This is a genomic window from Variovorax sp. JS1663, from assembly GCF_002157355.1.
GTDB lineage: Bacteria > Pseudomonadota > Gammaproteobacteria > Burkholderiales > Burkholderiaceae_C > Variovorax.
On record NZ_LYMK01000018.1, the window covers coordinates 54,251 to 109,215 of the forward strand.

Here is a 54,965-nt window from a genome sequence, read left to right on the forward strand (position 1 = left end):
TGTAGCGCCCGAAGGTGGCCGGATCCAGGCTGACCTGGATGTTGCCCGGGTGCATGTCGGCATGGAAGAAGCCGTCGCGGAACACCTGGGTGAAGAAGATGGTCACGCCGTCGCGCGCCAGCTTCGGGATGTCCACGCCGGCGGCGCGCAGGCGGTCCAACTGGGCGATGGGGACGCCCTTCATGCGTTCCATCACGATCACCTCGGGCTGGCACAGGTCCCAGAACATCTCGGGGATCAGCACCAGCTCGAGCTTGCTCATGTTGCGCCGCAGTTGGGCGGCATTGGCCGCCTCGCGCACCAGGTCGAGCTCGTCGTGCAGGTACTTGTCGAACTCGGCCACCACCTCGCGCGGCTTGAGGCGCTTGGCATCGGCCGACAGGCCCTCGACCCAGCGCGCCATCATGGCCATGAGCTCGAGGTCTTTCTCGATCACGCCGCGCATGCCGGGGCGCAGCACCTTGACCGCCACTTCCCGCAGCGTCCCACCCTCGTTGCGGATGGTCGCGAAGTGCACCTGCGCGATCGAGGCGCTGGCCACTGGCGTTTCGTCGAAGTCGACGAAAACCTCGCCCACTGGCCGGCGGAAGGCTCGCTCGATGGTCGCGATCGCGACCTTGGAATCGAAGGGCGGCACGCGGTCCTGCAGCCAGGCGAGCTCGTCGGCGATGTCGGCCGGCAGCAGGTCGCGCCGGGTCGACAGCACCTGTCCGAATTTCACGAAGATCGGGCCGAGCCGCTCCAGCGCCTCGCGCAGGCGCTGGCCGCGGGGAGCATCCAGGTTGCGGCCGATGGAGACAATGCGGGTCACCACCCGCAGCCAGGGCTTCTGGAAACTGCTGAGCACGAGCTCGTCGAGCCCGTAGCGCAGCGCGACCAGGACGATGAAGACGCCGCGGTAGACGCGCCTCATTCGGCGCCTGCGGAGCCGGCAGGCTTGCCGCCCCGCTCACCGACGAACGTCCGCAGCGCATCCACCACGCGGCCGGCGCCGGTGGCGATGGCATGGGCCGGTACGTCGCCGATCAGGCGCGCCAGGTCGTCCTCCACGTCCCAGCGCACATGGTCGACCAGCCAGTTGACCTCGGCTGCCAGTTGCACGTCACCTTCGATGCGCACCGCCGGCTTGTCGCCGCGGAAGGCGGCCCGCGCCAGCCCGAAGGGCGAGGTCTCGGTGACCGCCAGCAACAGCTCGGGCACCGCGCCCTCGGGCGCCAGGTCGAGCAGGCCAGCCGGGGTGGCGATGACCTTCATGGTCACGAAGCGCCACTCGAATTGCACCACCCTGCCCTGCTGACGCGCGAGGCGCTGCTGGGCCTCGGGCTCCTGCTGCAGCACGTGGTTGAGGAAGAGAACGGCACGGTGCTGGACCTCGTGGATTACCCAGTCGGGCGGCTGCAGGCGGGCGCCGACGCGGTTGAAGAAATCGTCGAGAAAAGAAAAAGGGGACGATGGTGTGACCATGTCCCCATTATCCCGGTCCTGAGGACCGGATCGAAGCATCGCGAGGCCTACTGCAGGGCCTGCACGCCCGCCACCAGCCAGCCGCTGCCGCCGCTCACCGGCCGGGTCATGTTCCAGACCTCGCGGAAGGGGCTGGGGCCGGAAGACATGTCCTCGCGGATCATCCCCGAGAACTCCACGCTGGCCATGTAGGCATCCGGCATCTCCTCGATGCCCAGCAGCTTGGCGTCCAGCATCACGACCTCGGTCTTGTTCGGCTGGCCGCCCGTGTGGCCTTCGCGCTCGGCCAACTGCTGCTGGATCTCGCCGACCATGCCGTCGGTCATCATCGAACGCAGGGTGCCGATGTCGGCGCGGTCCCAGGCGTCCTGCAGGGTCACGAAGTTGCGCTTGGCGGCGGCGAGGAAGCCATCGGCATCGAAGCCGGACGGGATGCCCCAGGATTGCGAGCCGACCAAGGCCGAGCCGATCAGGCTGCCGCCGCCGGCGTTCGCCATCGCCGAGCCGCCGGTCGCATGCTCGACGGGCTGCGCGGGGCTGGCATCGAAGGCGGCGGTGTTGCGCTCCCAGGGGCGTGCCGAGGCATCGTTGCCGACGTTGTTCGGGCTGTACTGCGCGGGCGCGGTGGCCTGGGACGGGCTGCTGCCGGCGCCCTGGAAGGCCAGGCCGCTGTTGCGCTGCGCCATGCCGTTGTTGCCGCGCGAACGTGCAGCAAAGATGCGCCACACGACCACGGCCGCCAGCACCAGCAGGATGATCAGCAGGACATTGCCGAAGGCCGCGCCGAGGCCGAGCGAGTGGGCGAGCCATGCCAGGCCGAGCCCCGCGGCCAGGCCGCCGAGCATGGCGCCCCACGGGCGCTTAGGCGCGGCCTGCGCGGTCGGGGCCGCCGGCGCGGCCGGCTTGGCGGCGGCGCTGTTCACGTTGCTCTGCGCAGGCGCGCCGGGCGTCGCCGGCGGAGTGGGCGCGGCTTCACGCTGGGTGACGTTGCTCGACTGCTTGCCGATCGACTTGCCGCCACCCAGGCGGCGTGCGTCGGCATCCATGCTCGCGACGGCCAGGGCACACACCAGCAAAACGGACAACAAACTTTTCATGACGTCTCCTCTACGGCAAAGAAATCTTCTGGCAATCGTCAGCACTTGATTCCAACATGCAGGGCGACGACTCCCCCGGTCATGTTGTGATAGTCCACGTGACCGAAACCGCCCTCTTTCATGAGGGTCTTGAGCTCCTCTTGCGAGGGATGCATCCGGATCGATTCGGCCAGGTAGCGATAGCTCGCATCGTCGCCCGCCACCACCTTGCCCAGGCGCGGCAGCACGCTGAAGGAGTACCAGTCGTAGATCTTCGACAGCGGCTTGGCAACCTTGGAGAACTCCAGCACCAGCAGCTTGCCGCGCGGCTTGAGCACGCGGTTCATCTCCTTGAGCGCCAGGTCCTTGTGCGTCATGTTGCGCAGGCCGAAGGCCACGCTCACCAAGTCGAAGTGGTTGTCGGGAAAGGGTAACTGCTCGGCGTCGCAGACGAGCGTGGGCAGCGCGACGCCGGCATCGAGCAGGCGGTCGCGGCCGTTGCGCAGCATGGCCTCGTTGATGTCGGTGTGGACCACCTCGCCGCTCTCGCCCACCTTCTTCGCGAAGGCCAGGGCCAGGTCGCCGGTGCCGCCCGCGATGTCGAGCACCTTCGCGCCCTCGCCCACATTGGCGACCATCACGGTGTAGGCCTTCCAGGCGCGATGCAGGCCACCCGACATCAGGTCGTTCATCAGGTCGTAGCGACTCGCGACCGAATCGAACACGCCGCGCACGCGCCGTGCCTTGTCGCCTTCCTCGACCGTCTCGAAGCCGAAATGGGTGCTGCTCATGCAGCCGATGTTAGGCCGGAAGCGTTCATATCAACCCGACGACCCCGCAAGTACGGCGGGCATTCGTTGCTTCGGCGCAGTGGCGGATTTCAGTGGCTGCCGCAGGCGTGGCCGCCCTTTGCGGGCATCGGTGCATCACGATCGACACCGGCGGCGGCGAGGCGCCGTTCGTACTCGTCCCAGAGCTCCTGCTGCTTCGCGCCGAGCTCGTACAACAGGTCCCACGAATAGATGCCGGTGTCGTGGCCATCGGAGAAGCTGGGCTGGACCGCGTAGTTGCCGACGGGCTGCAGGTCCAGCAGGCCGACGTTGCGCTTGCCGGTCTGCAGCACTTCCTGGCCTGGCCCATGGCCCTGCACCTCCGCCGAAGGCGAGTAGATGCGCATCAGCTCGAAGGGGATGCGGAAGCTGGCGCCATCGGAAAAGCTCACCTCCAGTACGCGCGACTGGCCGTGCACGGTGATCGACTGGGGCGTGGGTGCGCCCGCCTGTAAACCTGCCATCAGGAACTCCTCGTCGCCAATTGCTGGATCATCTGCCGCTCGACGACCGGCAGCAACCTCTCGATTGTGGCCTCGCGCGCCGGATCGCGTTCGCGCAGGACCTCTGCCCACACCGAGCCAGGAAAGCGCGGATCCCAATCGAAGCGCGCGATCACGTGCCAATGCAGATGCGGCACCGCGTTGCCGAGCGCGGCGACGTTCATCTTCGTCGGGGCGAGCCCATCGCGCAGGCTGCGCTCCACGGCTAGCACCGCCTCCATGCACGTTGCACGATCCTCGGGCGCCAGGTCGGACCACTCGGCAACGTGGTCTTTCCACACCACGCGGTAGAAGGCCGGAACGCCCGCCTCGTCAGCATGGATGACGCGGAACTTCGCCGCCTCGAAGATCAGCCGCCCGCCGGGCTGGTCGCACAGCGGGCAGCCCGCAACACGAAGCGCCGCCGTCATACCAGCACCCGCTCGATGCCGCCCTGGTTGGCAGCCGCCACGTAGTCGGGCATCCAGTCCTCGCCGAGGATCTTTCGGGCCATCTCGACCACGATGTAGTCGGCTTCCAGCAGGCCGCTCTGCAGGTCGCCACCGTAGCGGCTCAGGCCCTGCAGGCAGCTCGGGCAGCTGGTGAGGATCTTGACGTTGTCCTTCGCGCCCACGGCGCCGCTCGCGCGCAGCGCGGCCTCGCCCTTGCGCAGTTCCTCCTCCTTGCGGAAGCGGATCTGGGTGGAGATGTCGGGCCGGGTCACGCCCAGGGTGCCGGACTCACCGCAGCAGCGGTCGTTCTTGAGCACGCTCTCGCCCACCAGGGCCTTCACCGTCTTCATCGGCTCCTGCAGCTTCATAGGGCTGTGGCAGGGGTCGTGGTACAGGTAGGCACCGCCGCCTGCATCGCCCAGCGTGATGCCCTTCTCCAGCAGGTATTCGTGGATGTCGATGATCCGGCAGCCCGGAAAGATCTTCTCGAACTGGTACCCCTGCAACTGGTCGTAGCAGGTGCCGCAGCTGACCACCACGGTCTTGATGTCCAGGTAGTTCAGCGTGTTGGCGACGCGATGGAAGAGAACGCGGTTGTCGGTGATCATCTTCTCTGCGCGGTCGTACTGGCCGCTGCCGCGCTGCGGATAGCCGCAGCACAGATAACCCGGCGGCAGCACGGTCTGCACGCCCGCATGCCAGAGCATCGCCTGCGTGGCCAGTCCCACCTGCGAGAACAGGCGCTCCGAGCCGCAGCCCGGGAAGTAGAACACGGCTTCCGTCTCCGGCGTCGTGGCCTTTGGGTCGCGGATGATCGGCACGTAGTCGGCATCCTCGATGTCCAGCAGCGCACGCGCAGTCTTGTTGGGCAGGCCGCCCGGCATCTTCTTGTTGATGAAGTGGATCACCTGCTCCTTGATCGGGGCGGCACCCAGCGTCGCCGGCGGCGCCGCCGTCTGCTTCTTCGCCAGGCCGCGCAGCAGGTCGTTGGCCAGGCGCTGAGCCTTGAAGCCGATATCCACCATGCCGGTGCGCATGGCCTTGATGGTCTGCGGATTGGTGGCGTTCAGGAACAGCATCGCCGCCGCGTTGCCAGGCCGGAAGGACTTCTGGCCCATCTTGCGCAGCAGGTTGCGCATGTTCATCGACACGTCGCCGAAGTCGATGTTCACCGGGCAGGGCGTCACGCACTTGTGGCAGACCGTGCAGTGGTCGGCCACGTCCTCGAACTCCTCCCAGTGCTTGATGCTGACGCCGCGCCGGGTCTGCTCCTCGTAGAGGAAGGCCTCGACCAGCAACGAGGTCGCAAGGATCTTGTTGCGCGGCGAATAGAGCAGGTTGGCGCGCGGCACGTGTGTCGCGCACACCGGCTTGCACTTGCCGCAGCGCAGGCAGTCCTTCACGCTGTCGGCGATGGCGCCGATGTCGCTCTGCTGCATGATCAGCGACTCGTGGCCCATCAGGCCGAAGCTGGGCGTGTAGGCGTTGGTCAGGTCGGCATAGAGCCCGGGGCCGGCATGCAGCGAGGGCCGCAGCAGCTTGCCCTTGTTGAAGCGCCCCTCCGGGTCGACGCGCTGCTTGTAGTCGGCAAAGGGCTGCAGCTCGTCATCCGACAGGAACTCCAGCTTGGTGATGCCGATGCCGTGCTCGCCGGAGATCACGCCGTCCAGGCTGCGCGCCAGCACCATGATGCGGGCCACCGCGGCATGCGCGGTCTGCAGCATCTCGTAGTTGTCGCTGTTGACCGGGATGTTGGTGTGGACATTGCCGTCGCCCGCATGCATGTGCAGCGCCACCCAGACCCGGCCCGTGAGCACGCGCTGGTGGATCGCATTGCATTCTTCCAGGATGGGCGCGAACTCCGCCCCGGTGAAGATGGCGGCCAGGGGCGCGCGGATCTGCGTCTTCCAGCTCGCACGCAGCGAATGGTCCTGCAGTTGCGGGAACAGGGTGTCGATCTGCGACAGCCACCCCTGCCAGAGGGCGCGCACCTCGCGCACCAGCGCCACCGCCTGCGCCACGCGGTCTTCCAGCAGCTCGGCCGAGGACAGCTCGCTGGCATCGTCGCTCTTGCCGAGCGGCAGGTGTCCGCGCAGGAAGAATGCCTCCAGCTCGTCCGCCAGCGCCAGCTTGTTCTGCAGCGACAGCTCGATGTTGATGCGCTCGATGCCGTCGGTGTAGTCGGCCATGCGCGGAAGCGGGATCACCACGTCCTCGTTGATCTTGAAGGCGTTGGTGTGGCGGCTGATGGCTGCCGTGCGCTTGCGGTCCAGCCAGAACTTCTTGCGCGCCTCGGGGCTGATGGCGATGAAGCCCTCGCCGCTGCGCGAATTGGCGAGGCGCACGACCTCGGAGGTCACGCGCGCCACCGCGTCGGCATCGTCGCCGGCGATGTCGCCGATCAGCACCATCTTGGGCAGGCCGCCGTGCGTCTTCGACTTGGTCGCGTAGCCGACCGCCTTGAGGTAGCGATCGTCCAGGTGCTCGAGGCCGGCCAGCAGAACGCCCGAGCGCTTCTGTTCGGCGAACATGAAGTCCTTGATCTCGACGATGCTGGGCACCGCATCCTTGGCGTTGCCGAAGAACTCCAGGCACACGGTGCGGGTGTGCGCGGGCATGCGGTGGACCACCCAGCGGCAGCTGGTGATGAGGCCGTCGCAGCCCTCCTTCTGGATGCCCGGCAGGCCGGAGAGGAACTTGTCGGTCACGTCCTTGCCGAGCCCCTCCTTGCGGAAGGTCTTGCCGGGGATCTCGAGCCGCTCGCTGCGCAGTTTCGTCCGACCGTCGGCCGCGAAGTACTGCAGCTCGAACACCGCGCTCTCCGCGTCGTGGATCTTGCCCAGGTTGTGGCCGATGCGGCTCACTTCCAGCCACTCGGCATCGGGCGTCACCATGCGCCAGGAGGCCAGATTGTCGAGCGCCGTGCCCCACAGCACCGCCTTCTTGCCACCGGCGTTCATCGCGACGTTGCCGCCGACGCAGGAGGCCTCGGCCGACGTGGGGTCGACCGCGAACACGAAGCCCGCGCGCTCGGCCGCGTCGGCCACGCGCTGGGTCACCACGCCGGCCTCGGTCCAGACGGTCGGCACGGGATGGTCGATGCCGGGCAACGGAACCATCTCGACCTCGGTCATGGCCTCCAGCTTTTCGGTGTTGATGACGGCGCTGTTCCACGTCAGCGGAATCGCGCCGCCCGTGTAGCCGGTGCCGCCGCCGCGCGGAATGATGGTGAGCCCGAGCTCGATGCAGCCCTTGACCAGCGCGGCCATCTCGGCCTCGGAGTCGGGCGTCAGCACCACGAAGGGGTATTCGACCCGCCAGTCGGTGGCGTCCGTGACATGGGAGACCCGCGACAGCCCGTCGAACTTGATGTTGTCACGCGCCGTGAGCCGGCCGAGTGTGCGGGTGGTTTGGCGCCGCAGCGAGGCCACCTGGCGGAACATCGCATCGAAGGCCTGCACCGCCTGCGCCACCAGGCCCGTGAGCTCGCCGACCAGCGCGTCGCGCTGCGCGGCCGCATCGGGCGTGCGTCGCTTCTGCACTTCCGACAGGCGGTGGTTGAGCGCCTCCACCAGCTGCCCGCGGCGGCGCGGGTTGTCCAGCAGGTCGTCGACCAAGTAGGGATTGCGCTGCACCACCCAGATGTCGCCCAGCACCTCGTAGAGCATGCGGGCGGAGCGGCCGGTGCGGCGCTCGGCGCGCAGGGTCTGCAGCAGCTCCCAGCCGCGCTCGCCCAGCAGGCGGATCACGATCTCGCGATCGGAGAAGCTGGTGTAGTTGTAGGGGATCTCACGCAATCGCGCGGGCTCTGCGGCCTGCGACAACAACGCCGTCAACGCGGTCGGTGCATTCATCGGGGAGTGGGCCTCGGTCGGGCGCTGCGCGCCCCTGAACCAGGGCCAGGAATTTTAAGTCAGGCCCGGCCCGCGCGCCGGGTCGCCTAGAAGAGCACCCGGCTGCGGATCGTGCCCGGCACCTGGGCCAGCTTCTCGAGCGCGAGGTCGGAGTAGGCGGCATCGATGTCCGTCACCACGTAGCCCACGTTCTCGTTGGTCTGCAGGTACTGCGAGGCGATGTTGATGCCGTTGTCGGCGAACACGCGGTTGATCTCCGACAGCACGCCCGGCACATTGCGGTGGATGTGCAGCAGGCGGTGCTTGCCCGGGTGCGCCGGCAACGCCACCTCGGGAAAGTTGACCGAGGAGGTCGAGGTGCCGTTGTCGCTGTACTTGACCAGCTTCTCCGCCACCTCCAGCCCGATGTTGGCCTGCGCCTCCATGGTGGAGCCGCCGATATGCGGGGTGAGGATCACGTTGTCCAGCCCGCGCAGCGGCGACTGGAATTCGTCCTTGTTGCTGCGCGGTTCGACCGGGAACACGTCGATCGCGGCGCCCAGCAGCTTCTTCTGCTTCAGCGCCTGCGCCAGCGCCTCGATGTCGACCACGGTGCCGCGCGAGGCATTGATCAGGATCGAGCCGGGCCGCATGGCCGCGATCTCCTTGGCGCCGATCATCCATTGCGTGGCGGCAGTTTCGGGCACATGCAGGCTCACGATGTCGCTTTGCAGCAGCAGTTCGTTGAGCGTGCGCACCTGGCGCGCGTTCCCCAGCGGCAGCTTGGTGACCACGTCGTAGAAGGCCACCTGCATGCCCAGCGCCTCCGCCAGCACCGACAGCTGCGCGCCGATGGAGCCGTAGCCCACGATGCCCAGCGTCTTGCCCCGGATCTCGAAGGCGTTCTCGGCCGACTTGAGCCAGCCGCCGCGATGGGCCACCGCACTTTTTTCCGGCACGCCGCGCAGCAGCAGGATGGCCTCCGCCAGCACCAGTTCGGCAACCGAGCGCGTGTTGGAGTAAGGCGCATTGAAGACGGCCACGCCGTGCTCGCGCGCGGCGTCCAGGTCGATCTGGTTGGTGCCGATGCAGAAGGCGCCGACCGCCACCAGCTTCTGCGCGGCGGCGAAGACCTCGGCAGTCAGCTGGGTGCGGGAGCGGATGCCGAGGAAATGCACGTCGGCCACGCGCTGCCGGAGTTCCTCTTCGGGCAGGGCGCCGGACAGCGCCTCCACATTGGCATAGCCGGCGGCATGCAAGACCTCGACCGCCGAAGGATGGATGCCTTCGAGCAGAAGGAACTTGATCTTGCTTTTGTCGAGGGAGGTCTTGCTCATACGCGTCGCGGAAGCCCCGGCACACCTGAAAAAGGGAGGGCGATGCTAGCATGGTGCAGCGCAGCAACCGGCTTCCGTCGGCCGCGCGTCCCGGGTGTGAAAAGGGTTTCCCCGGCTGGAGAGGCATCCGCCGAGTGCGACAGAATGTGACGCGGCCGTGTCATACGTACGGCCTAGCATCCGCGCTTTTGTTTCTCTCCCTAGGAGTCTTCATGCGATTCAAGACGTTCGCCGTGGCATCGGCGCTGGCGGCAACGCTCTCGGCCCCTGCGATGGCCCAGACCGAAATCCAGTGGTGGCATTCCATGAGCGGCCCGCTCGGCGAATGGGTCAACGACCTCGCGAAGCAATACAACGCCAGCCAGAAGGACTACAAGATCGTCGCCACCTACAAGGGCCAGTACGACGAGTCGATGACCGCTGCCATCGCCGCCTTCCGCGCCGGCAATGCGCCTGACATCCTCCAGGTGTTCGAGGTGGGCACCGCCACGATGATGGCCTCCAAGACCGCCATCAAGCCGGTGGGCGAAGTGATGAGCTCGGGCGGCGCCAAGTTCGACCCCAGCGTGTACGTGCCAGCCGTGGCCGGCTACTACACCGCGCCCAACGGCCAGATGCTGAGCTTCCCCTTCAACAGCTCGACGACCATCTTCTATTACAACAAGGACGCCTTCAGGGCGGCTGGCCTCGATCCCGAGAAGGCGCCGACCACCTGGCCCGAGGTGATCGCCGCCGCCGACAAGCTCAAGGCCAGCGGCCACAAGTGCCCTTTCACCACCAGTTGGATGAGCTGGACCCAGCTCGAGAGCTTTTCGGCCTGGCACAACACGCTGTACGCGACGCAGAACAACGGCTTCGGCGGCACCGCGGCGCGCCTGGCCTTCAACTCGCCGCTGCACGTCAAGCATTTCGAGAACCTGGCCAAGATGGCCAAGGACGGCACCTTCGTCTACAAGGGCCGCAACAATACGCCCGACGCCGCCTTCCCGTCGGGCGAGTGCGCGATGATGACCGGCTCCTCGGGCCTGTACGCACGCGTGGCCAAGGACGCCAAGTTCAAGTACGGCATCTCCACCCTGCCCGTCTACGCCGACGTGAAGGGCGCGCCGCAGAACACCGTCATCGGCGGCGCCAGCCTCTGGGTGATGTCGGGCAAGCCGGCCGACCACTACAAGGGCGTGGCCAGCTTCTTCACCTTCCTGTCGGACACCAAGGTGCAGTCCGACAGCCATAAGCGCACCGGCTACCTGCCGATCACGACCGCGGCATTCAAGCTGACCGATGCGTCGGGCTTCTACAAGGAGAACCCGGGCACTGACGTGGCCGTGACGCAAATGATCCGCAAGACCACCGACAAGTCGCGCGGCATCCGCCTGGGCAACTTCGTCCAGATCCGCACGATCATCGACGAAGAGACCGAGCAGATCTGGAACGGCAAGAAGACGCCCAAGGAAGCGTTGGACGCTGCAGTGAAGCGCGGCGACGAACAACTGGAGCGCTTCCAGAAAGCAAACAAGGGCTGACGCAGGCTCGCGCCTGCGCAGCCCTTCGGGCGTTTACGGCACCCCACCCTGCCCTCTCCGCCAAGCGGGGGAGGGTACCTGCCGGTGAGGTGACGGCCGCAGTAGACTCGCACGCCCGCCCTGACCGAAGACGGGGGCGGGCGTTTCGTTTTTGAGGGCTTGGAGGGATATGGAGAAACGCGTTCTTTTCCGGTCGGGCTGGTTGCCTTGGCTGCTGATCGCGCCGCAGATGGTGGTGATACTGGTGTTCTTCTTCTGGCCCGCCAGCCAGGCGATCCTGCAGTCGATGCAATCGGAGGACGCCTTCGGCACCTCCACCGTCTTCGTCGGACTCGAAAACTTCCAGACCCTGTTCGATGACCCCGCCTACGTCGAGTCGTTCAAGGTCACGGCGCTGTTCTCGGTGCTGGTGGCCGGCAGCGGGATCGCGCTGTCGCTGATGCTGGCCATCTTCGCCGACCGCATCCTGCGGGGCGCCCTGGTCTACAAGACCTTCCTGATCATTCCCTACGCCGTGGCGCCGGCCATTGCAGGCGTGCTGTGGGTGTTCATGTTCTCGCCCAGCATCGGCGTTGTGTCGTACTTCCTGCGCTACATCGGCGTGGACTGGAACCACCTGCTCAACTCCAACCAGGCGCTCACGCTGATCGTGGTGGCGGCCGTGTGGAAGCAGATTTCCTACAACTTCCTCTTCTTCCTGGCGGGCCTGCAGTCCATTCCCAAGGCGCTGATCGAGGCCGCGGCCATCGACGGCGCAGGGCCGCTGCGGCGCTTCTTCACCATTCAGTTCCCGCTGCTGTCGCCCACCACCTTCTTCCTCCTGGTGATCAACATCGTCTACGCCTTCTTCGACACCTTCGCCATCGTGCACGCGACCACCGAAGGCGGCCCGGGCCGCGACACCGCGATCCTGGTCTACAAGGTCTGGCACGACGGCTTCAAGGCCCTCGACCTCGGCGGCTCGGCGGCGCAATCGGTGGTGCTGATGGTGATCGTCGTCGCGCTGACGGTGATCCAGTTCCGCTATGTCGAGAAAAAGGTGCAGTACTGATGGCTTTCCGACCCCTCGCCTGCGCCGCTTCCTGGAGCCTCCGCCATGGTTGAACGCCGCCCCGGCCTCACGCTCCTGTCGCACGTGGTGCTGATCCTGGGCATCGCCATCGTGGCCTTCCCGATCTACCTCGCCTTCGTCGCCTCCACCCATACCCGCGACGCCATCCTGCAGGTGCCCATGCCGCTCGTGCCGGGCGGCCACATGGTCGAGAACTACGCCGCGGCCCTGATGGGCGCCGACACCCAGGGCGCGCGCGTCGTGGTGGGCCGCATGATGTGGATCAGCCTGGTGACGGCGCTCGTCATCAGCATCGGCAAGATCGCGATCTCGCTGCTGTCGGCCTTCGCCATCGTGTACTTCCGCTTCCCGTTCAAGAAGCTCGTCTTCTGGATGATTTTCGTGACACTGATGCTGCCGGTCGAGGTGCGCATCCTGCCGACCTACAAGGTGCTGGCCGACTTGAACATGCTCAACACCTACGCCGGGTTGACTGTGCCGCTGATCGCGTCGGCCACCGCCACCTTTCTGTTCCGGCAGTTCTTCATGAGCGTGCCGGACGAACTGGTGGAGGCCGCACGCATGGACGGTGCCGGACCGATGCGCTTCTTCAAGGACATCCTGGTGCCGCTGTCGCAGACCTCCATCGCGGCGCTGTTCGTGATCCAGTTCATCTACGGCTGGAACCAGTACCTGTGGCCACTGCTGGCCACGACCAGCGAGGACATGTACCCGGTGGTGATCGGCATCAAGCGGATGATCGCCTCCGGCGACGCCGCGGTGGACTGGAACCTGGTCATGGCCACGGCCATCCTGGCGCTGGTGCCGCCGGCCATCGTGGTGGTGCTGATGCAGCGCTGGTTCGTCAAGGGCCTGGTGGATACAGAGAAGTAAACGCGAGAACAAGAGAACATGTCTGCCATTTCCCTTCGCAACGTCATCAAGCGCTACGGCAAGGGCCCCAAGGCCAACCAGGTGATCCACGGCGTCTCGGCCGAGATCGAGACAGGTGAGTTCGTCGTCATCGTCGGGCCTTCAGGCTGCGGCAAGTCCACGCTGCTGCGCATGGTCGCGGGCCTGGAGGAAGTCAGCGCAGGCGAGATTGCCATCGGCAACCGCGTGGTCAACGACATCGAGCCGGCGCAGCGGGACATCGCGATGGTGTTCCAGAACTACGCGCTCTACCCGCACATGACGAACTTCGACAACATGGCCTACGGGTTGAAGATCGCCAAGGTCCCCAAGGAGGAGATCAAGGCCCGCGTCGACAAGGCCGCCAAGATCCTCGAGCTGGGCCACCTGCTGGAGCGCAAGCCGCGCGAGCTCTCGGGCGGCCAGCGCCAGCGCGTGGCCATGGGCCGCGCGATCGTGCGCCAGCCGCAGGTCTTCCTGTTCGACGAACCGCTGTCCAACCTCGACGCCAAGCTGCGCGCGCAAACCCGGCTGGAGATCCAGAAGCTGCACCGCGAGCTGGGCATCACCTCGCTCTTCGTCACCCACGACCAGGTCGAGGCCATGACGCTGGCGCAGCGCATCATCGTGATGAACGCCGGCGTGATGGACCAGTTCGGCACGCCCGAGGAGGTGTACGCGCGGCCCGCCACCACCTTCGTCGCCGGCTTCATCGGCTCGCCGCCGATGAACCTGCTCAAGCACGCGCCCGGCGTGCGGCCCGGCATGATCCTGGGAATCCGTCCCGAGCACCTCACGCTCGACACCGACGGCTGGACGGTGCAGGTCGAATACGTCGAGCTGCTGGGCGCCGAGCGCCTGATCTATGGACGCATCGGCGACGAACAGCTCGTGGTGCGTGCCGACGAGGGCCAGCCCGCCCCCGTGGCCGGCGACACGGTGAAGATCGCGGCGCGCCAGGACAAGCTGCATTGGTTCGACGCCGGCTCGGGGAAGCGGGCAGCATGAAGCCCTGGCCCTACCCTTTCTGGATCGCCCATCGCGGCGCCGGCCGGCTGGCACCCGAGAACACGCTGGCGGCCTTCCGCCTGGGGGCCGCGTACGGCTACCGCATGTTCGAATGCGACGCCAAGATCAGCGCCGACGGCGTGCCCTTCCTGCTGCACGACGCCACCCTGGAGCGCACCAGCAACGGCCAGGGCATCGCGGGCGAAAACGCCTGGGCCGCACTGAGTCAGCTCGATGCCGGGGCGTGGCATTCGCGCAGATACGCGGGCGAGCCGCTGCCGACGCTGGAGGCGCTGGTCCGCTTCTGCCTGGCCAACCGCTATCTGCTCGACATCGAGATCAAGCCCACGCCCGGCGCGGACCGCCATACCGGCGAGGTGGTCGCCGAGCTGGCGGCGCGGCTGTGGGATGACGCACCGCTGCCGCCGCCCGTGCTCACCTCCTTTTCGGTCAAAGCGCTCGAAGGCGCGAAGGCCGTCCAGCCGGCGCTGCCGCGCGGCCTGTTGCTCGACACGTTGCGGGAGGGCTGGCTCGATACGGCCCTGCGCCTGGACTGCACGGCTGTGGTCTGCAACTACGCCCTGTGGAATGCGACGACCGTGGCCCAGGTGCATGCGGCCGGCCTGCGCGCGCTGAGCTACACGGTCAACGACGAATCGGTGGCCCGCTGGCTGGAAGCGCTGGGCACCGACGGCATCGTCACCGACCGTGTCGACCGCTTCAGCCCGGGCGGCTGAATCCGCGCTGCCGGCCGGCGGCAGCGCCCTTCTATGATCGGGTCATGAGACGCAGGGCCGCTCCCAAGGCGAATTCCGTAGCCGAAGGCGAAGGTACTCCAGTGCGCCGCACGGCCGTTCCGAAGGCGAATACCGCAGCCGCAGGCGAAGGTACTCCAGTGAGCTGGATGCCCCGTCTCGCGGCCCTGCTGCTGGCTGCCGTCCTCGGCTGCGCCGCCTTCGCCCAGGGAAGCGCGACCCACGCCCCAACCGAACCGACCGTGGCCGAACTGCGGGCCCGGCTCGATCGCATTCCCTCGTCGGTGGACACCAACGTGGAAGTGCGCGACCAGATCATGCAGATCAACGCCATCGGCGCCCAGGCCGACAAGTTCGTCGCCTCGCGCACCGGTCCGCTCAACGATCTGAATGCCCGCCTGGGCGAGCTCGGCAACCCGCCGCCCCCGGGCGCCGCGCCGGAAGACCCGGACATCACGCGCCAGCGCGCTGCCCTGCAGAGGGACCGCAATGCGCTCGACGCCGACATCCGCCTCGCGCGCCTGATCACGGTCGATGCGCAGCAGCGCGGCAGCGATCTGATCGCCAAGCGCCGCAAGCTCTTCGAGGCCCAGCTCACCGAGCGCGCGCCCTCGCCGCTAGGCCGCCAGTTCTGGTTCGACATCGCCGATGCCTGGCCCGAGGACCTGGACCGCCTGGCCAGCCTGCGCGACGAGCTGGTCGCCGGCTTCCATGCCGCGAAGGAACCCGCGCACCGGGCGTCCGTGCTCTTCAGCCTGGCCGCGGCCTTGCTGCTGGCACTGCTGGGCAACTGGGCCGCGGAACACGGCCTGGTGCGGCTGGCCGCCCGCGTGCTGCCGCCCGGCCGGCTGCGCCGCTCGCTGCTGGTGATCGCGGTGGTGGCCGTCAACGTGCTGCTGATCGCGCTGGCCGCGCAGGGCGTGTTCGCCACGCTCGACCGCCACGGCCTCTGGGGGCCGCAGATCCGCAAGCTGGGCCAGGCGGTGGTGCAGTCCATCATCTTCATCGCCTTCGTGGTGGCCCTGGGCCGCGCCCTGCTGTCCAACCGGCGACCCTCGTGGCGGCTGCCGCCCATCCCCGACGGCATGGCCCGGCGGCTGGCGCCCTTCCCCTGGCTGACGGCGCTGATCGCAGTACTGGTGTGGGTGCCGAGCCAGGTCAACGCGATCGTGGACGCCAGCTTCGCCGCAGTGGTGGCGACGCACGTGGTGACCGCGCTGGCGCTCACGGCGCTGATCGGCACCATGCTGCTGCGCCTGCACGAGCCCGCCGGCGGCGCCCACGCCGAGACAGCCGCAACGGAAACTGCACAGCCGCCGGCAGAGCCCGAGCGCCCGCTGTGGATCAGCTTCCTGCTCAGTGCGGTCGCGCTGGCGGTGGTCGTCATCTGGGTCCTGGTGGGCCTCGGCTACGTTGCCCTGGCCAGCTTCCTGGCCAATCAGTTGACCTGGACCGGCATCGTCGCCTCCGCCTTCTACCTGCTCTTCAAATTCGCGGACGACCTGTTCATGGCCACGGTGTCCTCGAAGAGCAACTTCGGCCAGAAGCTGCAGAAGAGCTTCGGCTTCGTGCCGCGCACCCTGGACCAGGCGGCAGTCGTGCTCTCGGGCCTGGCTCGGGTCGCCCTGTTCTTCTACATGCTGATCGCGCTGGCCACGCCGCTGGGCACCGGGCCGGGCGAGGTGTTCCAGCGCAGCGGCCAGTTCGGCACCGGCCTGAAGATCGGGGAGTTCCAGCTGGTGCCGGGCGCGATCTTCACGGCGGTCGCTGTGCTGGCGGTCGGCTTCGTCACGCTGCGCGTGTTCAAGAAATGGCTGGAGGCGCGCTACCTGCCGCAGACGGCGCTCGAACCCGGCATGCAGAGCTCCATCACCACGCTGCTGGGTTACGTGGGCGGCATCATGGTGATCGCGATCGGCCTGTCGGCGCTGGGCATCGGCATCGAGCGCATCGCCTGGGTGGCGAGCGCGCTGTCGGTGGGCATCGGCTTCGGCCTGCAGGCGATCGTACAGAACTTCATCTCGGGTCTGATCCTGCTGGCCGAGCGGCCGGTCAAGGTGGGCGACTGGGTGGTATTGGGCGCGACCGAGGGCGACGTGCGCCGCATCAACGTACGGGCGACCGAGATCCAACTGGCCGACCGCTCCACGCTGATCGTGCCGAACTCGGAATTCATCACCAAGACCGTGCGCAACATGACCCTGGCCAATGCCGAGGGCCGCGTGCTGATCCGGCTGCCGATGCCGCTGTCGACCGACGCCAAGCGCGCGCGCGACCTGATGCTGGCGGCCTGCACCGAGCATGCAGGCGTGCTGACGGCGCCGGCCCCCTCGGTGTCGCTGGAGGGCATCGAGAACGGCATGCTGATCCTGCAGGCGATCGCGTTCGTGCAGAGCCCGCGCCTGGCTGGCGGCGTGCGCAGCGACCTGCTGTTCACCATCCTGGACAGCTTCAAGGAGGCCGGGCTGCCGCTGGCGGTACCGATGGTGGTGGTGTCGCAGGCGGAGGGCGCAGTGCCGCCGCCTCCGCCGCCTTCACCGCTGCCGGTCTGAAGCGCTCGGCTCGCGCTCCTTCAACTGCGCCAGCCACGCAACAGCCACCACTGCACGGTGCCGCAGACGATCACCAGCGCGGCATAGGTGGCGATCCGCCCGTCGCGCCCGAAATAGACCAGCCCCGCCATCAGCACGGCCAACCCCGCCAGGAAGTTGATGCCCAGTTGCTTCCAGAGGCTGACCACCGCGCTGCGACTTTTCATCGCAAGGCGGAACAGCAGCGCCAGCAGGAGCGCGACGAAGAAGGCCGGCGCCGCGAAGTTGAGCAGGTGGATCAGGAAATCGAGCGCGGACATGAAAAGCGCGGGTAGGACCCAGGGGTCATCCGACAGGGGGAGAGCGGGGATGGCGGCAAATTTTATAATCCTGAGTTATGTCAGTCTGGGCCCTTGGCTTGAACCACACGACCGCGCCGCTCGATCTGCGCGGTCGTTTCGCGTTCGCCATCGACCAGATCGGCCCGACGCTCCAGAGCCTGCGCAGCTCCTTCGGCACCCATCGCCACCCCGATGTGGAAGCCGCGATCATCTCGACCTGCAACCGCACCGAGATCTATTGCGCGGCCGACCGTCCCGCCCTGGACCACACGCTGGACTGGCTGGCCGAGAGCGGCGGCGTCGCCCCCGCCCTGCTGCGCTCCCACGCCTACCAACTGCACGATGACAAGGCGGCGCGCCATGCCTTCCGCGTCGCCAGCGGGCTCGACTCCATGGTGCTGGGCGAGGCCCAGATCCTCGGCCAGATGAAGGACGCCGTGCGCGCCGCCGAGACCGTCGGCTCGCTCGGCAGCACGCTCAACCAGTTGTTCCAGCGTTCCTTCGCGGTGGCCAAGGAAGTGCGCACCGCCACCGAGATCGGCGCGCACTCCATCAGCATGGCGGCCGCCGCGGTGCGCCTGGCGGCCCAGTTGTTCGAGGACCTGAAGCAGACCCGCGTGCTCTTCGTCGGCGCCGGCGAGATGATTGACCTCGCGGTCACGCATTTCGCAGCCAAGGAGCCGCGCTCGATCGTCATCGCCAACCGCACGCTGGAGCGCGGCGAGAAGCTGGCGTCCCGCTTCGGCGGCGAGGCGATGCGCCTGGCCGAGTTGCCAGGGCGGCTGGCGGAGTTCGACATCTTGGTCAGCTGCACCGCCAGCACGCTGCCGCTGATCGGGCTGGGCGCGGTGGAGCGCGCACTCAAGCTGCGCAAGCACCGCCCGATGTTCATGGTCGACCTGGCGGTGCCGCGCGACATCGAGCCCGAGGTCAAGGCGCTGGAAGACATCTACCTCTACACCGTGGACGACCTGGCGCAGGTCGTGCAGCAGGGCCACGCCAACCGCCAGGCGGCGGTGGCCGAGGCCGAGGTGATCATCGACGCCGGCGTGCGCAGCTTCATGCACTGGCTGGACCAGCGCGGCAGCGTTCCGCTGATCCAGCAGCTCAACGCGCAGGCCGACGAGTGGCGCGCCTTGGAAATGGCCCGCGCGCGCAAGCTGCTGGCCAAGGGCGAGCCGGTGGAGGCGGTGCTGGAGGCGCTGTCACGCGGGCTCACGCAGAAGATGCTGCATGGCGCCATGGCCGAGCTGCATGCCGGCGACGCCACGGCGCGCGAGCACACGGCGCAGGCCATCTCGCGGCTGTTCCTGCGCAAAGAGCGTTAGCGGCGCCCGCCGCCGCCTTCGCTGCCGTGCCGCCGCACGGTCCTTCTTTTCCGCCTTTCGATCGCCCCCCGTGAAACCCTTCCTGCGTCAACAACTCGAGCGCTACGTGCAACGCCTCGGCGAGCTGGACTTCCTGCTCTCGCGCGAGGACATCATGGCCGACATGGCGCAGTACCGCACCATCTCGCGCGAGCATGCCGAGGTGACGCAGGTGGCCGGCCGCTACCAACGCTTTCTGCAGCGCGAATCGGATCTGGCAGCGGCGCGCGAGATGGTCGACGACCCCGACATGGCCGAAATGGCGCGCGAGGAGATCGCCGGCGCCGAGGCTGAACTGGTCGCGCTGGAGGACGAGCTCCAACGCCTGCTGCTGCCCAAGGACCCGGAGGACGCACGCAATGCCTTCCTCGAGATCCGTGCCGGCACCGGCGGCGACGAATCGGCGCTCTTCGCCGGCGACCTGCTACGCATGTACACCCGCCATGCCGAGCGGGCCGGCTGGCGCTGCGAGATCGTCAGCGCCAGCGAAAGCGAGCTGGGCGGCTTCAAGGAAGTGGTGGTGCGGGTGATCGGCGACGAGGTCTTCGGCAGGCTGCGCTTCGAGTCCGGCGGCCACCGCGTGCAGCGGGTGCCCACGACCGAGACACAGGGCCGCATCCACACCAGCGCCTGCACGGTGGCCGTGCTGGCCGAGCCGGACGAGGCGCAGGCCGTGCAGATCAACCCGGCCGACCTGCGCATCGACACCTTCCGCGCCAGCGGCGCCGGCGGCCAGCACATCAACAAGACCGACTCGGCGGTGCGCATCACGCACATCCCGACCGGCATCGTGGCCGAGTGCCAGGACGACCGCAGCCAGCACCGCAACAAGGCCAAGGCGCTGCAGGTGCTGTCGGCCCGCATCCAGGAGAAGGAGCGCAGCGAGCGCGCCGCCAAGGATGCGGCGCTGCGCAAGGGCCTGATCGGCAGCGGCGACCGCAGCGACCGCATCCGCACCTACAACTTCCCGCAGGGCCGGCTCACCGACCACCGCATCAACCTCACGCTCTACAAGCTGCAGACGATCATGGAAGGCGAGCTCGGCGAAGTGCTGGACGCCCTGCGCGCGGCGCGCGAGGCGGAGCAACTGGCGGAGCTCGAAGCCAGCCTGCCGGCATGACGGACACCCCAGCCTCCCAGTCGCCGAGCACTGCCACGCAGATGCTGGCCGCCGCCGCGGCGCTGGGCATGGAACGGCTCGATGCCCAGCTGCTGCTGCTGCACGTGCTGGGCCGGCCCTCGGGCGACCGCGCCTGGCTGCTCGCGCACGACACCGACGTGCAGGGCGACACGGTCTGGGCCCGCTTCTCGGCGCTGTGTGCCCGTCGCATCGCCGGCGAGCCGGTGGCCTACCTGCTCGGCGAGAAGGAGTTCCACGGGCTCGGCCTGCAGGTCGACGCCCGCGTGCTGGTCCCGCGGCCCGACACCGAGACCCTGGTCGACTGGGCTCTGCAATGCCTGGAGGGCCGCACGGCGCCATCGGTGATCGATCTGGGCACCGGCAGCGGCGCGATCGCGCTGGCGATCCTGCATGCACGCCCCGATGCGCAGGTGACCGCGGTGGACCGCAGCGCCGACGCCCTGGCGGTGGCTCGCGCCAATGCGCAGCGGCTGGGCCTGGCGCTGCGCTTCGCCGAGGCCGACTGGCTCGAGGGCGCCGGAACCGGCCTGGACCTGGTCGTCTCCAACCCGCCCTACGTGGCGGCCGGCGACCCGCATCTTGCAGCGCTGCGGCACGAACCGCCGGGCGCGCTGGTGTCCGGGCCCGACGGCCTGGACGACATTCGCCGGATCGTCGAGGTCGCACCCGCCCACCTGCGCGAGGGCGGCTGGCTGCTGCTGGAGCACGGATGGGACCAGGCGGCGGCGGTGCGCGGCCTGCTGGAGGCCCGCGGCTTCGCCGAGGTCCAAAGCCGCGACGACCTGGCAGGCATCGCACGTTGCTCGGGCGGGATCCTGCGCGCGGTGAAATAATCCGCCAACTCATTTTTTGGAGCTTCCCATGTCCGACGTCCAGCAGCGCATCGACGACCTCGTCAAGACCAACGAGCTCGTGCTCTTCATGAAGGGCAACGCCAGCTTCCCGATGTGCGGCTTCTCGGGCCGCGCGATCCAGATCCTCAAGGCCGTGGGTGTCGATGCGCGCATGCTGAAGACCGTCAATGTGCTGGAGGACGACGCGATCCGCCAGGGCATCAAGGAATACAGCAACTGGCCCACCATCCCGCAGCTCTACGTCAAGGGCGAGTTCGTCGGCGGCTCGGACATCCTGATGGAGATGTACGAATCGGGTGAGCTCCAGAAAATGCTCAGCGCGGCCTGAATGAGCCACGATCACGCCGATCACGGCCACGCGGACGACACCCCCGCCTGGAAGCATGATGGCGTCCGGGTGATCCCGGGTAACCAGCTCGATGCCAACACAGCGCAGACGCCGGGCATGAACCGCGCTGCGGCCATCAACTTCGCGCGCGTGGGCGCTCAGAAGCTCTGGGCCGGCACGGTGACGATCCATCCCGATGCCAAGACCGGCGCCCATCACCATGGGCACCTGGAATCCGTGATCTACGTGGTGCGCGGGCGCGCACGCATGCGCTGGGGCGAACACCTCGAGTTCACCGCGGAGGCCGGCCCGGGCGACTTCATCTACGTGCCGCCCTACGTGCCGCACCAGGAAATCAACGCCAGCCCGATCGAGGCGCTCGAGTGCGTCCTGTGCCGCAGCGACGGCGAGGCCGTCGCCATCAACCTCGACATCGAGCCTGTCGAGAAGCCCGAATCGGTGCTGTGGGTCGACCCGACCCATCCGCAGGGCGGCGCCTGAGTCCTTCGCTCAAAAGCCTCCGAAGCGAGAAAACATAGGCAAGCGCCGGCACCAGGCACGGCTTATGCTGTGCCAAAGTGTTCGATCGGAGGTCTCCATGGATTCCCGCCCGTCCCGCGATCTGGTCCCAGCATCCACGTCGTCCTTCCAGTTGCCGGTGGCGCATCTACGCAGCGTGTTCCGCACGCACGATGTCGAGCGCAAGCTCGCCAAGCTCCCCGAACGCGACCACGAACACCTGCGCACCACCTACGAGCGCATGCTGGAGCGCGGGCCCGAGCGCTTCCAGGTCAAGCCCAGCGGCATCCCCGACATGGCGGGCCTCTATGCCGAGCTGCCCAATTTCACCGAGGCGCTGGACGACGTGCGGCGCCATGTCGCGCTGGCCCAGGACAGCCGCGACGGGCTCGAGGTCACGCCCATGCTCCTGCTGGGCCCACCCGGCATCGGCAAGACCCATTTCGCGCGGCGACTGGCGGAGCTGCTGGGCACCGGCATGTCGCTGGTCCCGATGAGTTCGATGACCGCCGGCTGGCTGCTCTCAGGGGCCTCCTCGCAATGGAAGGGTGCCAAGCCTGGCAAGGTCTTCGAGGCGCTGGTCGACGGCCAGTACGCCAACCCGGTGATGGTGATCGACGAGATCGACAAGGCCGGCACCGACGCCCAGTACGACCCGCTGGGTGCGCTCTACGGCCTGCTGGAGCACGACACCGCCCACGCCTTCATCGACGAGTTCGCCGAGGTGCCCATTGACGCCAGCCAGGTGATCTGGGTCACCACGGCCAACGACGCGCGCGGCATTCCCGAGCCCATCCTCAACCGGATGAACGTGTTCGAAGTCGATGCGCCCTCGCCCGAGGCGGCGCGGCAGATCGCGGCCCAGCTCTACACTTCGATCCGCAAGGCCCACGACTGGGGCCGGCTGCTGGCCGAGGACGCCTCGCCCGACGTGCTGGACCATCTCGCCACGCTGGCGCCGCGGGAAATGCGGCGAGCGCTGATGACCGGCTTCGGCAACGCCCGGCTGGCCGGGCGCGAGGAGGTGCGGGTGGAGGACCTCCCGCGCGCCGGCCCGGGCCGCAGCCGGATCGGGTTCGTCCAGTAGGCGGCGCACCCGGGGGATGCTCATGGCACCATTCGGTCTGTAACGACCGACCCATGACGCTGACCCAAAGCCTCCTCATCATCGTCCTCCTGATCGCGACCAGCGCCTTCTTCTCCCTGGCGGAGATCTCGCTGGCCGCCTCACGCCGGTTGCGGCTGCGGCAGATGGCGGACGAGGGCGATGCCCGGGCCGAGCGGGTACTGCGCGTCCAGGAGCAGCCGGGGCACTACTTCACGGTGGTCCAGATCGGACTCAACGCCGTCGCGATCCTGGGCGGCGTGGTCGGCGAAGGCGCGCTGACACCCTACTTCGCGCAGCTGTTCGAGCTCTGGTTCACCGTGGAGACGTCGCAGACTGCCGCCTTCCTGGCGTCCTTCGTCACCATCATCGCCTTCTTCCTGGTCTTCGCCGACCTGTTCCCCAAGCGGCTGGGCATGAACGATCCGGAGCGGCTGGCGATGCGCATGGTCGGGCCGATGCAGGTGCTGATCACCACGCTCAAGCCGCTGGTGTGGCTCTTCACCCAGTGCACCGACCTGCTGTTCAAGCTGCTGGGCATGCCGATGCAGCGCGACGACAAGATCACCTCGGCCGACATCCTGGCCATGACCGAGGCCGGCGCGCGCGCCGGCGTGCTGGCCGAGCGCGAGCAGCAGGTGATCGCCAACGTGTTCGAGCTGGACACCCGTCTGGTCAGCAGCGTGATGACCTCGCGCGACCGCATCGCCTGGTTCCAGAAGGACGACTCCGAGGCGGTGCTGCGCGCCCGCATCGTGGCCGAGCCCTACTCCGCCTACCCGGTGTGCGAGGGCGACATCGACCACGTGCTGGGCTACGTGGACGCCAAGGACATGTTCCAGCGCGTTCTCAGCGGCCAGCCGCTGTCCTTCGACCATGGCCTTCCGCTGCACAAGGCGCTGGTCATTCCCGACCGCCTGTCGCTCACCGAGGTGCTGGAACAGTTCCAGCAGGCGCACGAGGACTTCGCGATCATCGTCAACGAATATGCGCTGGTGGTAGGCGTGATCACCCTCAACGACGTGATGAGCACCGTGATGGGCGAGCTGGTGGGCCAGCAGGACGAGGAACAGCAGATCGTCAAGCGCGACGAGAACTCCTGGCTGATCGACGGCGTGACGCCAATCCAGGACGTCCAGCGCGCACTGGACATCGACGAGCTGCCGCATGCCGACGAGTACGAGACGCTGGCCGGCTTCCTGATGGTGATGCTGCGCCGCGTGCCGCGGCGCACGGACACGGTGAGCTGGGGCGGCTTCACCTTCGAGGTGATGGACGTGGACAGCCACCGCATCGACCAGGTGATGGTCACGCGCGGCGGGGCGGTGGCCGCCACGCCGGCGGCAGTCTAGCCCCGGTCGTCGCGCCGGTCGTTGAAGACCCAGAGCCGCTGGTTGGAGAACACTGCGTTCGGGTAAGGCGCCCGGCCGCGGCTGCCGTTGTAGCGGCCCAGGGTCATGAACAGGTCCCCCGCCTCGCGGTCGAGGTAGTGCCGCAGGATCACGCAGCCGAAGCGCAGGTTGGTCTGCATCCGGAACAACGTGGACGAGTCACCGTCGCCGATCACGCGGGTCCAGAAGGGCATCACCTGCATCAGGCCGCGGGCGCCGGCACTCGAGACGGCGAACTTGCGGAAGTTGCTTTCGACCTGGATCAGGCCGAGGACGAGGCTGACGTCGAGCCCCGCGCGCTTGCTCTCGTACCACACGGTCTGGAGGAACTCGATGCGCTCCTGGTGACCGGGGACCTTTTTCTTCAGGCGCTCGCTCATCTCGCCCAGCCAGCGCAGGAAGGCAAGGCGCGATGCGGTGTCGGCGAACTCCGGCTTCGGCGGAGCGCTGCTGCGGATCGAGGCGCTCAGGGCATTGCGCACCGAATCGATGAGCGGCTCCTCGATCTGCGCCCCGGCGTGCGCGACATCGGGCAGCAGCGGCAGGACCCCGGCAGCGGCCCCGGCCAGCAGGCACGAGCGCCGTGAAAGGCTCATGCGGCCAGTTTGCCCTTCACGAAGGCCTCGATGTCCGCCACGGGCACCTTGGTCGCGGCGGTGTCGCGGCGGTGCTGGTACTCGTACTGGCCCTCCTTGATGCCGCGGTCGGAGATCACGACACGGTGCGGCACGCCGATCAGTTCCCAGTCGGCAAACATCGCGCCCGGGCGCTCGCCGCGGTCGTCGAGCAGCACGTCGACGCCCGAGGCCAGCAGCTCCTCGTAGAGCGCCTCGGCCGCCTTCCTGACCTCCTCGCTGCGGTCCATGCCGATCGGGCACAGCACCACCGTGAAGGGGGCAATGGCGTCGGGCCAGATGATCCCGCGCTCGTCGTTGTTCTGCTCGACGGCGGCGGCCGGCAGGCGCGTGATGCCGATGCCGTAGCAGCCCATCTCCAGCAACTGCGGCTTGCCGGCCTCGTCGAGGAAGGACGCGCCCATCGGTTTGCTGTACTTGGTGCCCAGCACGAAGACATGGCCGATCTCGATGCCGCGCTCGATCGCCAGCACGCCCTTGCCGTCCGGCGAAAGGTCGCCGGCCACCACGTTGCGCAGGTCGGCCACCAGCTCGGGCTCGGGCAGGTCGCGGCCCCAGTTGACGCCGGTCATGTGGAAATCGACCTCGTTCGCGCCGGTGATCCAGTCGGCCATCACCGCCACCTCGCGGTCGACGACCAGCCGGACCGGCTGCTTCAGGTTCAGCGGGCCCAGGTAGCCGGGCCTGCAGCCGAAGTGGGCATCGATCTCGGCGCCGGTGGCGAAGCGGAAGCCCTGGTCCAGGCCGGGCACCTTGCCGACCTTGATCTCGTTCATCTCATGGTCGCCGCGCAGCAGCAGCAGCCAGACCTGGCTGCCGGCCACCTGGCCGTCGGCGCCCAGCTTGTCGGTGGCCAGCACCAGCGATTTGACCGTGGTCGCCAGCGGCACGCCCAGCAATTCGGCGACGTCCTCGCAGGTGGCCTTGCCGGGGGTGGGCGTCTTGGCCAGCGGCTCGGTTGCCGGACCGCGCGGGCCAGCGGGCGCGAGCGCCTCGGCCTTCTCCATGTTGGCCGCGTAGTCGCTGTTCGGGCAGTAGACGATCGCGTCCTCGCCGGTCGCGGCAATCACCTGGAACTCCTGGCTCACGTCGCCGCCGATCGCGCCGCTGTCCGCCGCCACCGCCCGATAGCGCAGGCCGAAGCGGTCGAAGATGCGCCGGTAGGCGTCGGCCATGATCTTGTAGCTGGCCTTGGCGCCTTCCAGGTCGCGGTCGAAGCTGTAGGCGTCCTTCATGATGAACTCGCGCCCGCGCATGAGGCCGAAGCGGGGGCGCCGCTCGTCGCGGAACTTGGTCTGGATCTGGTAGAGGTTCTTCGGCAGCTGCTTGTAGCTGCGGATCTCCTGGCGCGCGATGTCGGTGACGACCTCCTCGCTGGTGGGCTGCACGACGAAGCCGCGCTCATGGCGGTCCTTGATGCGCAGCAGCTCCGGGCCATAGGCCTGGAAGCGGCCGCTCTCCTCCCACAGCTCGGCCGGCTGCACCACCGGCATGGCGAGTTCGACCGCCCCGGCGCGGTTCATTTCCTCGCGCACGATCGCCTCGACCTTGCGGATCACCCGCAGTCCCATGGGCATGTACGTGTAGATGCCGGTGCCCAGCTTCTTGATCATGCCGGCGCGCATCATCAGGCGGTGGCTGACGACCTCGGCGTCGGCTGGGGCTTCCTTGAGGGTGGAAATGAAGAATCGGGAAGCTTTCATCGGTCGCGCAAAGGGGTCCTGTTGGGGCAAGGGGGATGGGCCGCCGGAGGGCCCGGAACTGGTCGCTTTGCCGAGGGCAACCCGGCATGCATAATCGACTCAGTTCAAAAAATTGGGGTTTGATTATGCTCGACCGCGACGGCTTCAGGCCCAACGTCGGCATCATCCTGCTCAACCAGAGAAACCAGGTTTTCTGGGGCAAGCGCATCCGTACCCATTCCTGGCAATTCCCGCAAGGCGGCATCGATCGCGGCGAGAGCCCCGAACAGGCCATGTACCGGGAACTGCACGAAGAAGTGGGGCTCCAGCCGGAGCACGTGCGCATCGTGGCCCGTACCCGCGACTGGTTGCGCTACGAGGTGCCGGACCGGTTCATCCGCCGAGACGCACGGGGCCACTACAAGGGCCAGAAACAGATCTGGTACCTGTTGCAACTGATCGGCCACGACTGGGACCTCAACCTGCGCGCCACCGACCACCCCGAATTCGACGCCTGGCGCTGGCACGACTACTGGGTCCCGCTGGACGTGGTGGTCGAGTTCAAGCGCGGCGTCTACGAGATGGCGCTGACGGAACTGGCCCGCTACCTGCCGCGGCAGGACTTCCGCAACCGATTCCTGCGCAGCAATGTGCGCGCCCGCGAGTTCGAGCGCCATCCGACCGGCGTCGGCCATGAAACCAACTTCGAGCTGCCCCCCGGGGCAAGCTTCGACCCGAATCCCAATGCCTCTCTTCCAGCGTCCGATCCTTCTTCGACCAACGACCCCTTCCATGCGCCTCGCTAGGCCGGCACTGCTGCTGGCCGGCGCCTGCCTGCTCGCCGCTTGCGGCTCGACTCCCCGGGACACCGACAACCCCGACTGGGCCCAGGCCGGCATGCCCCCGCCGCCGAAGGTGACTGCCCAGGCCGACGAATGGAAGGAAGCGGAGGTACCCCCTCCGCCGGCCTTCAGCGAAAGCCGGCTTCTCTCGATCGCGATGCCGCCCTATTCGACGCTCAAGTTCGGCGTCGACCCGAACACCTTGTCGGTCACGGGCGACGGCGTGGTGCGCTACGTCGTCGTCGCCAGCAACAAGGCCGGCGGCGCCACCAACGCCTTCTACGAAGGCATCCGCTGCGCCTCGGAAGAGGTGAAGCAGTACGCCCGCTACAACGAAGGCGCCTGGCATCTCGCGGGTAACGCGGAGTGGAAGCGCATCAACGACCGCAATTCGCGCTATGCCAAGGAACTGGCCCTGCAGGGCGTCTGCCGCGGCCATGCGCCGCGCTCCTCGGTGCGGGAGATGGTGCAGCAGATGAAGAATCCGCTGCGCGAGCTGCCCTGAACAAGCGGGCAGCCGCGAGGGCTGCCCCTCAGCCGGCGGGCATCAGGACCATGTTGTCCCGGTGCACCATCTCCGGCTCGGCCACGTAGCCCAGCAGCCGCTCGAATTCGGCCGACGGCTTGCGGCACAGCAGCCGCGCCTCGGCGCTCGAGTAATTGGCCAGCCCGCGGGCAAGCTCGATGCCGTGCTCGTCGCGCACTGCGATCACCTCGCCGCGCGAGAACTCGCCTTCCACGGCGGTCATGCCGATGGGCAGCAGGCTCTTGCCCTCGCCCCGCACCTTGGCTGCGGCGCCCGCATCCACCGTGACCGAGCCGCGCAGCTGCAGGTGATCGGCCATCCAGCGCTTGCGAGCCTGGTGCTTGGCGGTCTGGGCCACCAGCAGCGTGCCGATGGGTTCGCCCTGGGACAGGCGCAGGAGGGCATCCGGCTCGCGGCCCCAGGCGATCACCGTGGAGGCGCCCGAGCCTGCGGCACGCTTGGCGGCCAGGATCTTGGTGATCATGCCGCCGCGGCCGATGCTGCTGCCGGCGCCGCCGGCCATCGCCTCCAGCGTCGGGTCGCCTGCAGCCGCCTCGTGCACGAAGCGCGCATTCGGGTTCTTGCGGGGATCGGCGGTGTAGAGGCCCTTCTGGTCGGTGAGGATGACCAGCGCATCGGCCTCCACCAGGTTGGCGACCAGCGCACCCAGCGTGTCGTTGTCGCCGAACTTGATCTCGTCGTTGACCACGGTGTCGTTCTCGTTGATGACCGGAACCACGCCAAGGGCGAGCAGGGTCACCAGCGTCGAGCGGGCGTTCAGGTAGCGCTCGCGGTCGGCCAGGTCGGCATGCGTGAGCAGTACCTGGGCGCTGCCCAGGCCGTTCTCGCGCAGCTTGGTTTCGTAGATCTGGGCCAGGCCCATCTGGCCCACGGCCGCCGCGGCCTGCAACTCGTGGACCTCATGGGGCCGGGTGCGCCAGCCCAGGCGCTTCATGCCCTCGGCGATCGCGCCACTGGACACCATCACCACCTCGCGCCCGGCGCGTACCAGGGTCGCGAGCTGGCGGCACCATTCGCCGATGGCTGTCTCGTCCAGGCCGCGGCCCTCGTTGGTCACCAAGCTGGAGCCCACCTTGACCACAAGGCGGCGCGCGTCGCGCAGGACGGCAGAGGCGGTGACGGGCGTGGAAGTCATGTCAGCGGCCGCCTGGCCGCCCAAAGGGCGCTGAGCGCCCCCTCGGGGGGCGGCGATACACGAAGCGATGAGCATGGGGGCATTTGATTTCAGGCGAATCGCGGATCGATCTCTGTGGGCGGCTGTTCGGCCACCTGCTCGGCCTTCACATGCTGGTAGACCGCCTGCACCAGCGGCGCGCAGCCCTCGCGGGTCAGTGCGGAGATTTCGAACACGGGACCCTTGAAGCGCAGGCGCTTGACGAAGTCCTTCACTTTCGCGGCTCGCTCCTCGGCAGGGATCATGTCCAGCTTGTTGAGCACCAGCCAGCGCGGCTTCTCATAAAGCGCGGCGTCGTACTTCTTGAGCTCACCGACGATGGCCTTGGCCTGCGCGACCGGATCGGTGTCGTCGAAGGGCGCGAGGTCCACCACGTGCAGCAGCAGTCGCGTGCGCTGCAGGTGGCGCAGGAACTGGTGACCGAGGCCAGCGCCTTCGGACGCGCCCTCGATCAGCCCGGGCAGATCGGCGACCACGAAGCTCTGCTCCGGCCCCACCCGCACCACGCCCAGATTGGGGTGCAGCGTGGTGAAGGGATAGTCGGCAATGCGCGGGCGCGCATTGGAAACGGCGGTGATGAAGGTGGACTTTCCGGCGTTGGGCATGCCCAGCAGGCCGACGTCAGCCAGAACCTTGAGCTCGAGCTTGAGGCTCCTGCGCTCGCCGGGCCAGCCCGGTGTCTTCTGGCGCGGGGCGCGGTTGATGGCGCTCTTGAATCGCAGGTTGCCGAAGCCGCCGTCTCCGCCCTTGGCAATGATCAGCTTCTCGCCCGGACTCAGCAGCTCGAACAGCACCTCGCCCGTCTCGGCATCGCTGATGATGGTGCCCACCGGCATCTTCAGGGTGATGTCGTCGCCGGCCGCGCCGAACATGTCCGAACCCATGCCATGCTGGCCACGCTTGGCCTCGTGGCGGCGCGAGAAGCGGAAATCCACCAGCGTGTTGAGGTTGGAGTCGGCCACGGCGAACACGTGGCCGCCCCGCCCGCCGTCGCCGCCGTCGGGGCCGCCGAATTCCTTGTACTTCTCATGGCGGAACGACACGCAGCCGTTGCCGCCATCGCCGGCGGCGATGTCGATGAAGGCTTCGTCGACGAACTTCATGAGAGGTGCAGTTTACAAATGAAGAAGCCCCGGCAAAGCGGGGCTTCGAGTGGATCGAAGTGACGGGCTCAGGCCGGCGTCACGCTGACCGTGTGCTTGTTGAGCGCGCCCTTGGTGCCGAAGGACACGTGGCCGTCCACCAGGGCGAACAGCGTGTGGTCCTTGCCCACGCCGACATTCGTGCCGGGGTGGAACTGGGTGCCGCGCTGGCGCACGATGATCGAGCCTGCGCTGATAAGCTCGCCGCCGAAGGCCTTCACGCCGAGCATCTTGGGCTTGGAATCGCGCCCGTTTCGCGTAGAGCCGCCGCCTTTTTTCTGTGCCATGGAATCAGCTCCTTAGCCGGCGATCGCGCCGATTTGCAGTTCGGTGAACTGCTGGCGATGGCCTTGACGTTTCTGATAGTGCTTGCGACGGCGCATCTTGAAGATGCGGACCTTGTCGTGCTTGCCATGCGACAGCACGGTGACCGTGACCGTTGCGCCGGACACCAGGGGCGTACCGACCTTGAGAGCGCTGCCGTCGCCGACTGCAAGCACTTGGTCGATCACGATCTCCTGGCCTACGTCCGCAGCAATCTGTTCTACTTTAATTTTCTCGCCGGAAGCAACGCGATACTGCTTGCCGCCGGTTTTTATGACCGCGTACATGTAAACCTCTTGAGGAAGATGGCTCCACGGCGAATTCCGCAGAGCCCAAGATTCTAGCACGCCGGCCGTTTTCCGGCATACACGGCGGGCCGCCAGGGTGGCCGGGCCACCCGCCTCCCTATAATCGTCGCGTTCCGGCCCGGGCCGGCCATCATCCCCCTCAAAGCAGCGCAACAGCGCCCTCGCCTTGTCAGTTCCCCCCGCCGATAACTCCCCTGCCGCCGCCGTCCTCCGCCTGATCGCAGACGACATGACGGGGGTCGACCGCGTGATCGCCCACCGCCTGGATACCGGTGTTCCATTGGTGCGCCAGGTGTCCCAGTACATCATCTCCGCCGGCGGCAAGCGGCTGCGGCCGGCGCTGCTGCTGCTCATGGCGGGCGCGCTCGGCTATCAGGGGGAACAGCGCTTCAATCTGGCCGCGGTGGTCGAATTCATCCACACGGCCACCCTGCTGCACGACGACGTCGTCGACGAATCCACGCTGCGGCGCGGCCGCCCCACCGCCAACGAGTCCTTCGGCAACCCGGCCAGCGTGCTGGTCGGCGACTTTCTCTATTCCCGCGCCTTCCAGATGATGCTGGACGCCCACGACATGCGGGTGATGGAGATCCTGGCCGAGGCCACCAACGTGATCGCCGAGGGCGAGGTCCTCCAGTTGATGAACATGCACGACGCCTCGCTCGACGAGGAGGCCTACCTCCGGGTCATCCGCTCGAAGACGGCCAAGCTGTTCGAGGCCAGCACCCGGCTCGCCGCCGTACTGGCCGGCGTCACGCCGGAGGTGGAGGAGGCCTGCGCTGCCTATGGGCAGGCACTGGGCACCGCCTTCCAGGTCATCGACGACGTGCTCGACTACGCCGGCGATGCCAGCGAGACCGGCAAGAACGTCGGCGACGACCTGCGCGAAGGCAAGACCACCCTGCCGCTGATCCTCGCCATGCAACGCGGCACGCCCGCCCAGCGTGACCTGATCCGAACCGCCATCGAAGCCGGCGACACGACGCAACTACCGCAGATCGTGGCCATCGTGCGCGAAACCGGCGCACTGGAAGCCACGCGCGAAGCGGCTGCCGCAGAGGCGCAACGCGCAATCGATGCACTCGCCGGCTTTCCGTCGAATCCCTATGCCGCAGGTTTGCTACAATTAGCGGCTCAGTTGCTTGAGCGACGCGCCTGACGCCTCACGACAGTGAGGCCATCAAAGGCACAAAGGGTCGCATCTTTTTCTCGCAACACAATCGGGGTGTAGCTTAGCCTGGTAGAGCGCTACGTTCGGGACGTAGAGGCCGGAGGTTCGAATCCTCTCACCCCGACCAGTTTTCCTTCAATCATCGAAGCCCATGCGGCATCGGGCCCGCGTACCACGACATGTACGCCATGGCCCTGCTGCGATAGGCTACGCGGCATCCGACACTCCGGAATGCACGTGCCGCCGCTCCACCACCTTGTTTTCGTCACTGCGCTGGCAGTCGCGCTCGGCGCCTGCGCCTCGCTGCAGCCCACGGCTTGCCGGCAAGGCGAGCAAGCCCTTGTCCAGGACACGCTGTATCTCGGCACCGGCAAGCCCCAGGGCGGCGTGGTCACGCCGCAGGAATGGGACGACTTCCTGCAGGGCACCGTGACGCCGCGCTTTCCGCAAGGCCTGAGCGTGTTGCCGGCGTCGGGGCAATGGCGGGGTGCGGATGGCGCCATCGTCCGCGAAAACTCCTACCTCCTTCAGCTCGTGCATCCCGACGATGAAGCCAGCGATCAATCGGTGGGCGCCATCGCGGCCGCCTACAAGTCCCGTTTCCAGCAAGAAGCCGTCCTACGCGCACGGTCGCGCGCCTGCGTATCCTTCTAGGCTGCGGCCCTCACGGAGCGACCATGTGCAGAAACATCAAGACCCTGTTCAACTTCGAGCCTCCCGCGACCGATGAAGAAATACGCTCAGCCTCGCTACAGTTCGTGCGCAAGCTCAGCGGCTTCAACACACCGTCGAAGCTCAATCAGGAGGCCTTCCAGCGCGCGGTGGAAGACGTCGCGACCGCGGCCCGTGTGCTGATCGATTCGCTGGTGACCACGGCCGATCCGCGCGACCGCGAGATCGAAGCCGAGCGGGCGAAGGCCAGGTCGGCGAACCGGTTCGGAGCGCAGCCCTACCGCCCCATCGCGACCGAGTGAACACGAGGAAGACTGTCCCATGACCCAGTTTCTCCCCTCTATCGAAGCTGTCCAGAAAATCCTGGACCCGGTGTTTCCCGGCCTCATGGGTGTGCGCCTCCTCGTGATCGAGCCAGAGCGCGTGGTGGCCGAGCTGGCCGTACGCCCCGAGCTCTGCACCAGCGGCGGCATCCTGCACGGCGGCGCCTCCATGGCCTTCGCGGACACGCTCGGCGCGGTCGGCACTTTCATCAACATGCCGCAGGGCAAGCGGACGACGACCACCGACTCCAGTACCAAGTTCATCGGCAGCGCGCGCGTGGACACCACGGTCACCGGCGAATGCCTGGCGCTGCACCGCGGCCGGACCACCATGGTGTGGCAGACGAGCATCCGCTCGGCCGAGGGCAAGCTGTGCGCGGTCGTCACGCAGACGCAACTGGTGATGGACTGACCCGCGGCGCGGGCTCGCACCTTCCGTGAAGGGGGATTCCATGGACACCGATCTGGACGCGCTGTCCCGCGAACAGCTCATCGCCGAGGTGAAGAAGCTGCGTCAGGGCATCCGCGAACACCGCGACAGTAGCGGCCACGACCTTTGCTGGCACCATCCGGCGTTGTGGGCGCTGCTGCCCGAGCGCACGGATCCGCAGCCCGTCGTGCCCGACTGGCCCCAGTTCCTGCGCGGCTGCATACACTATCGCGAGTCGCTGGACGCGCAGCTTCCCGATGCAGCCCGCAGCGACCAGCCGTACAGCAAATAGCACGACAACAGAAGCGCCGGCCTTTCCCCTCTTCACAGGCAAAGGAGCATCTCTTGTCGAACGACTCTCCCCTCGAAGGCGGCTGCCAGTGCGGCGCGGTGCGTTACCGCATCACCGGCGATCCCGTGATGACGGCGCTGTGCCATTGCACCATGTGCCGCCGCGCCAACGCCGCGCCGGTCGTGGCCTGGACGATGTACCAGGAATCGCAGGTCGAATTCCCCGCGCTAAAGCCCACGGTCTACGAATCCTCGCCGGGTGCGCGCCGCGGCTTCTGCGCGCGCTGCGGAACGCAGATCAGCTTCACCGCGGACTACATCCCCGGCCTGATCGACCTCACCATCGGCAGCCTGGATGAACCGGCGCGCGTCGCCCCGGCCCTGCACTACTGGGACTCCGAGCGCCTGCCGTGGGTGCACTTCGCGGACACCCTGCCGCGCCATCCGGAGTTCCCGCAGCAGGAATAGCGGCGGGCGCCGCTCAATAGCGGTTCGGGTTGTTCGGCCGCCGGTCGTAGCGATTCGGCACGCCGTCGTTGTCGCGATCACGGTCGTAGCGGTTGGGGACTCCGTCGCGGTCCCGGTCGCCGTAGCTGGCGCGCGGGGGCGGCGGCCCGCTGTCGTAGGGCACGGCCACGCAGCCGGCCAAGGTGGCCGAGGCAACGATCAGCAAGGCGAGGGTTGTTTTCATCTGGCTCTCCATCATGTTCCGTCCACGATCGGACGCTGCCATCATCGGCAGCCCCCTTGTCGCGTCCGTGTCCACCCTTGACTGGCGTGTGAAGCCGGTGACTGGATGTTCATCCATCCTGACGAAGCCGTGAAGGCCAGCCATCGCCCGGACCACCCGTCCACAAGTAGGTCCGCGCCGCATTCGCAGACTTTGCTGTGGCAAGCTAGCGGCCCCATGCCGCGCACCCTGTCTCCCCTGCTGGCGCTTTGCCTGTCCGCCGTCCTGGCCGGCCCGGCGCAGGCGCTTCCGGCCTTCGAGCAGGTGCGCCGCGACTTCCGTCCGTCCGACATCGAGGTGCTCGACCGCGAGGGCGAGCCGCTCCAGCGCCTGCGCACCGATGCCAGCGTGCGCCGTGGCCGCTGGACCCCACTGGCCGAAGTCTCTCCAGCCCTGCGTACGGCCATGGTCCTGAGCGAGGACAGACGCTTCTACGAGCACAGCGGCGTCGACTGGCGCGCCGTGTCGGCCGCCGCCTGGGGCAACCTGTGGAACACGCGCACGCGCGGCGCCTCCACCATCACGATGCAGCTGGCCGGCCTGCTCGACGAGGACCTGCGCCGCGGCAGCGGCGGCCGCGACCTGGCCCAGAAGTTCAGCCAGACCGTGGCCGCGCAAGGGCTGGAGCGCAGCTGGCGCAAGGACCAGATCCTCGAGGCCTATCTCAACACCGTGCCGTTCCGCGGCGAGATCGTCGGCATCGACGCACTGTCGCGCACGCTGTTCGGCAAGGCGCCGCACGGCCTGGATGCGCGCGAGGCCGCGGTGGCGGCGGCGCTGGTGCGTGCGCCCAACGCCAGGCCCGCGCTGGTGGCGCAGCGCGCCTGCGAAGTGCTGCGCGCCATGGAGCCCGGTTCCAGGCCGGACTGCGCGGTGCTGGACATGTTCGCAAGCGCCGCATTGCAGCGCAGGGCCTTCGAGCCGAGCGAGGGGATCGCACCCCACCTGGGGCGCCGCGCGCTGAAAGAGGCCAAGGTTTCCATGGCCGCCGAAGGCGACATCCGCACCACGCTGCGCGCCCCGCTGCAACGCTTCGCACTGGCCACCCTGCAGCGCCACCTGCGCGAGCTGCGCGGCCGCAACGTGGAGGACGGCGCGCTGGTGGTGCTGGACAACGCCAGCGGCGAGGTGCTGGCCTGGGTCGGCTCGTCCGGCGTCCTCAGCCGCGCCGCCGAGGTGGATGGCGTGCTGGCCCAGCGCCAGCCCGGCTCCACGCTCAAGCCGCTGCTCTATGCCCAGGCCATCGCCCAGCGGCGGCTCACCGCGGCCTCGCTGCTGGACGATTCCTCGGCGCAGATCAGCACCGCGAGCGGCCTCTACATCCCGCAGAACTACGACCGCCAGTTCAAGGGCCTGGTCTCGGTGCGCACCGCGCTCGCGGCCTCGCTGAACGTGCCGGCGGTGCGCACGCTGGTGATGGTGTCGCCCGAAGCATTCGCGCGGCAACTGCGCGCGGCAGGCCTGGCGCTCGGGCAGAACGGGGACTACTACGGGTACAGCCTGGCACTGGGAAGCGCGGAGGTGTCGCTGCTCGAGCTGACGAATGCGTATCGGACGATGGCGAATGGCGGGCGGTTCGAGGAGACGCGCTTCCTGTTGCCGCGTGTGCCCCCATCCCAGCCTTCCCCCAGAGGGGGAAGGAGCAACAGCCGGGCGATCGATCCGCGTGCGGCGTTCATCGTGGGCGACATCCTCAGCGACGGCAACGCGCGCGCCCGCACCTTCGGCCTCGACAGCGTGCTGGGCACGCGCTTCTGGAGCGCGGTGAAGACCGGCACCAGCAAGGACATGCGCGACAACTGGGCCGTCGGCTGGTCCGCGCGCTACACCGTCGGCGTATGGGTCGGCAATGCGAGCGGCGCGCCAATGTGGGACGTGAGCGGCACCAGCGGCGCCGCGCCGGTGTGGGCCGAGTTGATGGGCTTCCTGCACCGCCGAGAAGCCAGCCGCGCGCCCGCGCCGCCTCCGGGGCTGGTGCGGCAACGCGTGCGCTTCGGCGAGGAACTGGAGGCGGCGCGAGAGGAGTGGTTCATCGCCGGGACCGAACAGTCCCTGTTCGAACTGCCGCCTGCTGCCCGCGCCGAAGCGGCACCGCGCATCACCGCGCCGGCCGACGGCACCATCATCGCGCTCGACCCCGACATCCCGCCGCGCCACCAGCGCGTGCGCTTCGAGGCGGAGGGCAACGGCCTGCAATGGCGCATCGACGGCAAGCCCATCGCGCAGGGCGGCAGCACCCAGTGGCTGCCCTGGCCCGGCCGGCACGTGGTGGAACTGGTCGATGCGCGCGGCAAGGTCGTCGACCAGGTCCGGCTCGAGGTGCGCGGCGCGGGCGTGAAGAGCGCGGGCGTGAAGAGCGCGGCCCGCTAGGGACAACGCCCGTCGCGCACAATGCGGCGCTTCACGCGTTCGCATGACGAAGAAAGGAGACATCGCGATGACCACCCACCCGCCGGCCACCCTGGGCCTGATCGTGCCACCCGCTGCAGGCCTCGTTCCGGTCGACGGACAGGCGCTCTACGGCACGCGCGACCTGCGCTTCATCGCGCGCGGCCTCGGCATTCCGGGCATCTCGCCCGAGGGCTTCGACACCGTGGTGGACCGCATCCTCGAACTCGCCGTCGAGCTGCGCGACGCCGGTGCGCAGGCGGTGTCGCTGATGGGCACCTCGCTGAGCTTCTACCGCGGCCTCGAATTCACCCACGCCCTGCGCGATCGCATGCGGCAGGCCACCGGCGTGCCCTGCACCACCATGAGCCACGCCATCGTCGACAGCCTGCGCGCACTGGGCATCCGGCGCGTGGCGGTGGCCACTGCCTACATCGACACGCTGAACCAGCGCCTGGTGGACTACCTCGCGAGCTGCGGCATCGCCGTCACGCACATCGAAGGGCTGTCCATCACCGGCGTGGAAGCCGTCGGCCAGGTCAGTGCCGAGACGCTGATGGCGCTGGCCGAGCGCACCTTCGCGGCCGACCGCTCGGCCCAGGGCCTGCTGATCTCATGCGGCGGCCTGCTCACGCTGGACATCCACGTGCCGCTGGAGCACAAGCTGGGCATTCCCGTGACGTCGAGCTCCCCGGCCGGTTTCTGGGACCTGGTGCGCACCGCCGGCCTCGATCCCGCCTCGCCCGGCCACGGCCGCCTGTTCGCGCCCGAGACCGCGCTTGAACGAGCCGCTTGACCTCGCGACGCTGCGGGTGATCGTGGCGGCCGCGGAGCTCGGCTCCATCAGCGCCGCCGGCGACCGGCTGCAGTTGGCGGTGGCCGCCGCCAGCGCACGCATCACGGCGCTGGAAGAGGCCCTGGGCCTGCGCGTCTTCGAGCGCTCCTCGCGCGGCGTGCGGCTCACGCCCGCGGGCCAGATGCTGGTGCGGCGCGGGCGCGAGATCCTGGCCGACGCCGACCGCCTCTCGGTCGACCTGCACGACTACGCCAAGGGCCTGCAGGGCCACGTGCGCCTGGTGGCCAACACCTCGGCCATGCTGGAGGTGCTGCCGGCCAAGCTCGACGGCATGGCGCGCGAGCATCCCCTGATCCGCATCGATGTGGCCGAGCACGGCAGCCACGACATCCCCCTCCTGCTGCTCGAGGGCCGCGCCGACCTGGGCATCGTCGACATGGCGCATGCGCCGCACGGCATCACGCTCACCGATTGCTTCTCCGACACGCTGGTGCTGGTGGTGCCGGCCGGCCACGCGCTGGCAGCCGCGCAGCCGCTGTCGCTGGAAGACGCGCTGGAAGAGGACTTCATCGCGCTGCACGACGGCACGGCACTGTCCAGCCGCCTCATGCGCTCGGCCGCGCAGGCGGGCAAGGCGCTGAAGGTCCGCATGCAGATGCGCAGCTTCGATGCCGTCTGCCGCATGGTGGCCGGCGGCCTGGGCGTGGCGGTGCTGCCGCTGCAGGCCGTCAGCCCCCAGTTGGCCAGCCTGCCGCTGGCCGCAGTGGGCCTCACCGACCCCTGGGCTGCACGCACGCATCGCATTGCCCTGCGCAGCGGCGTCGAGCCCGCGCCGGCCACCCTCACCCTGATCGATTTCCTGCTCCGGTCTTGAGCAGGCCTCGGGCAAACCCTTGATTTCGCGGTTCGCGAAAGCAGGCTTCGCCACGCAGGCTTGTGAGCACCGGGAAGGCGTTCCTACACTGCGCGCGAACCTCGGAGACACGCCCCCATGAAGATCACCCGCGTCGCGGCCACGCCCCTGCACCTGCCGATCACGGTGGAAGCCGCAGGCCGCAGCAAGACCACCTCCCTGTCGCTGTGCCTGGTCGACGTCGAGACCGATGAAGGCCTCGTCGGCACCGGCATGACCGCCATCACCGAGGAGGAAGTGATCGCCTCGGTGGTCAACGACATTGCCGCCCATGCACTCGTCGGCATGGACCCGATGCGCCACGAGCAGATCTGGGAGCGGCTGTACTGGCTGCTCACGCCCCGCGGCCAGTCGGGCTATGCCAGCCATGCCATCGCGGCGCTCGACCTGGCGCTGTGGGACCTCAAGGGCAAGGCCCTCGGTCAACCCTGCTGGCGCCTGCTGGGCGGCGCACGGGCAGAGGTGCCGGTGTACGCCACCTTCGGTTTCGCCTTCTTCGAACGCGACGAACTGGCCGACGCCGCCCGCAGCTGGGTCGAACGCGGCTTCAAGCGGCTGAAGATGACGGTGGGCCACCACGGCCTGGCACGGCGCGACGAGCCGCGTCCGCTGGACGCCCTGATCGCCGAGGACGTGCAGCGCATCCGCGCGGTACGCGAGGCGGTCGGCCCCGAGGTGCAGATCTACATCGACGCCAATTGCAGCCTGGACTACTTCCATGCCCTCTCGCTGGCGCAGCGCGTCGAGGACTACGGCATCAGCTTCTTCGAGGAGCCGGTCTCGCAGAACGACATCCCCAACCTGGTGAAGCTGCGCCAGAAGACCTCGATCCCGCTGGCCGCCGGGCAGAACGAAGGACAAGCCAGCCGCTTCCGCGACATGCTGGCAGCGCAGGCGGTGGACGTGGTGCAGCCCAATGCCTGCATCACCGGCGGCTTCACGCAGTGCCAGCGCATCGCCGGCATGGCCTCCGCCTTCAATGCACGCTTCGCCAACGGCGGCGCCTGGCCGCACCACAACATGCACCTGCATGCGGGCCTGGCCAACGGCTCGCTGGTCGAATACCACTCGGTGGCGGTGGACTGCTGCCGGCTGGTGTTCGACGATCTGCCGGTGCCGAGCCAGGGCATGCTCGCGCTGCCCGAGAAGCCGGGGCTGGGCTTCGAGCCGAACCGGGAACGCGTGGCCGAGCTGGCGAAGCGGCCCGGGTCACGCGGCGCCGGCAAGGCCTGACCCACGACAACAAGATCCACGGAGACAACACGATGAACGCCTTTCCCCTCCCCCGCCGCGCATGGCTTGCGCTCGGCGCCGCCATGCTGGCCGGCCCCGCCTTCGCTCAGGCCAACTACCCCGACCGGCCGATCCGCCTGCTGGTGGGCTACTCCGCCGGCGGTGGCGTCGATGCGATGGCGCGGCTGATCGCGCCGCGGCTGTCGAACCTGCTGGGCCAGCAGGTGGTGGTGGAGAACCGCGCCGGCGCGGCCGGGGTGATCGCGGGCGATGCGGTCGCCAAGGCCGCGCCCGATGGATACACGCTGCTGCTGGGCGACAGCTCGACGCTGATCGCCAAGTACATGCAGGCGAAGCTGACCTTCGATCCGGTCAAGAGCTTCGTGCCGGTGGCGGGCCTGTTCAAGTCGCCCTTGCTGATCGTCGCCGGCAACGACTTCCCCGCCAAGACCCCGCGCGAGCTGGTGGCCGCGCTGAAGGCCAAGCCCGGCTTCTACTCCTTCGCGACTTCCGGCGTGGGCACGGTGCAGCACCTGGGCTTCGAGATGCTGAAGGGCCAGTCCGGCACCTTCGCGCTGCACATCCCCTACCGCGGCGCGGCGCAGATCGTGCCCGACGTGATCAGCGGCCAGGTGCCGCTGGGCGTGGTGAGCGCGACCGCGGGCCTGGCGCAGGCCAAGGCCGGCAAGCTGCGCGCGGTCGCGATGATGAGCAACGACAAGCTGCCGGGCGCCGAGGACGTGGCCGCGCTGTCGACCGCGGTGCCGGGCGTGGACGTGGCGCCGCGCCTGTTCCTGCTCGCGCCGGCCGGAACGCCGGCGCCCATCGTCGAGAAGCTCGGCGAGGCCGTCCGCAGCGCGATGAGCGCCCCCGATCTCGCACCGGCCGCCGCCTTGCAGGGCGCCGTCACGGACTTCATGCCCTCCGCCGCGCTGGCCGCCGCCATGGCGCAGGAATCGGCGCGCTGGGGCAAGCTGATCAGCGAACAGAAGATCTCGGCGCAGTAATCCGGATGGGCGTGATCACCTGCATCGAGGATCTGCGCGTCCTCGCGAAGAAGCGCGTGCCGCGCATGTTCTACGACTACGCGGACTCCGGCTCCTGGACCGAGGGCACCTACCGTGCGAACGAAAGCGACTTCCAGAAGCTTCGGCTGCGCCAGCGGGTGGCGGTGAACATCGAGCAGCGCAGCACGCGCACCATCATGGCCGGCACCGAGGCGGCGATGCCGGTGGCCATCGCACCCACCGGCCTGACCGGCATGCAGCGTGCCGACGGCGAGATCCTGGCGGCGAGGGCGGCGGAGAAGTTCGGCATCCCGTTCACGCTCTCGACCATGAGCATCTGCTCGATCGAGGACATCGCTGCCGCCACCACGCGGCCCTTCTGGTTCCAGCTCTACGTGATGCGCGACCGGGGCTTCATGGAGCGCCTGATCGATCGGGCCCGCGCCGCCCACTGCTCGGCCCTGGTGCTGACGCTGGACCTGCAGATCATCGGCCAGCGCCACAAGGACCTGCGCAATGGCCTGTCGGTGCCGCCGAAGCTGAGCCTGGCCAACCTCGCGAACATGGCGAGCAAGCCGCGCTGGTGCCTGGGCATGCTGGGCACCAGGCGGCGCAACTTCGGCAACGTCTTCGGCCACGTCGAGGGCATCGACACCATGCGCTCGCTGTCGGAATGGACCAACCGGCAGTTCGACCCGACGCTGTCGTGGGAGGATGTCGCCTGGATCCGCAAGCGCTGGGACGGCCGGCTGATCCTCAAGGGCATTCAGGACGTGGAAGACGCCCGCCTGGCCGCGGACTCGGGCGCCGATGCGCTGATCGTCTCCAACCACGGCGGCCGCCAGCTCGACGGTGCGCCCTCCTCCATCTCCGCGCTGCCCGCCATCGCCGAGGCGGTGAGCCATCGCATCGAGGTGCACATGGACGGCGGCATCCGCAGCGGGCAGGACGTGCTGAAGGCGCGCGCCCTCGGCGCCAGGGGCGTCTACATCGGCCGCCCGATGCTCTACGGGCTGGGCGCGATGGGCGAGGCCGGCGTGACGCGGGCCCTGCAGATCATCCATCGCGAGCTGGACCTCACGATGGCCTTCTGCGGGCACACCGATATCGAGAAGGTGGATGCCCGGGTGCTGTTGCCCAGGTGCGGCCACTAGGTTTTCAGGCGCCGGCAGCCAGGTGCGCCACGCCCACGAGGCCGGCGATCAGTCCGACCACGAGCACGAACGCGATGGCCAGCAGCAAGGGCAGGCTCTGGTGATTCACGCGCTTGTCGGCATCGGCCCTGCGCCCGCCCAGGCCGATGGCTGCCCACAGCACCGCCCGAAGTGATCCAAGGAAGTTCGACATGTCCATGCTCCTTGCGTCCATGCGCATCGTTTCCTGCTAGCGCCTCATCGTGTCGCGCAGCGTGACCTCGGAAGCCGCATTGCCCCAGCTCGCCCGGATGTAGGTCAGCACCGCGGCGATCTCCTCGTCATCGAGCACATGGCCAAAGGGCGGCATGCCATAGGGGCGGGGGTTGCCCTCGGTGGCCGGCGGATAGCCACCGCGCCGCACCATCTGGATCAGATTGGCCGGGTTGGCCAGACCCACGGCGCGATTGCCCGCCAAGGCCGGGAAGACCTCCGCGACGCCCTCGCCACGTTCGCCGTGGCACCAGGCGCATTCCTGCGCGTAGATCTTCTCGCCACGACGGACGCGCGCGCTGGCCGGCGCCGATGCGGCCTCCGCGCGCGCCTCCTGCTCGGCGCGCGGCGGCAACGCCCGCAGGTAGGTCGCCATCGCTCCCAGGTCTTCCTTGCTCAGGTGCTGCGTGCTGCGGCTCACGACGTCCCCCATGGGACCGGTGACCGACGCGTGTGCGTTGCGGCCGGTCTTCAGCAGTTCGACCACGTCCTTGGTCGTCCAACCGCCAACGCCTGCCTCGGCCTTCGCGTCAAGCGCCGGCGCATACCAAGCCTCGCCCGGAAGCATGCCCCCTGCGAGTCCGCGCTGGGTGTCGGTCGCGCCGAGCGTGTTGCGCGTGCCGTGACAGGCGATGCAGTGTCCGAGCCCGTTGACGAGGTAGGCGCCGCGGTTCCATTCCGCTGTCTTCTGCGGCGCGGGCTCGAATCCGGCGGGCGAGAAATTCAGGGCGCGCCACACCGCCAACGCCGCCTGTGTGTTGTATGGGAAGCGCAGCGCATGCGGCTGGTTGGCCTGCACCACCGGCGGCAGGGTGCGCAGCCACGCATAGAGGGCGTCCGAATCCTCGCGCGTGATCTGCGTGAAGCTGGTGTACGGAAAGGCGGGATAGAGCAACCGACCGTCGCGTGAGCGGCCGTTGTGCATCGCGCGCCAGAACTGGTCCGCACTCCATGAACCGAGGCCCGTCCCGGGATCCGGCGTGAGGTTGCCCGCGAAGATGGTGCCGAAGGGCGTCTCGATGCCGCGGCCGCCGGCGAAAGCGGCACCGCCGCGCACGGTGTGGCAGCCGGCGCAGTTGCCGGCCAGCGCCAGGTAGCGGCCGCGCTCGATCTGTGCCGGAGACGATGGCTGGGGAGGGCGATGCGCGTCCGTGATCGGGGCCTCGCCTCGCCGGTTGAGGACAGCCACCGCGGCGGCCAGTGCCGCCGCCAGCGCCAGGGCCGCGAACAGCCACCACATCCAGCTCCGGCGCCTGCTCATCGATGCACCTCCATGGCGCTGCAAGCCACGGGAAGCGGCCGGTCCGCGGAAGCTGGCGAGGCGTCCACCGGCACCGGCTGCGTGGCCAGCCAGCCGGCGACGGCCTGGATGTCGGCGGCGGTGAGCTTGCGCCCCACCTCGGCCATGCAATCCGGTGACAGCGCCTGGCGGTCGCCGGTCAGCCAGGCGCCGAGTTGCGATGCCACGTAGAGCCGCGGCAGGCCCACGAGGCCCGGGATGCCGGGTGCCATGCCCGTCAACGCCTTGCCGTGGCACTCCACGCAGGCAGGGATGCCGCGTGCCGGATCGCCGCGCGACGCGAGCAGTTCGCCGCGCGCAAGCTGCGCGGCGCCCAGCTCGGTCGGCGCCGGCGCCGCATAGGGCAGATGGCGCCGCGAGAAGTATTCGGCCATCTCGCGCAGGTAGGCATCGGGCAGGTGGGCGAGCAGGTAGCTCATCTCGGCGTGCTGACGCCGGCCATCGCGGAAGCTGCGCAGTTGCTCGTAGAGATAGACGGCCGGCTTGCCGGCCAGCCGCGGAAAGTAGCCCATGCGGCTCGCCTGGCCATCGCGGCCGTGGCAGGTGATGCAGGCCGCGACGCGGCGTTCCATATCGGCATCTGCCTGCGCCGCATGGACCCACGTCCCGCAGGTCATCAGCATCGTTGCGATCCAGAGGCAGAGTCGGCTGGCTGTCATGGTGAACCGATTCTGGCGACGGTTCGGCAGCCGGGCCGTATCAGATTCCGTGGCTTTCCGGCCCGATGTGAGCCGCTGCCGGGTGGGTCAGGACGCGCCCGCCTCTCGCCGCCTGCCACCTGTCGCCTGCCGCTGCGATGCGCCCAGCGCACTGGCGATCTGTCCCAGCGTGCGCAGGGCCGGGTCGACGCGGGGATCGGACGGATGCCCCACGTTCAGCCGCAAGTGGTGCACGAAGCGGCGATCGGCCGAGAACAGCACGCCCGGCGCCGTGCTGATGCCGGCAGCCATGGCCCGCCGGTGCAGCTCCAGCGCATCCACCTGCTCGGGCAGTTCCAGCCAGAGGAAGTAGCCCCCCGCCGGAAGCGTCACGCGCGTCCCGGCCGGAAAACTGTGCTCGACCATGCGCCTGGCGCGGTGCTGCTCCGTATTGAGCGCGCTGCGCAGGTTGCGCAGATGACGGTCGTACCCTCCTTGGACCAGGTACTCGGCGATGGCGAGCTGCGACGGCATGGAGGTCCCGAGCGAGGTCATCATCTTCAGGCGCAGCACCTGCGCCACGTGGCGCCCGGCGGCGGCCCACCCGACGCGGTACCCGGGCGCGAGGCACTTGGAGAAGGACGAGCAATGCAGGACATTGCCGCCCTTGTCGAAGGCTTTCGCCGGCGGCGGGCGCCTGACGTCGGCATGGAGTTCCCCATAGACGTCGTCCTCGATCAGCGGAACGCCATGGCGCGCGAGGAGCTCGACGAGCTGGCGCTTGCGCTTCGGAGGCATCACGGCACCGAGCGGGTTCTGCAAGTTCGGCATGAACCAGCATGCGGCGACGGGGTGCAGATCGAGCAGGCGCTGCAGGTCCTCGAGCACCACGCCCTCGGCCGGGTCGGTCGCCACCTCCACGGCGCGCAGCTTCAGCCGCTCGAGCGCCTGCAGCGCCGCATAGAAGGTCGGCGACTCGATGATCACGATGTCGCCGGGCCGCGTCACCGCCTGAAGGCACAGGTTGAGCGCCTCCATCGCCCCGTTCGTGACGACCAGCTCGTCGGGCAGCAGCGGGACGCCCTGCAGCGCGTAGCGCCGCCGCAGCGTCTCGCGCAGGCCCTGATCGCCGATCGTCAGGGCGGTCGTGACCTGCTCGGGCCGGAGGCGCCGCATCGCGCGCGTGCCGGCGCGCGCCAACTCATCGAGCGGGAACAGGTTGGGCGCCGGAAAGGCCGACCCGAGCGGCACGACACCGGGATCGCGCGTGGATTCGAGGATGTCGAACGCCAGCGCGCTGACGGCCACATCCATCGCCTCCGGCTTCGGAACCGCCGCCTGTGGCGCAGGCCGCAGCGGCCGGGGCTGCGGCCGCACGTAGAAACCGGACCGTGGCCGCACCTCGACGAGGCCATGGGCCTCGAGCAGCCCGTAGGCCTGGAACACCGTCGAGGGGCTCACGCCGCGTCGCTGACAGGTCTGGCGCACCGACGGAAGGCGGTCGCCCGGCCTCAGGAGCCCTTCGCGGATCGCCTGTGCCAAGTCGTTCGCCAACTGTTCGTACCGGTTGAGTTCGCTGTTCGCCATCTGGTCTGGTCCGGCATTCGCCAAGCTGATCTCTCTGCATCGCCATGCGCCACCCATCATTCCGGGATGCGTACCGCCCACCATACCCCACGCGCCAGCACGCGCCCGTCCTCCAAGCAGACCGTGATTGCGGCCGGTGCGCACGCCTTGCAGCTGGCCACGGCCTCCGGACTGCTGCGATGCGCGGTGCCGGCCGCGCTGGGTGGCTGCGGCACGCTCGAGGACCTGGCGCGCGGCGCCACCGAGCTTGCGAACCGCAGTCGCGCGGCCGCCTGGGTGCTGTGGGCACAGCGCAGTGCCATCGAGGCGCTGGTCCAGTCTTCGAACATCGCCGTACGGGAACACCTGCTACCCGATCTGCTGGCCGGCGAACTGGCCGGCGCGCTGCCGTTGAGCCTCGATGCGCGGCCCGTCATCGCGGAGGAGGTCGCCGGCGCCTACTTGCTCTACGGGGTCCTCGATCCGGTGCCGAACCTGCAGTGGTCGGGCTTCTCGCTCGTCGCGCCGATCCGGCGCGCGGCGCATCCCCTGGAGTGGGCCGTGCTGCGCGGCGAGGAGGACGGCCTCCGGGTCGGGATCGATCACGAGGGCGACACCTGGTGGGGCAGCCGGGCGGCGGCGGTGACGCTCAACGGCACCTTCTTCCGCATGGACGAATGGATCGGGGGATCGGAATTGCTCGACGCCATGCAGCCTGTGCTCAAGACCCTCGAGGCCTCCCTTCAGGCTGCAGGCCTCGCGGAGGCCTTCCGGTAGCCAGGGTCCCGCGATGGCGGCCGAAGCGGCTGCAGGAGATCCCAGAGGTTGCCGTACAAGTCCTGGAACACCACGATCAGACGGAACGCGGCGGTGGCGCCTGCATGATCTCTTCGCAGATCACGGCGCCGGGCGCAGGAAGCGCCGGCCCCTGCGGGTTCGCCTCGATGCGCACGGCGGCCTGCAGCGCGGCGACCGCCGCCTCGGCGTCCGCCTGGCTGGCCGCATGCACGCGCGCCAGCGGCTCGCCATGCCGGACGCGGCTGCCCAGCGGCAACACCCGTGCGAGCCCGACGCGCGGATCGATGCGATCCCCTGCGCGGCGCCGGCCGCCGCCCAGCGCAACGATGGCCAGGCCGATCGCGCGCACATCCGCAGCGGCCAGCACACCCCCCCACGGCGCCGGCACATCGCATTGCACGGGCGCGGCCGGCAGTTGCTGCAGGGCGCGTGGAAGGTCACTCGGCCCGCCCAGGCCCGCCACCATGCGCGCAAAGCGCTCGGCAGCGGCGCCGCTGTCGAGCGCGCGCCAGGCCTGGGTCCGGGCCTCGGGCATGCCGCTGGCAAGGCCGCCAAGGCACAGCAGCCGCGCCGCCAGCGCCAGGGTCACTTCGAGCAGCCGCGGCTCGCGTTCGGCGCCGCCCAGGAAATCGACCGCCTCCCGCACTTCGAGCGCGTTGCCCGCACTGTGGCCCAGCACCTGGTTCATGTCGGTGATCAACGCCTGCGCCGGCAGCCCCGCACCGGCCGCCACCGCAACCAGGCTGCCGGCCAGTGCGCGTGCATCGTCGAGACCCGGCATGAACGCGCCGCTGCCGACCTTCACGTCGAGCACCAGCCCCTGCAGGCCGGCCGCGAGCTTCTTGGAAAGGATGCTGGCGGTGATCAAGGGCAGCGACTCGACCGTGGCCGTCACGTCGCGGACCGCATAGAGCCGCCTGTCGGCCGGCGCCAGCGTGGGGCCGGCGCCGACGATGGCGCAGCCGGCATCGCGCAGCACCGCGAGCAAGGTCTCGTGCGAAGGCTCGACGCCGTAGCCGGCCAGCGATTCGAGCTTGTCCAGGGTGCCGCCGGTATGGCCCAGGCCGCGGCCGGAGATCATCGGCACCACGCCGCCGCAGGCCGCGACGATCGGCGCCAGCATCAGGCTCACCTTGTCGCCCACGCCGCCGGTGGAATGCTTGTCGAGCACGGGGCCCGGCATGTCGGGCCAGCGCAGCACTTCGCCGGACTGCGTCATGGCGCGGGTCAGGGCCACGCATTCGGCGGCGTCCATGCCGTTGAGCAGGATCGCCATCGCCAGCGCGGCGACCTGGCCCTCGCTCCAGCTGCCGTCGGTCAGGCCGTGCACGAAGGCCTCGATCTGCGCCGGCGCGAGCGCATGGCGATCACGCTTGGCGCGGATGACCTCGGCCGGCAGCAGCATCTCAATAGTCCCCGGGCTCGGACGGTTTGCCCGCGCGCGCCTGCGGCAACAGCACCGCTTCGATATTGGCGAGCAAGCCGCTTGCGCCGAAGCGCAGGCGCTTCGGCGTGAGGGCCGGCTCGCCCAGCAGCTCGCGTACCAGCGCGATGTAGACCGCGGCGTCGGCCATCGTCCGAACGCCTCCCGAGGCCTTGAAACCCACCGCGTCCCGCCGCGCATGGCCGGCGATGGTTTCGAGCATCAGGCGCGCCGCCTCGGGCGTCGCACCCGTGGCCGTCTTGCCGGTGCTGGTCTTGAGGAAGTCGACACCGGCGTCGAGCCCGATGCCGCAGGCCTGGCGGATCCGTTCGGGCGTTCGCAGCTCGCCGGATTCGATGATGAGCTTGAGCGTCTTGCCGATGCATGCCGCACGCACCGCCGCGACCAGGGCCGCCGGGCCGGCCGCATCGCCCGCGGCGAGCGCACGCCAGGGCAGCACCAGGTCCACCTCGTCGCCGCCGGCATCGAGGATGGCCTGCGTCTCGCGCAGGGCGCGCGCGGTGTCGAGCGCGCCGTCAGGGAAGTTCGCGACGGCCGCGACGCGGATCGATGCCGGCAGCACGGTCCGGGCCTGCGCCACGAAACGCGGCCACACGCACAGCGCCGCAGGGGGACCCGCCGGCCCTTGCGCCTTGGCGCACAGCGCATCGATGGCGGCCGCGTCGTCGTTGTCGTTGAGGCTGGTCAGGTCGAGGCACGCCAAAGCGATGCGGCCGTTGTCGGTGGTGTCGTTCTCCATGCTATTTCCTCTGCACTTCGTCCCCCGGCGCGTAGTCCGCGGCCTTGAGCGGGCTGCGGCTGGCGATGTAGGCGCGCAGCACCTCGGCATCGACAAAGCCGGTGTTGAGGTAGCCCGGATGCATCGACAGCTTCGGATAGCCGTCGCCGCCGGTGGCGGTGAAGCTGTTGACCGCCAGGCGGTACTCGCGCCGCGCCTCGACGGGCTGCCCATTGACCCAGGCTTCCTTCAGTTGTCCGCCCTCGATGCGCATCTGCACGCCCACCGTCTGCGGGAAGGCGCCGGAGCCCGGTGTCATCCGGGCCGCGGCTTCGAGGTAGCGCAGCAGTTCGGCGCCGGTGAGCCGCACCACGGCCACCTGGTTGCCGAAGGGCTGGACCTTGAGCACGTCGCGGTAGGTGATGCGGCCCTCGGGCAGCGAATCGCGCACGCCACCGGAATTCATGAGCGCGACATCGGCGCCTGTCTTGTCGCGCATGGACTGGGCCACCAGCCGGCCGAGGTTGGTCGGCTGCTTGCGCACGCGCTCCCGGTCGCCATCGAACACGCCCACGGTCTCGCCCACCGGCACCGTGAGCCGCACCTGGCCCTTGTCCTGGAAGGGCTGCAGGAAGGCGCGCATGCCGCTGTCCTCGGGGATGGGCTCGGTGTACGCGACCTTCGCGCCCTCCACCGTGCGCTTGAGGTTGACCGGGATCAACTGGTACCTGATCAACTCGATCCGTCCCGCCTGCACCTGGAAATCGGCGCGACCCACGTACTTGCCCCATTCGTGCGCCTGCACGATCCAGGTGCCGTTCTGCCGGTCGGGCGCGCAGGGCGTGCCGGGCACGTAGGCGTCGTTGCGCAGGTTCTCCTGCAGCATGCACACCGGGTTCTGGCTGTGGCCGCCCACGATCAGGTCGAGGCCGCGGGTGGCGCGTGCCATTTCGACGTCGCCGGGCGCATTGACCCCGTGCCGCCCATCGGCGTAGTGGCCCATGTGGGTGGCGGCGATCACCATGTCGGCCTTGGCGCGCAGCTCGGGCAAGAGCTTCGCCGCCTCGTCGATGGGCTTGCGGAACTCGATGCCTTCGACGTTGGCGGGCAGCACCATCTTCGCGGTGTCGTCGGTGGTCAGGCCCATCACCGCGATCCGCAGGCCGCCGCGCTCGAAGATGCGGTAGGGCTCGAACATGCGCTGGCCGTTGCGGTAGATGTTGGCCGACAGCAGGGGAAAGCGGGCCCACTGGCGCTGCTTCTCCAGCACGGCGGGCGGCTTGTCGAACTCGTGGTTGCCCACTGCCGAGGCGTCGTAGCCGAGCAGGTTCATGCCCTTGAAGTCGGGCTCGGCATCCTGAAGGTCGGACTCGGGCACGCCGGTGTTGATGTCGCCGCCGTCGAGCACCAGGGTGTAGCCGCCCGCGGCCTGCACCTCGGCGCGCAGGCGGTCGAGCAGCGTCTTGCGTGCCGCCATGCCGTATTCGCCGTCGGCGTTCGGCCAGAAGCGCCCGTGGTGGTCGTTGGTGTGCAGGATGGTCAGCTGGATCGGCGCGCGCTCGGCCGGCGGCGTGGCGCAGCCGGCCAGCAGGGCCAGCGCGGCAGCGGCGATGAAGGGGATGCGCATGGGTCGGATCTTCCGGAGGTTCATGGTGTCGGCAGATGCGCCGGCCCGAAGCTCGCCGGCAGCAGTTCGCCCAGCGTGTAGCGGCCGCGTACCGCCTGCAGGTCGGCGCACCATACCGGCGCATCGTCGTCCGCGAACTCGCGCAGCTTCTGGCGGCAGCCGCCGCACGGGGTGACGGGCGCGTCGGCCACGCCGACCACCACCGCCGCCAGCACCCGCCTGCCGCCGGCCAGCACCAGCTGCGCCAGCGCCGAGGCCTCGGCGCATTGGCCCTGGGGGTAGGCCGCGTTCTCGATGTTGCAGCCGGCGTGGACGCGGCCTTGCTCGTCCAGCAGCGCGGCGCCCACCGCGAATTTGGAGTAAGGCGCATAGGCGCGCGTGCGGGCGGCACGGGCGGCGTCGATCAACTGCGTCATCAGGGCCTGCGAAACAGTCACGTCACCGCTCCTTCACATAGGGAATGCCCAGCGCCTTCGGTGCGCGCGCCCTGCCGACGAAGCCGGCCAGCAGCACCACCGTCAGCGCGTAGGGCAAGGCCTGGATCGCCTGCACCGGCACGGCACCGACCCACGGCAGCGCGACGCCCTGCAGCCGTATCGACACCGCATCCAGAAAGCCGAACAGCAGGCAGGCCAGGAAGGCGCCGACCGGATGCCACTTGCCGAAGATCATGGCGGCCAGCGCCATGTAGCCGCGGCCGGCCGTCATGTGCGGCATGAATGCGGGATTCTGCGCCAGCACCAGATAGCTGCCGGCCAGTGAACACAGCACGCCGTTGAGCATGAGCGCCCGGTAGCGCAGCGCGGTGATGGAGACGCCCGCCGCATCGACCATGGCCGGGTTCTCGCCGGTGGCGCGCAGGCGCAGGCCGAAGCGGGTGCGGAACAGCAGCCACCACACGGCCGGCACCAGGGCGATGGCCAGGTACACCAGCACGTTGTGGCCGAACAGGCCCAGGCCCAGCACCGTGCCGACCCATGGCAGCGCGCGCAGCGCTTCTCCCGCACCCGCCCCCCAAGGCGCGAGGCGCACCGCATCGGGCAGCGGCGGCGTCTGGCCACCCTGCTGGAACCAGGCGATGCCCAGCACCACCGTCAGGCCCGCGGCCGTCATGGTGATGGCCATCCCCATCACCACCTGGTCACCGCGGTGGGTCACGCAGCCGAAGCCCTGCAGCAGCGACAGCGCCACCCCGACGAGGAGCGACACCGCCAGGGCCAGCGCCAGGGAGCCGCTCAGCGCCGCGACGCTGGCGGCGGCGAAGGCGCAGGAGAGCATCTTGCCTTCGAGGCCGAGATCGATCACGCCCGAGCGCTCGGCCAGCGTGCCGGCCAGCGCGCACAGGATCAGTGGCGTCGCCACGCGCAGGGTCGAGGCGAGGAGCGTACCGAGCGCGACCTCATCCATCGATCGTCCCTTGCGCTGCAGCGGCGCGCGGCGCACGGCGTGTCGCGTACCACAGCCGCGCCAGCGTCGGCGCCGCGACCTGCGACAGCGCGCCGGAGAACAGCACGATCAACCCCTGCAGCGTGAACACCATGTCGCGGCTGAAGCCAGGGATCTCGAAGGCCAGCTCCGAGCCGCCCTGGTACAGCGCGCCGAACAGCAACGCCGCCAGCACGATGCCCACCGGGTGGTTTCGCCCGATCAGCGAGACCGCGATGCCGGCGAAGCCCGCGCCCACCACGTACTCGAGCAGCAGCCGGCCATGCACGCCCGCGATCTCGTTGATGCCCACCAGCCCGGCCAGCGCGCCCGACAACGCCATCGACGCCATGATCTGCACGCGCGGCCGCATGCCGCCATAGTGCGCCGCCTCCGGCGCATGGCCGACCGCGCGGATGGCGTAGCCGGCCTGCGAACGCCACAGCAGCAGGTACACGGCCCCGGCGCTGGCCAGGGCGAGCAGCACGCTCAGGTTGAGCGGCGAGGCCGGCCATTCGATGCCGATGGCGGCGAGCGCCTCGTGCACGCCGGGAACGCGCGCCGAGGGCGCGAAGGCGCGGCTCTCCACCGTCATGTTGCCGGGCTCCTTGAGCACGTCCACCAGCAGGTAGGCCAACAGCGCGGAGGCGATGAAGTTGAACATGATGGTGGTGATCACCACGTGGCTGCCGCGCCAGGCCTGCAGCGCCGCCGGCACCGCGGCCCAGGCCATGCCGAACAGCATGGCGGCGCCGATCATCAACGGCACCATGGCCCAGCCCGGCAGGTGCTCGGCGAAGGCCAGGGCCGCCAGCGCGGTGCCCAGGCCGCCCATCATGGCCTGGCCCTCGCCGCCGATGTTGAACAGGCCCGCATGGAAGGCGACCGCGACGGCCAGGCCGGTGAAGACGAAGGTGGTCGCGTAGTAGAGCGTGTAGCTCAGGCCCATGCGGCTGCCGAAGGCGCCCTGCACCAGCAGCGCGAGCGCCTGCCAGGGGTCGTAGCCGACCACGGCGACCACGATGCCGCAGGCCAGCAGCGCCAGCGCGAGGTTGACCAGCGGCAGGACCAGCAGGTCGATCCAGCGTGGCGGCTCGGCGCCGGGCGAGGTCACGACAACACCTCCGCACTGCGCGCTGCGGTGCCATTCGACTTGGGAGCGCCCCGGCGTCTCATGTCTGGACGACCTCGTCCAACGCGCCGCACATCAGGCGGCCCAGCGTGGTCTCGTCGCACTGTGCGACCGGCCGCTCGCCGACGATGCGGCCGCCCGCCATCACGAGCACGCGGTCGGCCAGCGCCAGGATCTCGTCGAGCTCGGAGGACACGACCAGCACCGCCCCGCCGCCGGCCGCCATGGCGCGCAGGCGGCCATGGATGAACTCGATGGCGCCGATGTCGACCCCGCGCGTCGGCTGGCCCACCAGCAGCACCCGCGGCCTGGGTGCGGCTTCGCGCGCCAGCACCAGCTTCTGCTGGTTGCCGCCGGAGAACTTCGAGCTGCGCAGGCGCGCGTTGCGCGGGCGCACGTCGTATTCGTCCATCATCTGCGCGGTGTCGGCCTGCATGGTCGCGTGCCGCATCCAGCCGTGGCGGTTGTAGCGCGGCCGGCGCTGGTAGCCGAGCACCGCCGATTCCCAGGCCGCGAAGGGCAGCACCAGCCCGCGCCGATGCCGGTCCTCCGGCACATGGGCGAGCCCGGCCTCGCGCGCGGCCTCGGGGTCGAGCCAATGCTGCGGCGTGAAGATTTGCGGCCCCAGCGCCAGCGTGCCGGCCTGCGGCACCAGCATGCCCGACAGCACTTCGAGCAACTCGCTCTGGCCGTTGCCCGAGACGCCCGCGATGCCGACGATCTCGCCCGCGCGCAGTTGCAGTGAGACATCGTCCAGGCGCGGCGTCCCCTGCGCGTCGCGCCAGTTCAAGCCGCGTGCGTCGAGCAGCGGAGCGCCGCTCGCCATCTGCGTCGACGCTGCGACCCGCCCCGTCTGCACGCGCCGTCCGACCATGGCCTGCGCGAGCGCGTCGACGCTGGTGTCGGCGATGGCGCAGTCCAGCACCACGGCGCCCGCACGCATCACCGTCACGGCGTCGCACAGCGACATGATCTCCTTGAGCTTGTGGGTGATCAGCAGCACGGTGGTGCCGCGCGCGCGCAGGGCGCGCAGCGTGTCGAACAGCTGCTCGGTCTCCTGCGGCGTGAGCACGGCCGTCGGCTCGTCGAGGATCAGGATGCGCGCGCCGCGAAACAGAGTCTTGAGGATCTCCAGCCGCTGCCGCTCGCCCACCGGCAGTTGCTCGACCGGCAGGTCCAGCCGCACCTGCAGGCCGCTGCCCTGCATCAACGCATCCAGCCGCGTGCGCACCTGCGCGCGCGCGTTCGGCAGCCGCCAGTGCGGCTCGGCGCCGAGCAGGATGTTGTCGAGCGCGGAGAAAGGTTCGACCAGCATGAAGTGCTGGTGCACCATGCCGATGCCCAGGGCGATGGCGTCGTTCGAGCCGCGGATCTGCGCTGGCCTGCCTTCGATCTCGATCTCGCCGCTGTCGGCCTGGTAGAAGCCGTAGAGGATCGACATCAGCGTGCTCTTGCCGGCGCCGTTCTCGCCCACCACGCCGTGCACGGTGCCGGACGGCACGGTGAGCGTGACGTCGCGGTTGGCGTGGACCGCGCCGAAGCGCTTGTCGATGCGCGTCATGCGCACCGCGGGCGCGGGGCTCCCGCTCAAAGCTTGCAGGCGTTGTCGGCCATGTAGTCGACGACCTTGATCTTGCCGGCGATGATGTCGGCCTTCGCAGCGTCGACCTTGGCCTTCATGTCAGCGCTCACGAGCTTGGCGTTGTGCTCGTCCAGCGCGTAGTCGACACCGCCTTCCTTGAGGCCCAGGGCCGTGACACCCGGGGTCGGCTTCTTCGCGGCGTTGTACACCGCCACGTCGACGCGCTTGACCATCGAGGTCAGCATGGTGCCGGGCTGCATGTGGTTCTGGTTGCTGTCGACGCCGATGGCCAGCTTGCCCGCGTCCTTGGCCGCCTGGTAGACGCCCGAGCCCGTGCCACCGGCGGCGGCGAAGACCACGTCGACGCCCTTGGCGAACTGCGCCTTGGCCAGCTCGCTGCCGCGTGCCGGGTCGCTCCAGG

At 68.8% G+C, this 54,965-nt stretch carries 56 protein-coding genes and 1 tRNA gene (2 of these 57 running past the window's edge); 29 read left to right on the forward strand and 28 right to left on the reverse strand.

All coding sequences use genetic code 11. From position 1 onward, the window contains the following. The 8 genes from ubiB to serA all read right to left on the reverse strand — a co-directional run. A protein-coding gene (gene ubiB / locus A8M77_RS16675; protein ID WP_086922629.1) for a ubiquinone biosynthesis regulatory protein kinase UbiB crosses the window boundary here: on the reverse strand, positions 1-913 show its 5' portion. Its footprint begins 653 nt before the window's first position; only the first 913 of its 1,566 coding nucleotides appear in the window; it begins with the start codon at positions 911-913; its stop codon lies beyond the left edge, outside the window. Beyond that, positions 910-1,464, reverse strand: a complete 555-nt coding sequence (locus A8M77_RS16680; RefSeq protein ID WP_086922630.1) for a ubiquinone biosynthesis accessory factor UbiJ — start codon at positions 1,462-1,464, stop codon at positions 910-912. The genes ubiB and A8M77_RS16680 overlap by 4 nt, the downstream gene beginning before the upstream one ends. 47 nt (positions 1,465-1,511) lie before the next feature. Then, positions 1,512-2,561 carry a Tim44 domain-containing protein gene (locus A8M77_RS16685; protein WP_086922631.1) on the reverse strand — a complete coding sequence of 350 codons (1,050 nt, stop codon included), beginning with the start codon at positions 2,559-2,561 and terminating at the stop codon, positions 1,512-1,514. Positions 2,562-2,599: 38 nt separating this feature from the next. Then, positions 2,600-3,331: a bifunctional demethylmenaquinone methyltransferase/2-methoxy-6-polyprenyl-1,4-benzoquinol methylase UbiE gene (ubiE, locus tag A8M77_RS16690; RefSeq protein ID WP_086922632.1), complete on the reverse strand. Its 732-nt coding sequence runs from the start codon at positions 3,329-3,331 to the stop codon at positions 2,600-2,602. Between the two features lie 89 nt (positions 3,332-3,420). Continuing rightward, complete coding sequence (locus tag A8M77_RS16695) at positions 3,421-3,834, reverse strand: gamma-butyrobetaine hydroxylase-like domain-containing protein (protein WP_086922633.1); 414 nt, start codon at positions 3,832-3,834, stop codon at positions 3,421-3,423. Beyond that, a complete protein-coding gene (locus A8M77_RS16700) occupies positions 3,834-4,283 on the reverse strand; it encodes an HIT family protein (RefSeq protein WP_086922634.1) in 450 nt (149 codons plus the stop codon). The genes A8M77_RS16695 and A8M77_RS16700 overlap by 1 nt, the downstream gene beginning before the upstream one ends. Next, entirely contained in the window at positions 4,280-8,158 is a 3,879-nt protein-coding gene (locus tag A8M77_RS16705; protein WP_086922635.1) for a DUF3683 domain-containing protein, read from the reverse strand. The genes A8M77_RS16700 and A8M77_RS16705 overlap by 4 nt, the downstream gene beginning before the upstream one ends. 86 nt (positions 8,159-8,244) lie before the next feature. After that, entirely contained in the window at positions 8,245-9,474 is a 1,230-nt protein-coding gene (serA, locus tag A8M77_RS16710) for a phosphoglycerate dehydrogenase (RefSeq protein ID WP_086922636.1), read from the reverse strand. Positions 9,475-9,686: 212 nt separating this feature from the next. Here serA and ugpB point away from each other — a divergent pair, with 212 nt between their 5' ends. From ugpB to A8M77_RS16740, 6 genes are all read left to right on the forward strand, one after another. Further along, the gene (ugpB, locus tag A8M77_RS16715) at positions 9,687-10,997 is read left to right on the forward strand and encodes a sn-glycerol-3-phosphate ABC transporter substrate-binding protein UgpB (RefSeq protein ID WP_086922637.1); all 1,311 of its coding nucleotides are present in this window, start codon (positions 9,687-9,689) and stop codon (positions 10,995-10,997) included. A 169-nt stretch (positions 10,998-11,166) separates the two neighbouring features. Further along, entirely contained in the window at positions 11,167-12,048 is an 882-nt protein-coding gene (gene ugpA / locus A8M77_RS16720; protein ID WP_086922638.1) for a sn-glycerol-3-phosphate ABC transporter permease UgpA, read from the forward strand. A 45-nt stretch (positions 12,049-12,093) separates the two neighbouring features. Then, a complete protein-coding gene (gene ugpE, locus A8M77_RS16725) occupies positions 12,094-12,942 on the forward strand; it encodes a sn-glycerol-3-phosphate ABC transporter permease UgpE (RefSeq protein WP_086922639.1) in 849 nt (282 codons plus the stop codon). 18 nt (positions 12,943-12,960) lie between these two features. Beyond that, entirely contained in the window at positions 12,961-13,968 is a 1,008-nt protein-coding gene (gene ugpC / locus A8M77_RS16730; protein ID WP_086922640.1) for a sn-glycerol-3-phosphate ABC transporter ATP-binding protein UgpC, read from the forward strand. Next, positions 13,965-14,705: a glycerophosphodiester phosphodiesterase gene (gene ugpQ / locus A8M77_RS16735; RefSeq protein ID WP_086922641.1), complete on the forward strand. Its 741-nt coding sequence runs from the start codon at positions 13,965-13,967 to the stop codon at positions 14,703-14,705. Before ugpC ends, ugpQ begins: the two co-directional genes overlap by 4 nt. A gap of 167 nt (positions 14,706-14,872) precedes the next feature. Next, positions 14,873-17,275, forward strand: a complete 2,403-nt coding sequence (locus tag A8M77_RS16740) for a DUF3772 domain-containing protein (protein ID WP_086922642.1) — start codon at positions 14,873-14,875, stop codon at positions 17,273-17,275. A 20-nt stretch (positions 17,276-17,295) separates the two neighbouring features. On the opposite strand, the gene A8M77_RS16745 is transcribed toward A8M77_RS16740, so the two are convergent. After that, on the reverse strand, positions 17,296-17,574 hold the full coding sequence (locus A8M77_RS16745; RefSeq protein WP_086922643.1) for a hypothetical protein: 279 nt from the start codon (positions 17,572-17,574) through the stop codon (positions 17,296-17,298). 77 nt (positions 17,575-17,651) lie between these two features. On the opposite strand from A8M77_RS16745, the gene hemA reads away from it, so the two are divergent. From hemA to A8M77_RS16780, 7 genes are all read left to right on the forward strand, one after another. After that, positions 17,652-18,923 carry a glutamyl-tRNA reductase gene (hemA, locus tag A8M77_RS16750; protein WP_086922644.1) on the forward strand — a complete coding sequence of 424 codons (1,272 nt, stop codon included), beginning with the start codon at positions 17,652-17,654 and terminating at the stop codon, positions 18,921-18,923. A gap of 70 nt (positions 18,924-18,993) precedes the next feature. Continuing rightward, positions 18,994-20,082, forward strand: a complete 1,089-nt coding sequence (gene prfA, locus A8M77_RS16755; RefSeq protein ID WP_086922645.1) for a peptide chain release factor 1 — start codon at positions 18,994-18,996, stop codon at positions 20,080-20,082. Continuing rightward, a complete protein-coding gene (prmC, locus tag A8M77_RS16760) occupies positions 20,079-20,936 on the forward strand; it encodes a peptide chain release factor N(5)-glutamine methyltransferase (protein ID WP_086922646.1) in 858 nt (285 codons plus the stop codon). Before prfA ends, prmC begins: the two co-directional genes overlap by 4 nt. A gap of 28 nt (positions 20,937-20,964) precedes the next feature. Continuing rightward, positions 20,965-21,285 (forward strand): Grx4 family monothiol glutaredoxin, encoded by a 321-nt coding sequence (gene grxD, locus A8M77_RS16765; protein WP_086922647.1) that lies wholly within the window; start codon positions 20,965-20,967, stop codon positions 21,283-21,285. Then, positions 21,286-21,786 (forward strand): cupin domain-containing protein, encoded by a 501-nt coding sequence (locus tag A8M77_RS16770; RefSeq protein WP_086922648.1) that lies wholly within the window; start codon positions 21,286-21,288, stop codon positions 21,784-21,786. A gap of 97 nt (positions 21,787-21,883) precedes the next feature. Further along, positions 21,884-22,891, forward strand: coding sequence for an AAA family ATPase (locus A8M77_RS16775; protein ID WP_086922649.1), 1,008 nt, complete (start codon positions 21,884-21,886; stop codon positions 22,889-22,891). Between the two features lie 53 nt (positions 22,892-22,944). Then, the gene (locus A8M77_RS16780) at positions 22,945-24,261 is read left to right on the forward strand and encodes a hemolysin family protein (RefSeq protein ID WP_086922650.1); all 1,317 of its coding nucleotides are present in this window, start codon (positions 22,945-22,947) and stop codon (positions 24,259-24,261) included. On the opposite strand, the gene A8M77_RS16785 is transcribed toward A8M77_RS16780, so the two are convergent. Further along, positions 24,258-24,896, reverse strand: coding sequence for a lytic transglycosylase domain-containing protein (locus tag A8M77_RS16785; protein ID WP_086922651.1), 639 nt, complete (start codon positions 24,894-24,896; stop codon positions 24,258-24,260). The two genes, A8M77_RS16780 and A8M77_RS16785, sit on opposite strands and share 4 nt — an antisense overlap. Next, on the reverse strand, positions 24,893-26,638 hold the full coding sequence (locus tag A8M77_RS16790; RefSeq protein WP_086922652.1) for a proline--tRNA ligase: 1,746 nt from the start codon (positions 26,636-26,638) through the stop codon (positions 24,893-24,895). The genes A8M77_RS16785 and A8M77_RS16790 overlap by 4 nt, the downstream gene beginning before the upstream one ends. 125 nt (positions 26,639-26,763) lie before the next feature. Between A8M77_RS16790 and A8M77_RS16795 the strand changes: the two genes are divergently transcribed. Both A8M77_RS16795 and A8M77_RS16800 read left to right on the forward strand, forming a co-directional pair. Continuing rightward, positions 26,764-27,423: an RNA pyrophosphohydrolase gene (locus A8M77_RS16795; protein ID WP_086922653.1), complete on the forward strand. Its 660-nt coding sequence runs from the start codon at positions 26,764-26,766 to the stop codon at positions 27,421-27,423. Then, positions 27,410-27,964: a CNP1-like family protein gene (locus tag A8M77_RS16800; protein ID WP_086922654.1), complete on the forward strand. Its 555-nt coding sequence runs from the start codon at positions 27,410-27,412 to the stop codon at positions 27,962-27,964. Before A8M77_RS16795 ends, A8M77_RS16800 begins: the two co-directional genes overlap by 14 nt. 28 nt (positions 27,965-27,992) lie before the next feature. On the opposite strand, the gene proB is transcribed toward A8M77_RS16800, so the two are convergent. The 4 genes from proB to rplU form a co-directional block, all read right to left on the reverse strand. Next, the gene (proB, locus tag A8M77_RS16805; RefSeq protein WP_086922655.1) at positions 27,993-29,141 is read right to left on the reverse strand and encodes a glutamate 5-kinase; all 1,149 of its coding nucleotides are present in this window, start codon (positions 29,139-29,141) and stop codon (positions 27,993-27,995) included. Positions 29,142-29,230: 89 nt separating this feature from the next. After that, the gene (gene cgtA, locus A8M77_RS16810; protein ID WP_086922656.1) at positions 29,231-30,283 is read right to left on the reverse strand and encodes an Obg family GTPase CgtA; all 1,053 of its coding nucleotides are present in this window, start codon (positions 30,281-30,283) and stop codon (positions 29,231-29,233) included. A gap of 68 nt (positions 30,284-30,351) precedes the next feature. After that, the gene (gene rpmA / locus A8M77_RS16815) at positions 30,352-30,609 is read right to left on the reverse strand and encodes a 50S ribosomal protein L27 (RefSeq protein ID WP_068680025.1); all 258 of its coding nucleotides are present in this window, start codon (positions 30,607-30,609) and stop codon (positions 30,352-30,354) included. A gap of 12 nt (positions 30,610-30,621) precedes the next feature. After that, positions 30,622-30,933: a 50S ribosomal protein L21 gene (gene rplU, locus A8M77_RS16820; protein WP_086922657.1), complete on the reverse strand. Its 312-nt coding sequence runs from the start codon at positions 30,931-30,933 to the stop codon at positions 30,622-30,624. Between the two features lie 187 nt (positions 30,934-31,120). Here rplU and A8M77_RS16825 point away from each other — a divergent pair, with 187 nt between their 5' ends. From A8M77_RS16825 to A8M77_RS16855, 7 genes are all read left to right on the forward strand, one after another. Continuing rightward, positions 31,121-32,113, forward strand: a complete 993-nt coding sequence (locus A8M77_RS16825; protein WP_086922658.1) for a polyprenyl synthetase family protein — start codon at positions 31,121-31,123, stop codon at positions 32,111-32,113. Between the two features lie 62 nt (positions 32,114-32,175). Next, positions 32,176-32,252: transfer RNA gene (locus A8M77_RS16830), tRNA-Pro, on the forward strand. 110 nt (positions 32,253-32,362) lie between these two features. Continuing rightward, on the forward strand, positions 32,363-32,779 hold the full coding sequence (locus A8M77_RS16835) for a DUF3574 domain-containing protein (protein ID WP_158100942.1): 417 nt from the start codon (positions 32,363-32,365) through the stop codon (positions 32,777-32,779). 23 nt (positions 32,780-32,802) lie between these two features. Beyond that, complete coding sequence (locus A8M77_RS16840) at positions 32,803-33,099, forward strand: DUF2277 domain-containing protein (RefSeq protein ID WP_086922660.1); 297 nt, start codon at positions 32,803-32,805, stop codon at positions 33,097-33,099. A gap of 19 nt (positions 33,100-33,118) precedes the next feature. Beyond that, positions 33,119-33,532, forward strand: a complete 414-nt coding sequence (locus A8M77_RS16845) for a PaaI family thioesterase (protein ID WP_086922661.1) — start codon at positions 33,119-33,121, stop codon at positions 33,530-33,532. Between the two features lie 40 nt (positions 33,533-33,572). Further along, a complete protein-coding gene (locus tag A8M77_RS16850; RefSeq protein WP_086922662.1) occupies positions 33,573-33,842 on the forward strand; it encodes a hypothetical protein in 270 nt (89 codons plus the stop codon). Positions 33,843-33,895: 53 nt separating this feature from the next. After that, positions 33,896-34,309, forward strand: a complete 414-nt coding sequence (locus A8M77_RS16855; protein ID WP_202820630.1) for a GFA family protein — start codon at positions 33,896-33,898, stop codon at positions 34,307-34,309. A gap of 13 nt (positions 34,310-34,322) precedes the next feature. Here A8M77_RS16855 and A8M77_RS16860 read toward each other — a convergent pair whose 3' ends face one another. Next, positions 34,323-34,532, reverse strand: a complete 210-nt coding sequence (locus A8M77_RS16860) for a thrombospondin type 3 repeat-containing protein (protein ID WP_086922663.1) — start codon at positions 34,530-34,532, stop codon at positions 34,323-34,325. Positions 34,533-34,748: 216 nt separating this feature from the next. Here A8M77_RS16860 and pbpC point away from each other — a divergent pair, with 216 nt between their 5' ends. The 6 genes from pbpC (at position 34,749) to A8M77_RS16890 (ending at position 42,062) form a co-directional block, all read left to right on the forward strand. After that, entirely contained in the window at positions 34,749-36,941 is a 2,193-nt protein-coding gene (gene pbpC / locus A8M77_RS16865) for a penicillin-binding protein 1C (protein WP_086922664.1), read from the forward strand. Positions 36,942-36,984: 43 nt separating this feature from the next. Then, the gene (locus A8M77_RS16870) at positions 36,985-37,755 is read left to right on the forward strand and encodes an aspartate/glutamate racemase family protein (protein ID WP_238136850.1); all 771 of its coding nucleotides are present in this window, start codon (positions 36,985-36,987) and stop codon (positions 37,753-37,755) included. Beyond that, positions 37,739-38,629: a LysR substrate-binding domain-containing protein gene (locus A8M77_RS16875; RefSeq protein ID WP_086922666.1), complete on the forward strand. Its 891-nt coding sequence runs from the start codon at positions 37,739-37,741 to the stop codon at positions 38,627-38,629. Before A8M77_RS16870 ends, A8M77_RS16875 begins: the two co-directional genes overlap by 17 nt. Positions 38,630-38,746: 117 nt before the next feature. Then, positions 38,747-39,901, forward strand: coding sequence for a mandelate racemase/muconate lactonizing enzyme family protein (locus A8M77_RS16880; protein ID WP_086922667.1), 1,155 nt, complete (start codon positions 38,747-38,749; stop codon positions 39,899-39,901). Between the two features lie 32 nt (positions 39,902-39,933). Beyond that, complete coding sequence (locus A8M77_RS16885) at positions 39,934-40,908, forward strand: Bug family tripartite tricarboxylate transporter substrate binding protein (protein ID WP_086922668.1); 975 nt, start codon at positions 39,934-39,936, stop codon at positions 40,906-40,908. Positions 40,909-40,913: 5 nt separating this feature from the next. Next, positions 40,914-42,062 carry an alpha-hydroxy acid oxidase gene (locus A8M77_RS16890; protein ID WP_086922669.1) on the forward strand — a complete coding sequence of 383 codons (1,149 nt, stop codon included), beginning with the start codon at positions 40,914-40,916 and terminating at the stop codon, positions 42,060-42,062. Positions 42,063-42,066: 4 nt separating this feature from the next. On the opposite strand, the gene A8M77_RS16895 is transcribed toward A8M77_RS16890, so the two are convergent. From A8M77_RS16895 to A8M77_RS16910, 4 genes are all read right to left on the reverse strand, one after another. Next, positions 42,067-42,276: a DUF2970 domain-containing protein gene (locus A8M77_RS16895; protein ID WP_238136851.1), complete on the reverse strand. Its 210-nt coding sequence runs from the start codon at positions 42,274-42,276 to the stop codon at positions 42,067-42,069. 15 nt (positions 42,277-42,291) lie between these two features. After that, positions 42,292-43,575 (reverse strand): c-type cytochrome, encoded by a 1,284-nt coding sequence (locus A8M77_RS16900; RefSeq protein ID WP_086922670.1) that lies wholly within the window; start codon positions 43,573-43,575, stop codon positions 42,292-42,294. After that, positions 43,572-44,273 carry a c-type cytochrome gene (locus A8M77_RS16905; protein ID WP_086922671.1) on the reverse strand — a complete coding sequence of 234 codons (702 nt, stop codon included), beginning with the start codon at positions 44,271-44,273 and terminating at the stop codon, positions 43,572-43,574. Before A8M77_RS16905 ends, A8M77_RS16900 begins: the two co-directional genes overlap by 4 nt. Before the next feature lie 87 nt (positions 44,274-44,360). Further along, positions 44,361-45,839, reverse strand: a complete 1,479-nt coding sequence (locus A8M77_RS16910) for an aminotransferase-like domain-containing protein (RefSeq protein WP_086922672.1) — start codon at positions 45,837-45,839, stop codon at positions 44,361-44,363. A 66-nt stretch (positions 45,840-45,905) separates the two neighbouring features. Between A8M77_RS16910 and A8M77_RS16915 the strand changes: the two genes are divergently transcribed. After that, positions 45,906-46,595, forward strand: a complete 690-nt coding sequence (locus A8M77_RS16915; RefSeq protein ID WP_143694633.1) for an acyl-CoA/acyl-ACP dehydrogenase — start codon at positions 45,906-45,908, stop codon at positions 46,593-46,595. Between the two features lie 76 nt (positions 46,596-46,671). Here the strand turns inward: A8M77_RS16915 and deoA are convergent, their stop codons facing one another. The 8 genes in view from deoA to A8M77_RS16955 are tightly spaced (at most 58 nt apart) and all read right to left on the reverse strand, a layout consistent with a single transcriptional unit that may run on beyond the window. Continuing rightward, the gene (gene deoA / locus A8M77_RS16920; RefSeq protein WP_086922674.1) at positions 46,672-48,021 is read right to left on the reverse strand and encodes a thymidine phosphorylase; all 1,350 of its coding nucleotides are present in this window, start codon (positions 48,019-48,021) and stop codon (positions 46,672-46,674) included. A 1-nt stretch (position 48,022) separates the two neighbouring features. Beyond that, positions 48,023-48,799 carry a deoxyribose-phosphate aldolase gene (gene deoC / locus A8M77_RS16925; protein ID WP_086922675.1) on the reverse strand — a complete coding sequence of 259 codons (777 nt, stop codon included), beginning with the start codon at positions 48,797-48,799 and terminating at the stop codon, positions 48,023-48,025. Between the two features lies 1 nt (position 48,800). After that, positions 48,801-50,405, reverse strand: coding sequence for a bifunctional UDP-sugar hydrolase/5'-nucleotidase UshA (ushA, locus tag A8M77_RS16930; RefSeq protein WP_086922676.1), 1,605 nt, complete (start codon positions 50,403-50,405; stop codon positions 48,801-48,803). A gap of 20 nt (positions 50,406-50,425) precedes the next feature. Further along, positions 50,426-50,842, reverse strand: coding sequence for a cytidine deaminase (locus A8M77_RS16935; RefSeq protein WP_238136852.1), 417 nt, complete (start codon positions 50,840-50,842; stop codon positions 50,426-50,428). A gap of 1 nt (position 50,843) precedes the next feature. Continuing rightward, a complete protein-coding gene (locus tag A8M77_RS16940; protein ID WP_086922694.1) occupies positions 50,844-51,812 on the reverse strand; it encodes an ABC transporter permease in 969 nt (322 codons plus the stop codon). Further along, entirely contained in the window at positions 51,805-52,944 is a 1,140-nt protein-coding gene (locus A8M77_RS16945) for an ABC transporter permease (RefSeq protein WP_086922677.1), read from the reverse strand. The genes A8M77_RS16940 and A8M77_RS16945 overlap by 8 nt, the downstream gene beginning before the upstream one ends. 58 nt (positions 52,945-53,002) lie before the next feature. Continuing rightward, positions 53,003-54,523: an ABC transporter ATP-binding protein gene (locus A8M77_RS16950; protein WP_086922678.1), complete on the reverse strand. Its 1,521-nt coding sequence runs from the start codon at positions 54,521-54,523 to the stop codon at positions 53,003-53,005. A gap of 26 nt (positions 54,524-54,549) precedes the next feature. Further along, a protein-coding gene (locus A8M77_RS16955) for a BMP family lipoprotein (RefSeq protein ID WP_086922695.1) crosses the window boundary here: on the reverse strand, positions 54,550-54,965 show its end. 559 nt of this gene lie beyond the right edge of the window; only the last 416 of its 975 coding nucleotides appear in the window; its start codon lies beyond the right edge, outside the window; the stop codon is at positions 54,550-54,552.

What these genes read in the sequence shown, in the direction of transcription:
- A8M77_RS16680 (WP_086922630.1), bottom strand. Translation starts at nt 1,464, where the DNA reads ATGGTCACACCATCGTCCCCTTTTTCTTTTCTCGACGATTTCTTCAAC.
- A8M77_RS16685 (WP_086922631.1), bottom strand. Translation starts at nt 2,561, where the DNA reads ATGAAAAGTTTGTTGTCCGTTTTGCTGGTGTGTGCCCTGGCCGTCGCG.
- ubiE (WP_086922632.1), bottom strand. Translation starts at nt 3,331, where the DNA reads ATGAGCAGCACCCATTTCGGCTTCGAGACGGTCGAGGAAGGCGACAAG.
- A8M77_RS16695 (WP_086922633.1), bottom strand. Translation starts at nt 3,834, where the DNA reads ATGGCAGGTTTACAGGCGGGCGCACCCACGCCCCAGTCGATCACCGTG.
- A8M77_RS16700 (WP_086922634.1), bottom strand. Translation starts at nt 4,283, where the DNA reads ATGACGGCGGCGCTTCGTGTTGCGGGCTGCCCGCTGTGCGACCAGCCC.
- A8M77_RS16705 (WP_086922635.1), bottom strand. Translation starts at nt 8,158, where the DNA reads ATGAATGCACCGACCGCGTTGACGGCGTTGTTGTCGCAGGCCGCAGAG.
- serA (WP_086922636.1), bottom strand. Translation starts at nt 9,474, where the DNA reads ATGAGCAAGACCTCCCTCGACAAAAGCAAGATCAAGTTCCTTCTGCTC.
- ugpB (WP_086922637.1), top strand. Translation starts at nt 9,687, where the DNA reads ATGCGATTCAAGACGTTCGCCGTGGCATCGGCGCTGGCGGCAACGCTC.
- ugpA (WP_086922638.1), top strand. Translation starts at nt 11,167, where the DNA reads ATGGAGAAACGCGTTCTTTTCCGGTCGGGCTGGTTGCCTTGGCTGCTG.
- ugpE (WP_086922639.1), top strand. Translation starts at nt 12,094, where the DNA reads ATGGTTGAACGCCGCCCCGGCCTCACGCTCCTGTCGCACGTGGTGCTG.
- ugpC (WP_086922640.1), top strand. Translation starts at nt 12,961, where the DNA reads ATGTCTGCCATTTCCCTTCGCAACGTCATCAAGCGCTACGGCAAGGGC.
- ugpQ (WP_086922641.1), top strand. Translation starts at nt 13,965, where the DNA reads ATGAAGCCCTGGCCCTACCCTTTCTGGATCGCCCATCGCGGCGCCGGC.
- A8M77_RS16740 (WP_086922642.1), top strand. Translation starts at nt 14,873, where the DNA reads ATGCCCCGTCTCGCGGCCCTGCTGCTGGCTGCCGTCCTCGGCTGCGCC.
- A8M77_RS16745 (WP_086922643.1), bottom strand. Translation starts at nt 17,574, where the DNA reads ATGTCCGCGCTCGATTTCCTGATCCACCTGCTCAACTTCGCGGCGCCG.
- hemA (WP_086922644.1), top strand. Translation starts at nt 17,652, where the DNA reads ATGTCAGTCTGGGCCCTTGGCTTGAACCACACGACCGCGCCGCTCGAT.
- prmC (WP_086922646.1), top strand. Translation starts at nt 20,079, where the DNA reads ATGACGGACACCCCAGCCTCCCAGTCGCCGAGCACTGCCACGCAGATG.
- grxD (WP_086922647.1), top strand. Translation starts at nt 20,965, where the DNA reads ATGTCCGACGTCCAGCAGCGCATCGACGACCTCGTCAAGACCAACGAG.
- A8M77_RS16770 (WP_086922648.1), top strand. Translation starts at nt 21,286, where the DNA reads ATGAGCCACGATCACGCCGATCACGGCCACGCGGACGACACCCCCGCC.
- A8M77_RS16775 (WP_086922649.1), top strand. Translation starts at nt 21,884, where the DNA reads ATGGATTCCCGCCCGTCCCGCGATCTGGTCCCAGCATCCACGTCGTCC.
- A8M77_RS16780 (WP_086922650.1), top strand. Translation starts at nt 22,945, where the DNA reads ATGACGCTGACCCAAAGCCTCCTCATCATCGTCCTCCTGATCGCGACC.
- A8M77_RS16785 (WP_086922651.1), bottom strand. Translation starts at nt 24,896, where the DNA reads ATGAGCCTTTCACGGCGCTCGTGCCTGCTGGCCGGGGCCGCTGCCGGG.
- A8M77_RS16790 (WP_086922652.1), bottom strand. Translation starts at nt 26,638, where the DNA reads ATGAAAGCTTCCCGATTCTTCATTTCCACCCTCAAGGAAGCCCCAGCC.
- A8M77_RS16795 (WP_086922653.1), top strand. Translation starts at nt 26,764, where the DNA reads ATGCTCGACCGCGACGGCTTCAGGCCCAACGTCGGCATCATCCTGCTC.
- A8M77_RS16800 (WP_086922654.1), top strand. Translation starts at nt 27,410, where the DNA reads ATGCGCCTCGCTAGGCCGGCACTGCTGCTGGCCGGCGCCTGCCTGCTC.
- proB (WP_086922655.1), bottom strand. Translation starts at nt 29,141, where the DNA reads ATGACTTCCACGCCCGTCACCGCCTCTGCCGTCCTGCGCGACGCGCGC.
- cgtA (WP_086922656.1), bottom strand. Translation starts at nt 30,283, where the DNA reads ATGAAGTTCGTCGACGAAGCCTTCATCGACATCGCCGCCGGCGATGGC.
- rpmA (WP_068680025.1), bottom strand. Translation starts at nt 30,609, where the DNA reads ATGGCACAGAAAAAAGGCGGCGGCTCTACGCGAAACGGGCGCGATTCC.
- rplU (WP_086922657.1), bottom strand. Translation starts at nt 30,933, where the DNA reads ATGTACGCGGTCATAAAAACCGGCGGCAAGCAGTATCGCGTTGCTTCC.
- A8M77_RS16840 (WP_086922660.1), top strand. Translation starts at nt 32,803, where the DNA reads ATGTGCAGAAACATCAAGACCCTGTTCAACTTCGAGCCTCCCGCGACC.
- A8M77_RS16845 (WP_086922661.1), top strand. Translation starts at nt 33,119, where the DNA reads ATGACCCAGTTTCTCCCCTCTATCGAAGCTGTCCAGAAAATCCTGGAC.
- A8M77_RS16850 (WP_086922662.1), top strand. Translation starts at nt 33,573, where the DNA reads ATGGACACCGATCTGGACGCGCTGTCCCGCGAACAGCTCATCGCCGAG.
- A8M77_RS16860 (WP_086922663.1), bottom strand. Translation starts at nt 34,532, where the DNA reads ATGAAAACAACCCTCGCCTTGCTGATCGTTGCCTCGGCCACCTTGGCC.
- pbpC (WP_086922664.1), top strand. Translation starts at nt 34,749, where the DNA reads ATGCCGCGCACCCTGTCTCCCCTGCTGGCGCTTTGCCTGTCCGCCGTC.
- A8M77_RS16870 (WP_238136850.1), top strand. Translation starts at nt 36,985, where the DNA reads ATGACGAAGAAAGGAGACATCGCGATGACCACCCACCCGCCGGCCACC.
- A8M77_RS16880 (WP_086922667.1), top strand. Translation starts at nt 38,747, where the DNA reads ATGAAGATCACCCGCGTCGCGGCCACGCCCCTGCACCTGCCGATCACG.
- A8M77_RS16885 (WP_086922668.1), top strand. Translation starts at nt 39,934, where the DNA reads ATGAACGCCTTTCCCCTCCCCCGCCGCGCATGGCTTGCGCTCGGCGCC.
- A8M77_RS16890 (WP_086922669.1), top strand. Translation starts at nt 40,914, where the DNA reads ATGGGCGTGATCACCTGCATCGAGGATCTGCGCGTCCTCGCGAAGAAG.
- A8M77_RS16895 (WP_238136851.1), bottom strand. Translation starts at nt 42,276, where the DNA reads ATGGACGCAAGGAGCATGGACATGTCGAACTTCCTTGGATCACTTCGG.
- A8M77_RS16900 (WP_086922670.1), bottom strand. Translation starts at nt 43,575, where the DNA reads ATGAGCAGGCGCCGGAGCTGGATGTGGTGGCTGTTCGCGGCCCTGGCG.
- A8M77_RS16905 (WP_086922671.1), bottom strand. Translation starts at nt 44,273, where the DNA reads ATGACAGCCAGCCGACTCTGCCTCTGGATCGCAACGATGCTGATGACC.
- A8M77_RS16910 (WP_086922672.1), bottom strand. Translation starts at nt 45,839, where the DNA reads ATGGCGAACAGCGAACTCAACCGGTACGAACAGTTGGCGAACGACTTG.
- A8M77_RS16915 (WP_143694633.1), top strand. Translation starts at nt 45,906, where the DNA reads ATGCGTACCGCCCACCATACCCCACGCGCCAGCACGCGCCCGTCCTCC.
- deoA (WP_086922674.1), bottom strand. Translation starts at nt 48,021, where the DNA reads ATGCTGCTGCCGGCCGAGGTCATCCGCGCCAAGCGTGATCGCCATGCG.
- deoC (WP_086922675.1), bottom strand. Translation starts at nt 48,799, where the DNA reads ATGGAGAACGACACCACCGACAACGGCCGCATCGCTTTGGCGTGCCTC.
- ushA (WP_086922676.1), bottom strand. Translation starts at nt 50,405, where the DNA reads ATGCGCATCCCCTTCATCGCCGCTGCCGCGCTGGCCCTGCTGGCCGGC.
- A8M77_RS16940 (WP_086922694.1), bottom strand. Translation starts at nt 51,812, where the DNA reads ATGGATGAGGTCGCGCTCGGTACGCTCCTCGCCTCGACCCTGCGCGTG.
- A8M77_RS16950 (WP_086922678.1), bottom strand. Translation starts at nt 54,523, where the DNA reads ATGACGCGCATCGACAAGCGCTTCGGCGCGGTCCACGCCAACCGCGAC.